The following is a 55,808-nucleotide window of genomic DNA, read 5'->3' on the forward strand; positions in this document are numbered from 1 at the left end:
CACTCAACACGCGCCGATCATCAACGCGCGGCTTGCCATGGGACTTCGGAAAGTACGGCTCCAGACGCGCCATCTGCGCATCGCTCAGCCAAAAGAGATCAGACATATCACCGCTCGGTTTTCGTGCGGTGAATCATGACCTTCGACTCAAATCAATGGGTCCTGAGCCTAGCTGAGACTGGTTCGAATTAGTCTGCCAGCACCATCGGAACCGATACGCGGCAGGAAACGGGCCGCTGGGTGAACAACCGCGCTGAGAACTCGCATCTGCCGTTCCGCAGGCGGTAGCGTGCCATGCTCCGGTTCCGGCGCATGCGAAGTCTCCAGAAGTTCGCCTCCGTCTCAAATCATTTCAACCAGGAACGCAGCCTCTCAAGCCGACCTATCTTCAAGGCCAACCGCGCCGCCGCTCTGACCGAGTGGCGCGGCCTCTGCGCAGAATAAGAGGCAGCGAACCTGCCTTGGCTGAAACTGGTTCGAATTAGTCTGCCAGTACCCGTGAGCCTGAACTGAAACCCAGAAGGTTTGCCGTCGACCGGCGCCTCACTCACTCCCTTCAGGGCACCGGACTGCGCGCCATGGCCGCCCCGAACGTCGGGGCGGTCTCAGTGACGATAGCGCATAGGGCCAAGATCGTACTAGTCGCTCTCTTTTCCTAGGGACTAGGTGCGAGAGCCGCTGGTTCGCGAACTCCATTTGAAGTTCAAAAAGTTGGCACATTTTGATATCATTGGCAAATGAAGCATTATTTATGGCGTTTCAGATCAGCCATTTTGATGGCACTTGTCGGCGGGTTCATCGCTGGCCTCGCCGTGGCACAAGATGACGCCTCCGGATCTGAGGAACCTGGTCCACTACTCTATTACAGTCAGGCCGAATGTCTCAGGACGAAGGCTGACATCTATCGAAATGAAGCCGGGGACGGACCCGCATTGATCTTCATCGGATTTTGCGAGGAAGGTATCGTTAGGCCGTCACCCGGGCAGATCAACCCAGACACCACGCGGAATTCGCTGCAAGACAGCGTCATCCGCTTCACCGAAAAACAGATGAGGGAGGTGCCGGGGCTAGGAAACCTGCCTGAGAACATGAAAGCCGTAGTCATCGTATTGTCATGGGAACAAATCACCTGCATCCGTGACCATTTCGACAATGTGGTAGACGTAAAGGAAAACACCAGGTTCACCCGCTCGGGGGGGACGGGTGATACAGTGGATATGGTGGCGGAGCTCAAATTGAATGAGTGCGAACGGTAATCAGCCGGAAACGACTGGCAACGGACCGAATTCCCGACGCTTCATCAAGCGCCTCGCAAAAATTGAGACGGCCCAATTCATTGCGCTGATGATTGCCGGTGCCTACGCCGTCTTTGAACTCACGCTCACTCGGATCGACCGGCATGTCGATACCGCGATGTCGCTGGTGCAAGAGTTCAGCCAAGGCCAGCTTGGCGAAAACCGGCGTCTTCTCAATGATCGATGGTACTCACACTGGGACGATGTGCGGCTGTTGCAGGAAGCCGGATACGGCGCCACCAGCGCTCCAATACAGGCGTTTGTCACGAACACGATCGTAGGCGAGCTTGGTGCAAGCGGTCGCAAAGAGATCCGACTCGCCATCGCTGAAATCACCGACGGACTTGATCGCCTAGCGATCTGCGCGAAGCCGCCATTCAACCATGCCGCATTCAACATGTTTGCGCAATGCGACCCGAAGACAACCAACCAGTCGATCTGTGACTATGCCACGAGTTTCTTTGAACTCTACGGGCCCTTGATTGAAGAAACGCGCAACACGCTTGGCAACGGTAGCCTCGGCGTTGCGCTCGAAGAATACGTGACGGAGGGAACATGCTACCGTTGGCTTCAAGGCTGATCCCGCCTTTCTTTGGCTTTGTTCTGGCCACGTCGCCAGTTGGGGCGGCTGATATCTATTGGGCGGAGCCGATCGAGGCCGATTTCAAACACGTCTACCCGGGTGAAACCATTGGCGATCCGACGGCTGCCGGCGAAAACAAGTCCTTTGCAGCTATGCCGCATTTGCGCGTCGAGGGTCCGATAGAACCCGGGGATGTGGACAAGCTTAGATCAATGCTGCGCGAGGAGAAGCCCAATTGGACCGTCGACATGTTCAAGGACGTGGTCGTGTCGTTCAACAGCGATGGGGGCGACTTTTACGAAGGCCTTGCGATGGCAGACATGATTGCAGGTCTCGCAGTGAGCACGTTCGTCGGCCCAGGTGACCGCTGTTTGTCCTCTTGCGCAATAGCGTTTCTGGGGGGCAGCACAATCGTCCTGCGTGGGATGCCAAGTTGGCCCAGTCGCTTCGTTCACGTGGATGGCGTGCTTGGGTTCCACGCACCGTTTTCCGAGATTCCTATGGCGATCCAGATCCCGGACGGAACGCCGTTGAGAGATGAGCTGGTGCAGCAGATGGCACAGAGCTTCTACGGTCAGGCGCAAGCAGCCATCAATGAGATCGCCGGTCGGATAACGGAGTGGCAGATCTCCCCGGATTTCGTATTCGGGATGCTCACGAAAAACAGCTACCTGGGTGACGAGCGCCCCGTGGCGGAGCGATTTGTCCTGGTCGACAGCTATATCGGCGCGACACAAATCAACGCGACCGTCTTGGCAACCAGCTTGACCTACCCAAGCGAGATTACCGGTGCCGGCGCGAGCGCCGCGTGCCGGTTCTTGGTTCGTGCAAATACAGGTCGTGAGCATTTCTTGATCGGGCTTCCGTCTGCGGGGGACATGTCGGCGTACGCCGACCTTCCCGCTGACGAAGGCTGGAAGCTCAGTTCCGGCAGAAGTGAAGTGGGGCGGTACCCGGAAATCGCGACGCGTAGTACGAACTTTGCGACTTACCGGCGGCTGGTTCCGGGCAATGATCCAGATGCGTTTTTCACCGAGGGGCTGTTGTCTGGTCTCGGATCGATCCAGTGCAGCGCATTCCGCGGAGACGACGGGCGTTGGTATACACGTACATTCAATGAGAACATCCATTTCCCCGATGGTGACGGGACCTATGTCCGTGGCCGGGGCGCCGACCTCATCGATGTGCGCGTTCTAGACTTCGAACAAGCGTACCCGGTCCACCGCTATCTTCTCCTGGGAGACGTTGGTACCTGGTCGAGACCGCCGATGTTGGACGGCACTGTTCCGGATTGGCTGCCAGAGTGGACACACGAAATAGCAGGCGCCAGTTTTGACTGTGGCGGCGATCTCGATCCTGCAGCAGCCGTGATCTGCGAATTCCCGGCTCTTGCTGATGCTGATGGCCGCCTGGGCGCACTCTATGGCGCTGCGCGTGAGAAGCTCGGCAGCGTTGTATTGGATGAGCAGCGAGCGTGGATCCGAAAGCGTGACAGGGTTTGCCGGCAAGATCGTGTCAATCTGAGGGATGACTTCATCCGCTGGAACGTCGCCAATTGTCTGATGGACATGACCGGGATTCGGAACCGGGAGTTGGCCCGACAGCTACAATCATCGAGATAGGCGAGACGGCCAAGCCGACCAATCGTGGCCTGGGCCTTGTCAGGGAAACTTGGCTTTAGGCGGGGCAGGGCGCTGGCTAGCGTTCGAGCATGTCCAAGCCAAGTCCCTTCCGGTACTTCAGAACGTTGCCAGAGATCATCCGTTTGGCGGTGATGTTGTACGTTCGATTTCCGCTCTCGCTGCGCAATGTGGAAGACTTGCTCCACGAGCGCGGGATCGACGTGAGCCACGAGACCGTCCGGTACTGGTGGCATAGGTTCGGGCCAATGTTCGCGGCCGAGATCCGGAAGCGCCGGATTGAGGGCATGCGCTCCACTCGCTGGCGGTGGCACCTCGACGAGATGTTCGTGAAGATCAACGGTGAGCGGCATTATCTGTGGCGCGCTGTGAATCACGAAGGAGAGGTCCTGGAGAGCTTTGTTACCAAGACCCGGGACCGGAAGGCCGCCCTGAAATTTCTAAAGAAAGCAATGCGGAAGCATGGCCGGCCGAAGTCGATCGTGACCGATAAGCTCCGGTCCTATGGTGCCGCCTTGAAAGAGCTCGGAGCCGATACGCGGCAGGAAACGGGCCGCTGGGTGAACAACCGCGCCGAGAACTCGCATCTACCATTCCGACGACGCGAAAGGGCCATGCTCCGGTTCCGGCGCATGCGAAGTCTCCGGAAGTTCGCCTCCGTCCACGCCTCAGTCTCAAACCACTTCAACCAGGAACGCAGCCTCTCGAGCCGACCCGTTTTCAAGGCCAACCGCGCCGCCGCTCTGACCGAGCGGCGGGGTCTCTGCGCGGAATAAGGGAAGGCGAACCTGCCCTAGCCGAGACTGGTTCGAATTAGTCTGCCAGCACCCCAACGGCGGCATGGGCAGCCTCTACCGCTCCAAGCACGAGCTCGTGGCCATCTTCAAGATGCCGGGTGCCGCGCACATCAACAACGTGGAGCTGGGCAAGCACGGCCGCAATCGCACCAACGTGTGGGATTACGCCGGCGTGAACAGCTTCGGCCGGGGCCGTGAGGCCGACCTTGCCGACCACCCGACGGTGAAACCGACGGCGCTGGTGGCGGACGCGATCCTCGACGTGACCCACCGCGGCGATGTGGTGCTAGACCCGTTTGGCGGCTCTGGTGCGACGCTGCTGGCGGCCGAGAAGACCGGCCGCGCCGCCTGCCTCATCGAGCTTGATCCCGCTTACGTCGATGTCGCCATCCGCCGCTGGGAGAAGGCGACGGGCAAGGAGGCGCTACTCGAGGCCACGGGCGAGACCTGGGCCAAGCGCAAGGCGGCGCTGGCTGAGCATGAGGCGATGGAGGCGGATCATGGCTAAGGACGATGGCGATTACGAAGTGGGCTACGGCAAGCCGCCGAAGGCCACCCGGTTCAAGAAGGGCCAGTCCGGCAACCCCAAGGGCCGGCCAAAGGGGGCGAAATCGTTCACCTCCATGGCGGAAGAAGCGTTCACGCGCAAGATCAAGGTTACGACCGATGGTCAGCGGCGCGAAGTGACCATCATTGAGGCCATTTTGCTCCAGTTGGCAAACAATGCCGCCAAGGGGGATCTGCGCAGCATGGACCGTGCTTTCAAGCTCATGACGATGATCGAAGACGCGAAATCGGCCCAGCAGCCCGAGGCCGCCAATGATACGCGCGACCCGGACGCGGACCGGGCGGTCCTTGAGACCTTCGCAGAGATGTTCGGTACCGATGCCGATCAGCTCTTCGCCTCGTTCCAGGAGGCACAGGAAGATGAGTGAGCAATCTGTGGACCTTCAAAGCAAGATGCTGGATGTTCTGGCGCGTGAGAACATGTACCTGTTTTTGGCGGCCATGTTCCCGGTGATCTGTCCGGGCGAGACTCTCGTCCGAGCCCCGTATCTGGAGGCCATGTGCCATAGCCTTCAGAACGTGGCGACGGGCAAGACCAAGCGTCTGATGATCTCAATTGCACCCCGCCACCTGAAATCCATCTGTGGGTCTGTACTTCTGCCGGCGTATGAGCTCGGGCGAGACCCGACCAAGAAAGTGGTGGTGGTCAGCTACAACAACGACCTGGCACGCGAACATGGTGACCTGTTCCGCCGCGTTGTGACCAGTAACGCCTTCAAGCGCATCTTCCCTGACTTCAAGATCGACACGAAGCACGACCGCCTCGAGCACATCAAGACCACGAAAGGGGGCGGGCGCAAATCTGTATCAGTCGGCGGAGGCGTGACGGGCTTCGGGGCCAACCTGATCGTCATTGATGACCTCGGCAAGCCAGCCGACATGCGTCATGACACCTATCGCCAGTCGCTGCGGGACTATTTCGACCAGACGCTGTTCTCGCGCCTGAACGACAAGCAGGAAGACCGCATCGTCTCGATCCAGCAGCGCCTCCACCCGGACGACTTTTCGGCTTACCTGATCGAGAAGGGCACGTTTGATCACTTGTGTCTGCCCGCGATCGCCGAGGTGCCGGAGACCATCCCGCTCTACAATGGCCGGACCTGGGAGCGCAAACGCGGGGATCTTCTGAACCCGGGGCGCGAAAGCCGGGAGGTGCTGGACCAGATCCGCGCCGACATTGGCCAGTATGCATTCCAGGCGCAGTACCAGCAAAACCCCGTCGCCGGGGAAAATGACTTCCTGACCATGGACGACCTTCATCTCGTGGATACCCTCCCGGACAAGGACATGTTCACTCGCCGGGTCCAAAGCTGGGATACAGCTCTAAAAAATGGGCCGCGGTGCGACTATTCGGTGGGGCTGACCTTCGGGTACCACCGGGAGGAAGAGCGGTGGTATCTTCTCGACGTTGTGCGAGAGCGTCTCGACTACACGAACCTCAAGGCCACGGTGCTGCGCAAGCGCAAGGAATGGCGGGCTGACAAAGTCCTTATTGAGGCATCGGCCATGGGAATTGTGAACCGGCATGCAAGATTGACCCCTGTATTGGGGTAATCGGCGTCCAAAAGTGACCCCCCTGATATTTCTGTTCAGAAGCTTCCTCAANGGCCTTGTCAGAGAAACTTGGCTTGAGGCGGGGCAGGGCGCTGGCTAGCGTTCGAGCATGCCCAAGCCAAGTCCCTTCCGCTACTTCAAAACGTCGCCTGAGATCATCCGTTTGGCGGTGATGCTGTACGTTCGGTTCCCGCTCTCGCTGCGAAATGTAGAGGACCTGCTCCATGAGCGCGGGATCGACGTGAGCCATGAGACCGTCCGATATTGGTGGCATCGGTTCGGGCCAATGTTCGCGGCCGAGATCCGCAAGCGCCGGATTGACGGAATGCGGTCCAGTCGCTGGCGCTGGCACCTCGACGAGATGTTTGTGAAGATCAACGGGGAACGGCACTATCTTTGGAGGGCGGTCGACCATGAAGGAGAGGTCCTGGAGAGCTTTGTTACCAAGACCCGCGACAGGAAGGCGGCCTTGAAGTTTCTAAAGAAAGCAATGCGCAAGCATGGCGGCCCGGAGACGATCGTGACCGACAAGCTCCGGTCCTACGGTGCCGCCTTGAAAGAGCTCGGAGCCGATACGCGGCAGGAAACGGGCCGCTGGGTGAACAACCGCGCTGAGAACTCGCATCTACCATTCCGACGACGCGAAAGGGCCATGCTTCGGTTCCGGCGCATGCGAAGTCTCCAGAAATTCGCCTCCGTCCACGCCTCAGTCTCAAATCATTTCAACCAGGAACGCAGCCTCTCGAGCCGACCCGTTTTCAAGGCTAACCGCGCCGCCGCTCTGACCGAGTGGCGCGGTCTCTGCGCGGAATAAGGGACAGCGAACCTGCCCTAGCTGAGACTGGTTCGAATTAGTCTGCCAGCACCCTCGCAGGAGCTTCTGGATGAGCTGGCGCCGGGACAGGGGGAGGCGACCCGCCTTCTGACGCAGCTGTCCGCACTGGGCCTGATCGTGGGGGAAGGATCGGCCGACAGCGAGCGGCTTTTCGACCAGACCTCGAAGATGCAGCGGAGCAGGCGGCTCGCCCAGCTGCGCACGCCGCTGGCGATCCGGTTTCCACTTTTCGATCCTGATCGGCTGCTTTTGAAGCTCTCTCCGCTCGGTCGCTTGATCTTTTCACGCATCGGCCTGTTTCTCTGGCTGGCCGTGGTCGGCACCGGCCTTGGCACGGCCGTCCTGCATGGCGAAGAGCTGTCGGCCAACATGATGGACCGGTTCCTGTCCGCCGAGAACGTCCTCGCCATGACGGCGATCTTCGCCGTCCTCAAGCTGTTCCACGAATTCGGCCACGGGCTCGCCGTGCGCCGTTGGGGCGGAGAAGTGCACGAGATGGGCATCATGCTGCTCGTGCTGGTGCCGGTCCCTTATGTCGACGCGACCGCCGCCAACGAATTCCACACGCGGCTTCGGCGCGTCATCGTCTCGGCGGCCGGCATGTATGTCGAACTGTTCCTCGCGGCCCTGGCGATCCTTCTCTGGGCCCGGGTCGAGCCCGGCATGGTGCGCGCGGGGCTCTACAACGCGGCGCTGATCGGGTCGGTGAGCACGCTGCTGTTCAACCTCAACCCGCTTCTGCGGTTCGACGGGTATTACATCCTCTCCGATCTGCTGGGGATTCCCAACCTGGGCACCCGCAGCACCGCGTATTTCAAGTATCTCACGCAGCGCTACATCCTGTTCCTGGACGACGCGACGACACCCGAGACGCAGCCGGCCGAGAAACGGTGGCTCTTCTTCTACGCGGTGGCGGCCTTTCTCTACCGGATCACGATCGTGCTGGCGATCGCGCTGGTGGTGTCCAAGATGCTGTTCTTCATCGGCATTGCTCTCGCGGTCTGGGCCGTGGGGCAGTTCCTGGTCCTTCCCGCGATACAGATGATCCGCTTCCTCCTGTTCTCGCCTCGGCTGCGGGGCGGGCGCTTCCGCGTCATACTGCGGGCGCTGACGGCCACCGGCGCGCTCGCCTTTCTCCTCTTCGTCATTCCCGCACCACGCTCGACGGTGACGTGGGGGGTCGTCTGGGTCCCCGAAGGCGGCGAGGTCGTGGCGGGGACGGACGGGTTCGTGTCCGACATCGCGGTGCGCAACGGTCAACAGGTTGCGGCCGGTGATGTCATCGCGCACCTGGACAACGAACGCACGCGGGGGGAGCTGGCGCGACTCGAGGCCCGGCGGGAGGCGCTGGAGACCCAGGTGCGCGCGGATTTCGTCGAGGACCGGGTTGCGCGTCGCGTGACCGAGCTCGAGCTCGACCAGATCATCCGGCGGATCGACGACACCCGGCACCGTATCGAGGCGCTCACGCTCGCCGCACGGCTCTCGGGCCAGTTCTCGGTCGCGGTGTCCGGGGACCTGGAAGATCGCTACGTCCAGCGCGGCGAGCGCCTGGGCTTCGTCATTCCGTCCGACCGCGCGACCGTCCGGGTCGCCGTGCGCCAGCAGGACGTCGACCTCGTGCGTGCGTCGCTGAACGACATCCGGCTGATGTCGATGGACGACAGCGGCGTCGAGGGATCGGGCCGGCTGGTGCGCGAAGTCCCGGCCGCCTCGACGCAGCTTCCGTCGATGGCATTGTCCACGATGGGGGGCGGCGACGTGGAGGTGGCGCAGGGCGAAGACGGGCAGCCCGCCGCGCTCGTCGATCACTTCCATCTGGAAATCCGTCCCGAGCGGGTCGAGCACCGGCGCCGCGTGGGCGAAAAGATCCGCGTCAAGTTCCAGCACGAACCACAGCCGATCGGGCAACAGGCCTATCGGCGGCTGCGCCAACTGTTCCTGAGTGAATTCAGTGTCTGACGCGGCGCTCGATATCCGCGCAAGCCGCGCAGGCTCGCGAAAGGCGCGACGCGCGGCGGCCGGCCATTACGACGCCGACCGGCTCGATGCCCTGTTGGGGCAGACGAGCGCACCGGCCACACGCGCCCTTGCTTTGCGCCTGTCGGAGGGGCAGCGCGCGCTCGAGAGCGGCCCTCACGACCTGGCCGTGATCGCGCACGCCCTCGCCAATGTCGCCGGCCGCGGTGGGCGGGTGCAGGTTCTGTCGTTTGACGACACCAGCCTGCGCGTCCATGACAGACTCGCCCCGGTACTGACCCGGATGAACGTCACCTGCGCCGCGATCCGGCCGGACATGCCGGTGCGGGCGCGGGCCCAGGCCTACGACGCCCGGGTCGTGTTTCTCGGCGCGCAGGATGCCGGGCTCGACCTTCTGCGGTCCCGCGTGTCCGCCGTGCGGCTCGGCGACCTGCGCGATGGCTTCACCCGTCTCGCACCCCGCGCCGCGGCCGCGCGACTTCCCCGGCCCAGGGACATCGACTTCGCGCTGGTTCTCGACGCCGACCAGACGCTGATCGAACGCTCGCTCGCGGGGATCGTGCTCACCGGCGAAGCACAAACAGGCCCGGCGCCGGTGTTGAGCGCGACCGAGACGCTCGGGATCGCCTCGCAGTTCGGCGCACGGGATTTCCGCTTCGTCGAGGGCGCGGCCGAATTGACGCCGGCGGGGCGTGAACGGCTCGAGCTTCTGACCTCGACGATGGGCCCGGCCTGGGCCAACCCCGCGCGCGCCGAACTCGCCGTGCGCGCGGGCCTCGCCTGCCTTCACCTTTGGCATCAGGGCGAAGATTACGTGATCGAAGAGGGCGCGGTCCGGGCCAGCGATGCGCTCGCGTCCAGGGCGCTCAACCTGCCGGGGCTCGACCCCGCCGCACTGCTGGCGGCGCGCCACAGGCTCGGAGACGACCGGGAAAAATCGTCTTCGCTGGACCGCATCCCGCTGCGTGCCTTGCTTGCGCTCTACCCAAACCTGTCCACGCTGGTCCGCGATCTGCCGCGCCACGAGCCGGAGTTGAAATCGGCCTATGGGCTGCGTGCCCTGGGCCCGACGCGCAAGGTCCGCACGGAGCCATGCCTTCACGCCGCGCTGTTGCCGCACGCCTGCGGGCCCGCGCGGGCAGGGGATGTCTACCTCGTCGGCGGAACGAGCCGCGACGCGGAGCGGGTGCGGGCCGAGGCCGGAAATCCGCGCATCACCTGGCCCGCACCGGCCGAGAAGCCGGCGGGCGACCGGCCGATTGCCGTCGTGTCGCTCGGCGGCAATGCCTGGCCACAGTGGGCGCTGGACGAGGACGTTCTGCGGATCACCCTTCTTGCGCCCGACGAAGACCGGGCGCCGCCGTCCCGTTTGGCGCGTTTTCTGTCCGGTCACAGGATGTTGCGCCCGTTGAACGCGATCCTCTTTCGATACCTCGATCGGCGTCGCACGGCGGACGCGACCCGATTGCGCCAGCGCCTTTACGACTTCGACCGCTCCTGCCGAAACGCCGTCACCATCCTCGGGAACTACCATGATTGACCTTCGCATCCCCTGTCTCGCCCTGTGCCTCGCCTCCCCGGTCCATGCCGAAACCTACGATTGCCTCATGGCCCCCTGGCGCACCGTGGAGGTCGGAACGCCGGCCGCGGGGATCATCGACACGGTGGAGATCGACCGGGGCGACCGGGTCGAAGCCGGACAGGTGCTGGCGCTCCTCGACTCCGAGATCGAGGAAGCGACCGCCGCCATGGCCCGGCGGCGCGCGGACTCCACGACATCGGTCGACCTTGCGCTCGCCCAGTTCGACTTCGAGGCCGGGAACGTCGATCGCGCGCGGAAATTGAACGAGCGCGGTGTCCTGCCGGACCAGGAAATGGCCCAGGCCGAGGCCGCCTTCGAAATCGCACGGCTGCGGGTGACGGAAGCGCGCGAGGAGCGGAAAGCGGCGGAGATGGAGTTGGGCCGCACGGAAGCCATCCTCAAGCGGCTCGTGGTCCGCAGTCCGTTGAACGGCGTCGTCATGGAGGTCGTCGGGGCAGCGGGCGAATACGTGTCGCAGTCGGACTCGGTGGCGACCGTCGCGATGATCGACCCGATCCAGGTCGACGCCTTCCTGCCGCTCGACCTGATCGGCCGCATTGAGGAGGGGGACGAGGTGACCGTGCGCCCGCAAGCTCCCATCGGCGGAGAGCTCACGGGTACGCTCGATGTCATCGACGAGGTCGCCGACGCACGCAGTGGCACGATCCGGGTGCGCATCCGGCTCGAGAACGGCGCGTACAGGACGCTCGCGGGCCTCAATTGCAGCGTCGAATTCGATCTTCGGCCTTGACGGGGGGCCGTTTTCCAGACCTCCGCGTCATCGCCCCGGGGTTGACTCGTTGGCCAGAACCGAAAGGATGGTTAACGAAAGGTGGTGATCTATATGGCAGCACCAGCCCAAGTGACATGGGCCGAAGTCGGTGCAAACGGTTCGGAAGTGGTCATGATCGGTGGTGAGCGCCGCACGTTGTTCGGGCGCTCCAAGTGGCAACTTTCCGTCGCTGACGCAATCACGATGATCGAACAGGATGAATGGCGCTTCTTCGTCGAAGAAGACGGAGACACGGATTGGCTCGAAATTCGTGAAACGCCGGAGGGCGACAAGGTCCTCCCCCTGTCCGGTCCTATCAGCAAGGTCTTGTAGGCTCCGCGAAAAGGCGGATCGCCGTCTCGCACCGACGAGGCGGCACGGCAGATCTGCGTCAGGATGCGCATGGATGCGAGGAGGGGATCGACCCTCGGATCTCTCGCCCGCTTGCGGCGGGCCGTCAGGCATGCCGGACTGTTGGCTGCCAGTCGCCCCGAGGACTTCTATGGTGCTGCGCCGCCGCGCCGCGAATTTACTTAGAAATTCTAAGCAATACTCCGCCATTCGAGCTCGATGATTTTTCTAATTTACTGAAAAAGATGGAAAAAATTATCAAGCATTTTCTTCCTCTTGCAAAGCAATCAGGCATCCTTAACTTTAATCCTCAAAGAGCAAGCTATGGCTAGCTCTTTCGGCAGGGCGGCAATGACCGCCGAGAACCCGCAGATTCCGGGTCGCCGAGGAGCCCTCCCACGTCGTCATGGCCAACAGAGGAGCACGAAATGAACAATTACGATCCCGAGAAAGGCTACGTCGCCCTGCTGGGCTGGAGCCTGAACGCCATCGACGCAGCGGACCGGTTCGACCGGCGCTACATCGTCGTGGCCCCGTCCTGGGCCGAAGAGTACTGCGCCCAGAACGACATTCCCTTCATCAGCTGGGATTTCGACCGGCTGAACGAACGCTCCCACGAGCTCGCGCATCGGCTGCAGGAGGAAGGGGTCGACGTGGCCATTCCGCTCTACGAGGAGACGGTGGAATGGGCCGGCGCCATCAACTCGGTCCTGATGGGCAACCCGCGGCTTCTGGGGCAATCCATGCTGTTCCGGGACAAGTCGCTCATGAAACGTCGCGCGCAGCTTGGCGGCATCCGCGTGGGCGTTTTCGAAGAGGCGCACGACCGGGGCGACGTGACCCGGTTCCTCGTCCGGGTGAACCAGACGTTGCTCAAGCTCGACGGCGACCCGCACGATCCGATCCACTTCAAGGCGTTCGACAAGTCAGGCACCGCGGGCCACCGGGTTATCCGCACGCCCGAGGACGTGGACAACATTCCCGACGAGGAATTCCCGGCGCTGCTGGAAAGCCACCTCGACGGGTGGGAGTTCGCGGTCGAGGCCTGGATCAAGGACCGCAAGATCCAGTTCCTGAACATTTCCGAATACGTGACGCTGGGCTACTCGGTCTTCGTGCCGGCGACACCGGAACTGGAAGCGCACCGCGAGCGGATCACCGAGGAAATCGAGAAGCTCATCGAGACCTTCGACATCGATTTCGGCTTCATCCATCCGGAGTATTTCCTGACCAACGACGGCAAGCTCTACTTCGGCGAGGTCGCCTACCGTCCGCCGGGCTTCAAGGCGCTCGAACTGATCGAACGCGCTTACGGGTTCAGCGGCTACCAGGGGCTCATCGTCGTGTTCGACCCGAAGACGACGCAGGAAGAGCTCGACGCCTTCTTCCCGACGCCGATCGAGGACGCCAAGGGTCACGCCGGCTGCTTCGGCGTCTACCCGCGCCGCCGCGTGGTCAGCCGGCTCGAGGTGCCGGAGGAAACGAACAACCACCCGTATTTCGAATTCCACGAGCTGTCCGAGCCGATGGAACAGAAGGTCACCAAGCGCACCGCCTTCGGGACGCACTGGGGTCTGGCCTTCTTCTTCGGCGACGATCCGCACCGGCTGCGTGATCTTCTCAAGGAGCAGGAAGAGCTGGACTTCTACGTCTGATCTTTCGGCCCGGGGGCGGGGCGTGTAAGCAGTGTCGCGAACTCGATCGGTCTGGAGGCTGATCCATGACCAACGGTGAACAACACGCGGCGAGACTTGCGGACACTCTGCAGGTTGTCGCCGCGCGGCTGGCGGAAGCGCGCCCCTTCGCGAAGGCGCGCCATCAATCGGCCGCGCTGGACGTGATCGGGCGGCTCGCCGCCCAGCCCGACGGGCTTGAATACCTGTTCGATCAGGCCACGCGGCTGGACAAGGCCGGGCTGTTCGCGGGCTCCGACTGGGACATGCCCGAAACGCTTCTGCCGCAGTTGACGGGCCAGACGCTCGCAAGCGCGGATCGCGCGCTGGTGGCGCTGGAGGCGGCCAGTCTCCTGCGGCTTCTCGCCGTGGCCACGGGTCAGGCGACGCACCGCAACCTGCACGCGGATGCCGCCCGGCATTTCCTGGCGCAGGTGCTGGCCCACAACCTGCGCTATTTCTTCGCGACCGTGAGCGAAGCGGACCGGGAGCAGGACCCGACCGGCCTGCGTCCCCGCATCTTTTCCTTCATCGTCGAGCGGATCGGGTTCGGCGACGTGCTGGGCACGCTCGTCGAAGAGATCTGGCGCATCCTCGAACAGCGGCCGGTTCAGGTCGGTCCGGTCAAGGAAATGATCATGCAGATCTCGCTCGCCATGAGCGCGCGCGAGATCGAGACGGGGCAGGAGCGGCTGGGCGCCGACCGGTTGGTGAGCGCGCTCTTCGGTCCCACGGCGTCCTGCATGGACGACCCGGGCCTCGACGTGTTCCTCGACCGCATCGCGCATCTCGACGACAGCGGACTGCAGCGCGAGGCGCTGGGGTTTTCGCGCGCCATGCACGACACCGGGCTCGTCTCGGCCTACCACGCCGAGTTCCTGCGCTGGATCGCGAAGCGGACGGAGTCGGATTTCATGCCCGACACGCTGGGTCTTGGCCCGACGGGGATCGACTCCCTGCGCAGGTGGCGCGGGCTCGTGGGCGAGCTGATCGAGGTGGGCGTCACGGCCCACACGCCGCAGGCGGTCTATGGTCTCGCGCTCCTGCTCGAGCGCGGCATCCTTCATTCGCCGCCCATCGCGCCCGCACTGCAACGCCAGCTGCGCACCCGGCCGACCGCGGAGGTGGCCGAACGTCTGCGCCTGGCCTTCGGCGACATGGTGGAGCCGGAGCGCCTGCTGCTGGCCGGCACGCTCAACGTGCTGGGCCAACCTCTCGGGCTGGGGCAGGGGGCGAACCCGACCTGCCAGTCCGCTCGCGCGATCGCGATGTGGTCGTTCAATGACCCCGACTACGTCCTGCACCTGATCCGGCAGGTGGCCGAGGTCGATAGCATCATGATGCATTTCGAAGGCCAGCCGATCCATTCCGCCGACCTACCCGCCGGGCTCGCCCTCGGCGCGCCGATCGACGCGGACCCGGTGTCGGTCGCGTTGGTGCCGCACCTGGACCGGATCTACGCCGAGATGGGCCGGCGCTGCATCGGGCGCGAAGGCGATCCGCACCGGTGGGTGAACCCGGAGTTCCACGGCTGGTGGGTGGCGCGCGACTGCGTGGTGGCGGTGGACGTCGCAAGCGGGATGTTGAGCGACTACGACGCCTTCATCACGCGGTTCCACCAGGGCTACCACCCCGAGTACAACGGCGGGCGGCCGGTCATTCACCCCCAGCCCGCCGGGATCGCGGTCACGGATTCCTCGGCGCGCTTCGTGGGCTGGCATGCGATCGCCATCCTGCGGGTGGATGTGGACCAGCACGGCGTTCACCGGGTCTATTTCTTCAACCCGAACAACGACAGCGGCCAGGACTGGGGCGGCGACGTGATCGTCTCGACCAGCGGCCACGGCGAACGCCACGGCGAGGGGTCGCTGCCCCTGGACCAGTTCGTCTCCCGTCTCTACCTCTTCCACGACGACCCGCTGACGGCGGAGCTCCATGTCGAGGTGCCGGAGGCCGTTCTCCGCCGGATCGAGGACATGGCGCTGGCCAGCTGGGCGAGCGGACGCAAGGTGGAAGGTGCGCGTTCGATGGTCGGACTGGCGGACCCCGAAGCCTGATACGCTGACACCCGTTGCGCCCCGTCAATGAGGGCTCCTCCCGTATCGCTCAAGATCAACTGGATCATTGAACGAACGGCACTTGCAAGGGGAGGACGCCGCAATGAAAGCCAGACGCCGGGTGGCCGCACTTACATTGAGCTTTATCGGAGCCGCCTTGAGCGGGCTCACCGGGCCGGCGGTCGCCGACGTGGTGGGCGAACGGGAATACATGGTCGCCTGCGCGGGCTGCCACGGGGAAAGCGGGCTGGGCGACGGCCCGTTCGCGGACCTGCTCAACATCGAGACGCCGAGCCTGGTCGGCCTGTCCCAGGCGAACGGCGGTGCGTTTCCCTTCGAGGCGGTCCTTATGACCATCGACGGTCGCGACAACCTCAGACCGCATGGCAGCCCCATGCCGATCTGGGGTGAACGCTTCCAGGCCTCGGCGACCAGCCAGCGTGGCGAGACCGCCGACATGGTCGCGCGCGGGCGCATCCTCTCTCTCATAAGCTACCTGCGTTCCATCCAGCAATAGGTGGCCCGAGGGCGGCACCGTCGCCGGATGGATCGCTGGCGGCTACATGAGGCCCGGCAGCCAGAGAACGAGCACCGGGAAGAAGATGATCAAGGCCACCCGGATGATGTCGCTCAGAAGGAACGGGATGACGCCCAGGAACGCGTCCTGCACCCGGGTCTCCGGGTCCGACGCGGCGATGATGAACACGTTCAGCCCGATGGGCGGCGTGATCAGCCCCATCTCCACGACGATCAGGGCGAGGATGCCGAACCAGATGGCCGCGGCCTCGGGGGTCATGCCGAGGTCCAGCGACAGGACGAGCGGCAGGAACACCGGGACCGTCAGCAGGATCATCGAGATGCTGTCCATCACGCAGCCGAGCGCGAGGTAGATCGCCAGCATCCCGAACAGCAGCAGGATCGGCGACAGCTGGTACTCGCCCAGCGTGCGGGCGAGCGTCTGGGGCAGGCCGTTCATCGCGAGGAAGCTGTTGTAGACTTCGGCCGCGACCAGGATCAGCATGATGAGCCCGGTCGTCTTGGCCGTTTCCAGGAAGGAGTCCATCAGGTTCTGGACGTTCGCCTGACCCTTGGCGGCCATGATGATGAGCGTTGCGACCACGCCGACGGAGGCGCCCTCGGTCGGCGTGAAGAACCCGCCGTAGATGCCGCCGACGACGATCACGAACAGCAGGATCACGATCCAGATCGACCACAGGCTCTTCAAGCGTTCGCCCCAGCCGGCCCGCATTCCCGCCGGCGCGTGCTCGGGAAACATCCGCGAATAGAGCGCGATGACGATGATGTAGAACAGGACCGCCATCGTGCCGGGCACGAAGGCCGCCATGAAGAGCTTGCCGATGCTCTGCTCGGCGATGACCGCGTAGATCACCAGGATGATCGAGGGCGGAATGAGGATGCCCAGCGTCCCGCCGGCCGCGAGCGCGCCGCCAGACAGCGTCGGGGCATAGCGCGACGCGCGCATCTCCGGCAGCGCGATGCGCGACATGGTGGCGCCGGTGGCGAGCGACGAGCCGCAGATCGCCCCGAAGGCGCCGCAGGCGACGATCGTCGCCATCGCGATGCCGCCGCGGATGTGGCCGACCCAGTAGCGCGCGAATTCGAACAGCGACGCGCTGAGCCCGGCCTTGGTCGCGAAATGGCCCATCAGGATGAAAAGGGGAATGACGCTGAGCGTGTAGTTCGACGTCTTGCCGACGATCGACGATTTCACGAACTGCGACAGCGCGAAGAAGGAATTGTATTCGACGTAGCCGATGCCGCCCACGACGGCCATCGCGACGGCGATCGGAAAACGCAGGACGATGAGGCCGAACATGGCCCCGAACATGAACAGGCCGAAGGCAAGATCGCTCATCCGAAAAGCCTCCAGGCCGACAGGACCGCGGCGGCGGCGGATGCGATCACGAGAAGCAGCATCCAGACGGCGGCCGGTCCGTAGAAGACCCATTCGGGCATGTTGAGGACGAAGGAGCGGCTCAGGCTGTCGAGCGACTCCAGGAAGCCCGCGTAGACCCGCCACAGCGCGAAGCAGGCGATGGCAAGGAACGTCAGGTCCGCCAGGAACTCGAGCCCGTGGCGCACCGGTGCGGGGGCCCCGTTGGTGAAGAACTCGGCCACGACGTTGCCGCGCGTGATGTGCGTGTAGGGAAAGAAGGACAGCACCGCGATCCCGGTGAAGAGCTCCACCAGCTCGAAGATGCCGAAGATCGGCGTGTTGGCGACCGCGCGCGAGATGACGCTGACGGTCGTCATGCAGGCCATCGCCAGAAGCACGATGCCCCCCAGGACAGCGCAGACCCGCGCGAGGCGCAGGATGAAACGGTAGGCCCCGGACAACGGGGCCGGCATCGCGCCGGCCCCTGAATCAGTCGAATTGAATTGCATGGATGTGTGTCAGGCGGATTGGGCTTCGATCAGGGACAGCGCTTCCTCGTAAAGCGCCTGACCATCCATACCACGTTCGTTGACGGTTTCGATCCAGTTGTCGATCACCGGCTGGCAGGCCTCGCGGAAGCGTTCGCGTTCGCTGTCCGAGACCTCGATGATCTCGTTGCCCGCGTCGATCGCCATCTGGCGGCCCTGGGCTTCGTCGCCGTCCCACAGTTCGCCGAGCTCGCGCACGAACTCTTCGCTCGACGCGTCGTTGATCGCCTGCTGCATGTCGGCCGGCAGGCTCTCCCAGCGCGACTTGTTCATCACCATGCCGAAGACGACGGCGTAGAAATCGAGCACGGTGTGGTAGTCGGTGACCTCGTGCAGGCGGATCGGGCGCGTGATGGTCCAGGGCAGGGCGGCCCCGTCCACGACCCCGCGCGAGATCGCCTCGGTCACCGCCGGCACCGGCATGCCGACCGGCGTGGCGCCCATCGTGCCGATCGCCTCGGTGATCGGGCGCGAAGGCCCGCGCAGCTGAAGCCCAGCCATGTCGTCCAGCGTCCGGATCGCCGTGCCTTTCGTGTGGAGCTGCCCCGGCGCGTGGGTGTGGAACAGGATCGGGTGGGTGTCCCCGTATTCCTCACCCATGTTTCGCTTGGCGAATTCATGCACTGCCGGCGCCGTCTTCGTGGCGCTCTTGGCGACGAAGGGCAGTTCGAACACCTCGGTCAGCGTGAAGCGGTTGGCCGTGTATCCCGGGATCGTCCAGATCATGTCGACGATGCCGTCCTTGGCCTGTCCGTAGAGGTCGCCGGGCTTGCCGCCCAGCTGCATCGCGGGGAAAACCTCGATCTGCAGCTCGCCGTCGGTCGCCTCCGCCAGCCGCTCGGCCCAGGGCACGAGGAACTCGGTGTGCGCGATGGAAAGCGGCGAATTGAAGTGGTGAAGGCGAAGATTGACACCTTGCGCGCGCAGGGTTGCAGGTGCGGCCAGCAGGCCCGCGCCGGCGGCAGCGGTGCCTAGAAAAGCGCGGCGTGAATACGATTTTCCGGTTGTCATTGTGGTCTCCTCCCTTTGAATGCGAGCCTGTGCTTGCATTTTTCACTGGGCCCATTCGCATAAGCATAGGTGCCATGCCCGCCATCCGCGTGTCACGAAAATAATTCGGATATCGATTTTTGTTCGAATAACGAACGTTTTGCGTTAGCTTGGACGGAACGGCGCCCCCAGGACCGAAAGGAGAAGGGCAATCATGGACGACACCCCCGAGAAGCCGGCCCGTGCCCCCGAGGGCATGGGCGGTCTTGCCAAGGGCCTTGCCATCATCGAGGCCTTTTCGACCGCGCGCCGGGAAATGACGGTCGCGAAGGCGGCGCAGGCGGCGGGCATTTCCCGGGCCTCCGCGCGCCGCTGCATGCTGACGCTGGCCGACCTGGGCTATGTCAGGCAGGTCGGGTCGGCCTACCTCCCGACGCCCCGCATGCTCAGGCTGGGCGACGCGTTCTTCGAGTCGAGCTCTTTGCCCCAGCTTGCCCAATCCCACCTGGACGACGCCCGCGACGAGTTGAACGAGGCGATTTCGCTTGCCGTGCTCGAAGAGGGGCAGGCCGTGTTCGTCGCCCGCGCCGAGGTCACGCGCCCCGTCAGCTCCTACGTGCGTCTCGGGGCCAAGCTGCCCGCGTTCGCCTCGGCGACCGGGCGCGTTCTTCTGGCGGATCTGAGCGATGACGAGGTCGACGCCTACCTGAAATCCGCCGACCTGGCGCCGCTGTCGACCAAGACCGTGACAGACGTGGGGCGTCTTCACGACCTGATCGCCGAGGTTCGCGCGCAGGGCTATGCGCTGATCAATGAAGAGCTCGAGCTCGGGATGCTGGCGATGGCCGTGCCGGTCCGCAACAGGCAGGGCGAGGCGGTCGCGGCGCTGAGCATTTCGGCCTCGATCGCGCGCGTCGGCGTCGAGCAGGCCAGGCGCGAGTTCCTGCCCGTGCTGAAAGCCCGCGCCGAAGCGCTGTCGCGCATGCTTTGATCCGCCGTCGCTCACGGGAACATCAACGGCCGGCCGGGGCGGTCGGGTTGACAGGTGTGGAACGTCGCTCCTACCATGACCGTATAGCGATCAATGTTCGTTATGCGAACACGGGAGGAGCGAATGCGGGACGTGGCAGAGCGCGCGGGGCCACTTGACGACTGGGAGGGTGGCGTCAATCGCGTGCCCTACTGGGTCTTTTCGGACGAGGACGTCTTTCGGGCCGAACAGGAAAAGCTCTTCCGGGGAAGCTCCTGGAACTATCTCTGTCTCGAGGTCGAGATCCCCAATCCCGGCGATTACGTCGCGACCCATGTCGGCACCACGCCGGTCATCGTGGTGCGCGATTTCGACGGGCAGATCTATTCCTTCGAGAACCGCTGCGCGCATCGCGGCTCGCTCCTCGCCCTCGACGACCGGGGCAATGCGCGCGACTTCACCTGCGTCTACCACGCCTGGCGGCATTCGCTTCAGGGCGACCTGGTGGGCGTGGCCTTCGAAGAGGGGATGAACGGCACCGGAGGCATGGCCGAAGGGTTCTGCAAGAACAACCACGGGCCGCGCAAACTGCGCGTGGCCGAACTCTACGGGCTCGTCTTCGGCAGTTTCGACGAGGACATCGACGACATCGAGGAATACCTGGGCGACGAGATCACGGGTCGGGTCAAGCGCGTGCTCGACGGGCGCGACTGCGTCGTTCTGGGCCGGTTCACGCAGATCCTGCCCAACAACTGGAAGCTCTACGTGGAGAACACCAAGGACAGCTACCACGCCTCGATCCTGCACCTGTTCTTCACGACCTTCGAGCTGAACAAGCTGTCGATGAAGGGCGGCATCCTGGTCAGCCCGGACGGCGGCAGCCACGTGAGCTACTCGGCCATCGACCGGGAGGCGGAACAATCCAAGGCCTACCAGGAAGAGCAGCTGCGCTCGCAGAGCGATTACCAGCTTGCCGACATGTCGCTGCTCGAGAACTTCAAGGAATTCGACGACGACATCACGCTCCAGATTCTCTCGGCCTTCCCGAACTTCGTGCTCCAGCAGATCCAGAACTGCATCGCGGTGCGGCAGATCCTGCCCAAGGGCCCGGACAAGACCGAGCTCAAGTGGACCTACATCGGCTTCGCCGGCGACACCGAGGCGCAGCAGCGCATTCGCCTGAAGCTGGCCAACCTCGTCGGTCCGGCCGGCTACGTTTCGATGGAGGACGGCTGCATCGGCGGTTTCGTCCAGCGTGGCATCGCGGGCGCCGATGACAAGGAAGCCGTGCTCGAGATGGGTGGCACCGAGTTCGGCAACAGCGGCAACCGGATCACCGAGGGGTCGATCCGCGGCTTCTGGAACGCCTACCGCGAGAGGATGCAGTCATGAAGGACATCGACGTGACATCCGACCAGCTGGTCGCGATCGGCCAGCTGCAGAACCGCTACGCCCGCTGCATCGATGCCGACCGGCTCGAGGATTGGCCGGATTTCTTCACGGACGACGGGTTCTACAGCGTCACCAGCGCCGAGAACCACCGCGCGGGTCTTCCCGCCGGGCTCATCTGGCTGGATGGCATCGGCATGATCCGCGACCGGGTGACCGCCCTGCGCGATGCCAACATCTACGAGCGTCATGCCTACCGTCACATCCTTGGCCAGCCCTATGTCGACGGCCGCGACGAACATGGCGACACGCGGGTCGAGACCTCGTTCTTCGTGGTGCGCATCACCCGTGACGGGCAGACCGACGTGTTCGCCAGCGGCTGCTACCATGACAGCCTGCGCGAGGTGGACGGGGCGCTGAAATTCGCCCGTCGCGTGGTGGTCTGCGACAGCAGCCATATCGACACGCTCCTCGGCCTGCCGCTCTGAACGCCATGACCCAGTCGAAAGTTCTTGTGACCTTCGGGGATCCGAACGGGATCGGGCCGGAGATCGCCATCGCGGCGGCCGCCCAATTGACGGGCGAGGGGCGGGTGGCCCCCGTTCTCGTGGGCGACGCGCACGTGGCGGAAAAGGCCGCCGCGTGGGTCGGCGCCGACCTTTCGGCGCTCGACCTGATCGACGTGGGCGCGCTCGCCCCCGCCGACCATGCGCCCGGCCAACCGACGCCGGCTTCCGGACACGCGACGGTGCGCTACCTCGAGGCGGCACTTGACGCCGTGGCCACCACCGGTGCGGTCGGGATCGTCGGCTGCCCGCATTCCGAAACCGCGATCAACGCTTCGGGTCGCCCGTTCTCGGGCTATCCCAACCTGTTGGCCGAACTTCGGGGCGGCGGGCCGGACAGCGTGGTGCTGATGCTCGTCGGTGGGGGCCTGCGCGTTGCGCACGTGACCCTGCACGAGCCGATCCGCAAGGCGCTCGACCGCATCACGCCCGATCTGGTCGGGCAGACGATCCGGATCACCGAGCAGGGGCTGAAGCGGCTGGGCATGGACGCCCCGCGGATCGGTGTCATGGGCTTCAATCCCCATGCCGGCGAGGGCGGCCTGTTCGGCGACGAGGACGACCGGCTCGTCACGCCTGCGGTCGAGGCTGCGCGTACCGACGGGATCGACGTGATCGGACCGGAAGGGGCCGACCTGCTCCTGGGGCGCAAGGACGTGGACGCCTTTGTCGCGCTCTACCACGACCAGGGCCACATTCCCGTCAAGCTGCTGGCGGGGCGCGAGATCTCGGCGCTGTCGCTGGGGTCGGACGTGCTGTTTTCATCGACGGGCCACGGCGCGGCCTTCGATATCGCCGGGCAGGGCAAGGCGTCGCATGCCGCCGTCCTGCGCGCGGCCCGGATCGTGGGAGGTGCGGATGGCGTATAACGTCGAGATCGCGGACACCGATTTCACCTTCGACGTGGAGGCGGGCGAAACCGTGCTGGACGCGGCCGAGCGGCAGGGGTTGGCGCTGCCCTATTCCTGCCGGAAGGGCGTGTGCAACACCTGCATGGGCCGCATCGTCGAGGGACATGCCGGCCTGCGGGGCAAGGGCGACGTGAGCGGTCCGGCGGACAACGTGATGTTCTGCCAGGCGCGCCCCCAGTCGGACCTCACCATCGCCCCTGCCTCGGTCGAGAAGGTCGACCCGGTCCGTCGCAAGACGGTGAGCGCCCGCATACGCCGCAAGCGGCAGATCGCCCCGGACGTGGTGCAGCTGTCCCTGCGCTTTCCCATCGGCACGCGGGTGCCGTTCGAGGCGGGGCAATACCTGCGGGTCACCTTCGGCGACGGGCAGACCCGCAACTACTCGATGGCCAATCCGCCGCGCAAGAACGATGGCTGTGAGCTGCACGTGCGGGTGATCCCCGGCGGTCGGTTCTCGGACCATGCGCTGCGCGATACCGGCCCGGGCGATCACCTCGAGGTCGAGCTGCCCTTCGGCACGTTCGGCGTGGACCGCGACAGCGACCGGCCCGCGATCCTCCTGGCCGGGGGCACCGGCTATGCGCCGATCCGCTCCGTGATCGCGGCGCAGATCGACACCCACACGACACGGCCCCTGCACCTGTTCTGGGGCGCGCGCAGCGGCGCGGGACTCTACGAGCTCGCCTGGCTCGAAGACCTCGCAGCGACGGCGCCCTGGTTCACCTTCACCCCCGTCGTCTCGGACGACGATGCCGCGTGGACCGGGAAAAGAGGCCTCGTCCACCAGGCGGTGCTCGACCATTACGGCGACCTGTCGGGGCACGAGGTCTACGCCTGCGGGGCGCCGGGCATGATCGACGCGGCACGCGACGCCTTCGTGGGGACGGCCGGTCTGCCGACGGACAGATTTCACGCGGATGCATTCCTTCCCACCGAAGGGCCGTCCGCCACCCCGAATGCCGAAAGCGAAGAGTTGGAGCCAAGAACATGAACAAGGATTTCAAGATCGTCATCGTCGGAGGCGGCATCGGCGGGCTCTACGCGGCCAACGCGATGCTCGCGAAGGGTTTCGACGTGGAGGTCCATGAACAGGCCCCCGCGCTCGGGGAAATCGGCGCGGGCGTCTTCATGACGCCCAACAGCGTGCGCCAGATGCAGCGGATCGGGCTGGGCGACGAGGTGGACCGGCGCGGCAGCCTCGTGGGCGACAAGTCACACTACTACCGCCACGACGGCACGCCGATCGCGGGCGTGCAAACGACGGATTCCTCCGGCTGGAACGCGACCTACGGGATGCACCGGGCCGACCTGGTCGACATGCTGGCGCGCAACCTGCCCGAGGGAGTCGTGCACACCGGGCACGTGGCCGAAAGCTTCGAGCAGGACGACCGAAAGGCGCGGGTGAGCTTCAAGAACGGCGACATGGCCGAGGGCGACCTCGTCATCGCGGCCGATGGTATCCACTCGGCGCTTCAATCCTACGTGGTCCCGCCCTCGACCCCGGTCTTCTCGGGTTCGGTCGCCTATCGCGGCACGATCCCGCACGACCGCCTGCCGGACTGGCCCACGGACGCGTGGGAAATGTGGCTGGGCGAGAAGAAGCATTTTCTCGTCTTCCCGCTGCGCGCGGGCGAGATCATCAATTTCGTGGGCTTCGTTCCGGCCGACGACGAGATGCGTGAATCCTGGTCGGCCCCCGGCGACCCTGACCAGCTGCGCGCCGAGTTCGCGGGGTGGGACGACCGGATCACGGGCCTTCTGTCGAAGGTCGATCACACGTTCCGCTGGGGGCTTTACGACCGCGAACCTCTGTCCAAGTGGTATTCGGGCCGGCTTGCGCTCCTTGGCGACGCGGCGCACCCGATGCTGCCGCACTTGGGGCAGGGGGCGAACCAGTCGATCGAGGACGGCATCGCGCTGGCCACGCTTCTGGAGGAGTGCGACGATCTTGAAACCGCGCTCAAGCGGTACCAGGATCTGCGCCTCGACCGGGTGGCGGACGTGCAGTTCAACGCGCGCAAGAACGGCATGCGCTACGATTCCCACTACGAGGATCTGAGTGTGCGCGACGCCGAAATCTCGGCGCATTACGAGTTCCGCAAGTCGCTCTATGATTACGACGTGCTTCAGCACGTCGGGTGACGGCGGTGTGGCGCCCGGGCATGTCCCCGCCCGGGCGCCTCTCTCTGCTCACGTCACGCGTGAGCGCGTCTGGTACTTGGGGTCGCCCCACAGGCCATCGTTGATGACCGTGCCGACGTGTTCGGCCGCGGCCCGGATGTCGTCCTCGTCCAGGTAGAGCGGCGTGAAGCCGAAACGCATGATGTCGGGCGCGCGGAAGTCGCCGATGACGCCCCGGTCGATCAGCGCCTGGATGGCGGCATAGCCCTGGTCGAACCGGAACGAGACCTGGCTGCCGCGCTGCGCCCCATCGCGGGGCGAGGCGAGCGTCAGGGCCGGGCACCGGGCCTCGACTTCGGCGATGAACAGGTCGGACAGCCGGATCGAGGCCGCACGAAGCTCGACCATGTCGATGTCGTCCCAGGCGTCGAGCGCGGCGTCGAGCACCGAGAGCTGCAGGATCGGCGGCGTGCCGACACGAAGCCGCTCTGTCGACATGGCCGGGCGGTAGGCCGGGTCCATCGCGAAGGGCTCTTCGTGCCCCATCCAGCCGGCAAGCGCGGGCTCGATCGACTCGACGATGTCCGGGCGGGCATAGATGAAGGCGGGCGCGCCGGGGCCCCCGTTGAGATACTTGTAGGTGCAGCCGACCGCGAACTCGGCGCCGGTCGCGCTCATGTCCACCGGGACCGCGCCCGCGCTGTGGGCGAGGTCCCAGATCATGACCGCCCCGGCCTCGTGCGCGGCGCGTGTGATCGCCTCCATGTCGTGCATCCGGCCCGTGCGGTAGTCCACGTGCGTCAGCATCACGACCGCCACCTCGTCCGTGATGGCGTCCGCCACCAATTCGGGCTCGGGCGTGCGCAGCTCGTAGTCCTTGTCGATGGTTCCGATGAGACCCTGCGCCATGTAGAGGTCGGTCGGGAAGTTCCCCTGGTCCGACAGGATCACGCGGCGCTCCGGGTTCATCTTCAACGCGGCGGCAAGCGCCTGGTAGACCTTGATCGACAGGGTGTCGCCGGTGGCCACGCTCCCCGCCGGCGCGCCGATGATCCGCCCGATCCGGTCCCCGACCCTGGTGGGCAGCGAGATCCAGTCGGCGGAGTTCCAGGCGCGGATCAGGTCCTGGCCCCATTCGCGGGTCATCACCTCGCGCGCCCTTGCCACGGCATTGCGGGGCAGGGGGCCGAGCGAGTTCCCGTCGAGGTAGAGGACCCCTTCGGGCAGGTCGAACAGATGCTTGCGCAGGACGGTCATAGCTCACCTCTCAGGTGCCAGAGTTCCGGGAAGAGTTCGACGTCGAGCATCTTGCGCAGGTAGGTCACGCCGGACGTACCGCCGGTGCCGCGCTTGAAGCCGATCACCCGTTCCACCGTGGTGACGTGGTTGAAGCGCCAGCGCCGGAAGTAGTCTTCCAGGTCGACAAGCTTCTCGGCCAGTTCGTAGAGCGTCCAATGCGCGTGGATGTCGCGGTAGACGGCGGCCCAACGGTCCTGGATGGCCTCCACCGCCTCGTGCGGGCGCTCGAGCTGCGGCGCGGGCAGGTTCCGGTCGTCGCCGTCGAGCGTCTCGAACAGGAAGCGCACGGCCTCGTCGTACAGGCTGGGCCGTTCCAGTTCGCGGACGAGCTGGGCGTGGATGTGCTCCACGTGCGCATGCGGTTTCAGAAGGTTCGGATTGCGGTTGCCGAGCACGTATTCGATCAGGCGGTACTGGTACGACTGGAACCCCGAGGACGGCCCCAGCACCTCGCGAAAGGTCGTGTAGTCCGACGGGGTCATCGTGCGCAGGATGTCCCACTGGTTGTTGAGTTGTTCGAAGATGCGCGACACCCGGGCGAGCATCTTGAACATCGGCGGCAGGTCGCGCGCGATCAGGGCGTCGCGGGCCGCCTGCATCTCGTGGAGGATGAGCTTCATCCAAAGCTCGCTCGTGTGATGCTGGATGATGAACAGGAGCTCGTCGTGCGCGCCGGACAGCGGGTTCTGCTGGTCGAGCAACTCGTCGAGGTGAAGGTAGTCGCCATAGGACATCGCGCCGGCCATAGCCATCTTCGCGCCGTCCTTGCCGGGATCGTATGCGTCGCTGCTCATGTGTCTGTTCTTGGTCTGAAACGTTGAGAGTTGTCCGCGCGGCGATACGAACCGCACGCCGCGCGCGACCTTCTTAGACCTCGCCGCCCGCGATGGCGATGGCCTGCCCGGTCATGCCTTCGGAGCCCGGCCCGCAAAGCCACAGAGCGGCGGCCGTCACCTCTTCGGGCCGGATCAGGCGCCGCTGCGGGCTCATTGCTTCAAGCTGCGCGCGGGCGTCTTCGGGCGTCATCCCGGTCTTCTCCGCGATGTTCGCCGTGGAGCGGTCGGTCATCTCGGTGTCAAGGAACCCGGGGCAGAGCGCGTTCACGGTAATGCCGGTCCGCGCCATTTCCAGCGCGGCCGACTTCACCATCCCGATCACGCCGTGCTTGGCCGCCGAATAGGCCGAGACATAGCCGTAGCCCTTCAGCCCCGCCGTTGAGGCGACGGCGATCAGCCGGCCCCAATCGGCGCCCTTCAATCGCAGGGCGCCCTCGCGCAGCGTGAGGAACGCGCCGGTGAGATTGACGTCGATCATCTGGCGCCAGGTGTCGAGATCGGTCCGCGTGAACGGCACGCTCGCCGAGGCGCCGGCGTTGGCGATGACGATGTCGCAGGGTCCCACGGTATCGAACATCGCCTTGACCGACGCTTCGTCGGTGACGTCCGCCTCGACCGCGTGAATGCGCTCGTGTTCGGCGGCCATCGCCTCCAGCGGGGCCCTGCGGCGGCCCGCGATCCAGACGGTCGCGCCCGCCTCGGCAAGGCTGCGCGCGAGGTCCGCCCCGAGGCCGGACCCCCCGCCTGTGACGAGGGCCGTGCGTCCGCTCAGGTCCGTCATACGCGGATCCCCAGCCCCTCGCCGCGTTCCGCAAGGCGCTGCATCTGATCACGGCCCGGCAGGTAGGGCAGGGGCCAGGCGGAGTCCGCGTCGCCCAATGCGGCGGCGGCGTGCAACGTCCAGTAGGGATCGGCAAGGTGCGGTCGGGCGAGACAGACGAGGTCCGCGCGGCCGGCCATCAGGATCGAGTTGACGTGGTCGGGTTCGTAGATGTTGCCGACGGCCATCGTGGGGATGCCACGCTCGTTTCGGATGCGGTCCGAGAAGGGCGTCTGGAACATCCGGCCGTAGACCGGCTTGGCCTCGACGCTGGTCTGCCCGGCCGAGACGTCGACGATGTCGACGCCCGCGTCGCGGAACATCTGGGCGATCTCGACGGCCTCTTCGCCCTCGACGCCGCGGTCCCCGACCCAGTCGGTGGCCGAGATGCGCACCGACATCGGCTTTTCTTCCGGCCAGACCTCGCGCATCGCGCGGAACACCTCCAACGGGTAGCGCATGCGGTTCTCGAGCGAACCGCCGTATTCGTCCGTGCGCACGTTGGAGATGGGCGAGATGAAGGACGACAGGAGGTAGCCGTGGGCCGCGTGCAGCTCGATCATGTCGAACCCGGCGCGCTGGGCCATGCGGGTCGCCTCGACGAACTGGTCACGGACGCGGTCCATGTCGTCGCGGTCCATCTCCTTCGGGACCGGGTTGCGCTCCGACCACGGAATGGCGGAGGCCGACATTACCGGCCAGTTCTCGGCCTCGAGCGGCGCATCCATCTCTTCCCAGCCGAGCTGGGTCGACCCCTTGCGGCCGGAATGACCGATCTGCATGCACAGCTTCGCGTCCGTCTCGGAATGGACGAAATCGCAAAGGCGCGTCCACTCGGCCTCGTGCTCGGGGGCGTAGAGGCCCGGGCAGCCCGGGGTGATGCGCCCCTCCGGCGACACGCAGGTCATCTCGACGTAGACAAGCCCCGCGCCGCCTTTTGCGCGCTCGGAATAATGGACGAAGTGCCAGTCGTTCGGGCAGCCGTCCTTGGCCTTGTATTGCGCCATCGGCGAGACGACGACCCGGTTCTTGAGCCGCATGTCGCGCAGCTGGAAGGGGGCGAACATCGGTGCGCGGTGCACGCCGTTGGCACCGGCCTGCGCCTGGAACCACTCCTCCGCCGAGCGCAGCCATTCGGCATCGCGCAGGCGCAGGTTCTCGTGGCTGATGCGCTGCGACCGGGTCAGAAGCGAGTAGTTGAACTGCACCGGGTCGAGGTGGAGGTAGCGTTCGACCTCCTCGAACCATTCGGTCGAGTTGCGGGCCGCCGATTGCAGCCGCAGAACGTCGAGGCGGCGCTCGTCCTGGTACTTCTCGAACGCCTGTTCGAGTGTCGGCTCCTTCGTCACGAGGTCCGCCAGGGCGATGGCCGACTCGAGCGCCAGCTTGCTGCCCGACCCGATCGAGAAATGCGCCGTGGCCGAGGAGTCGCCCAGCAGGACCACGTTCTCGTGGTGCCATTTCTCGCACAGCACGCGGTTGAAGTTCAGCCAGGCGGAGCCGCGCAGGTGCTTGGCGTTCGACATCAGCGCGTGGCCGTCGAGGTGATCGGCGAAAACCTTTTCGCAGACCGCGATCATTTCCTCCTGGTCCATCTTGTCGAACCCGAAGTTCAGCCACGTGTCCTCGGCGCATTCGACGATGAACGTCGCCGTGTCGGCGTCGAACTGGTAGGCATGCGCCCAGATCCAGCCGTGCTCGGTGTTCTTGAAGATGAAGGTGAAGGCGTCGTCGAACTTCGCGTGGGTGCCGAGCCAGACGAACTTGCAGGCGCGGGTGTCGATCTCGGGCTTGAAGGCGTGTTCGTAGCGCTTGCGCGTCTTGGAGTTGATCCCGTCGGCGGCGACCACCAGGTCGTATTCCTGCTTGAGCGCGTCGATGTCGTCGACTTCCGTTTCGAACTTCAGCTCGACGCCCAGCTCGCGCGCGCGATCCTGAAGGAGCAGCAGCATCTGCTTGCGGCCCAGACCGCAGAAGCCGTGACCGGTGGACGTGATCTCCACGTCCTCCTTGATGACCTTGATGTCGTCCCAGTAGGCGAAGTGTTCGCGGATCGCTTCGGCGCTCTTGGGGTCGTTGGCCTGGAGGTTGTCGAGCGTCTCGTCCGAGAGAACGACACCCCAGCCGAACGTGTCGTCCGGCTTGTTGCGTTCGATGACGGTCACTTCCGCCTCCGGAACGCGCAGCTTCAGGCTGATGGCAAAGTAGAGGCCGGCCGGGCCGCCGCCGAGACAGACTGTCTTCATCTCTTCCTCCTCGAAGTACGATTTCGCCTGAGTGTCACATCGCCAGCAAAACATTTCAAGCATAAAGCTTTAGGCTTGAAATTTTTCTTCATGTGCTGGAATGTGCTCCCTGAGACCGCTAGAGCGACGCCCGTACGAGGGTGCGCCGCCCATGAAGACATGATGGAGGACGACAGGCCGTGAGCACGATGACAATTCACCCCGAGGGCTGGAAACCGGCCAAAGGTTACGCAAACGGAATCGTGGCCGAAGGCCGCGTGCTGTTCGTCGGCGGACAGATCGGCTGGACCGCCGACCAGGTCTTCGAAAGCCACGATTTCATCGGGCAGATGAGCCAGGCGCTCCGCAATATCGCGGACGTGGTGCGTGCCGCGGGCGGCGACGTCACGGATATCACGCGCCTGACCTGGTACGTGACCGACAAGAAGGAATACGTGGCCCGACAGAAGGAAATCGGCGCGGCCTACAGGGAGGTGATGGGCTATCATTTCCCCGCGATGACGATGGTCGTGGTGACCGCGCTGGTCGAAGACGAGGCGCAGGTCGAGATCGAAGCGACCGCAGTGCTTTCCGACGCATAAGCCTTCGCGCCATGAAGAGGCAGCGTTGCCATGCAACGACCACGCCGCCGCTCTTCCCGGGCGGCGGCGTTCTTCTTTGCGGTGTGGGGGGTAGGTGGTCGAGCAGCCCGCGCCGAACGTGGCGCGGGCTGCGCGTTTGTCAGGCCGCCCGGTACTCGGGCGTGGTGGCAAGGAACTTGCCGTAGGCCGAGGCGTCGGGGTGGCTGAACTGTTCGGCTACCGGGTTGGAGCGCTTCCACTGGCGCGCGCCCATGTCCTGCATCAGCTCGTCGAAATGCCGGAAGTGGAAGGGCGCCGAGCAGAGCCCGCCATAGACCTTCGCGGCCGGCCGTTCCCGGCGCCGCCACGCGAGGTTGGCCTCGATGTCCCGCTCCATCTCTTCCCGGCTCGGCTGGCGCTTGAGCTGGCCGTCCATGTAGCGCACCAGCCAATTGGCGATGAGCTCGGCCGACAGCACGGTGCAGAAGCTGGAGTTGAAGCCCACGAACCCCATGTCGGGCAGGTCCGGGTTCACCGAGAGGCGGTAGACCCGGTATTGTCCGTCCGGTTCGATCAGCTTCTCGCGCCAGTGCTCGGGCAGGTAGGGCACGCCGAGTTTCCAGCCCACCGCGAGGATCGAGAGATCGCAGGGGATCACGTCCCCCGTCGTCAGGCGCAGCTTGTGACCCTCCTCGTAACGCTCGAAGGTGCCGATCACGGGCTTGATCTTTCCTTCGTTCATCAGCTCGAATAGCCCCGGCGTGACGATGGGCAGAGAGCAGGACGCCTCTTTCTCGATCGGCGTGTCGGGGACCATGTTGTGCTTCTTCAGCCCCAGCTGAAGTTTCAACATCGTCTCCAGCCCGCGGAAGTTGGCCCACACCAAGGGCTTGGTCACCGCCGCGCCGACGCGGGCGAGCGGGCCGCGGCCCCAGCCGTTGAACTGCATCTCCTGCGCGCGCATGTAGAGCAGCCGTTTGAAGTTGATCCCCCCGATGAAATAGGGGATCCGCCAGACGTTCTCGCGGTAGACGAGGTGAACGGACTTGGCCCCGTTCTTCGCCGCATTCACCGCGATGTCCGTGCCCGATTTCGAGGCCCCCAGCACCGCCACGTGCTTTCCCTTGACGATGGCCGGATCGGTGTATTCCGAGGAATGCATCACCTGTCCGCCTTCGGCCGTGAAGGCCTCCTGCCCGGGGTGGGTGATGATGTTCTTCTCGGAGAACTGGCCGGTGCAGATCGCGACGAAATCCACGTCCTCGTCCCATTCCTTGCCATCGGCGCGCAGCGTCAGGGTCCAGCCTGGGGCGCCGTCGGCGCGACGTTCCATGTTCAGCACCTCGGTGTTGAGCCGGAAGTGCCGCGCAAGATCATGCTTCTTCGCATAATCGTGGAGATAGGCATGCACCTGCGGTCCCTTGGGCCACTCGGGGTAGTCCTCGGGCATCGGCATGTCGGTGAAGCGGTATAGATCCTTGGGCGATTGTGTCTGCACGTCGGGATAGGAGCGTGAAAGCTCCCACACCCCGCCGAAGTCGTGGCTGCGTTCGAAGCCGCGGACTTCGTGTCCCTTTTCGGAAAAAGCCTTGGCAGCGGCGAGGCCGCTCACGCCCCCGCCGATGACCGCCACTGTCTTGCGGTTGACCATATCAGCCTCCGATCACGCTTCGTCGGGGGGCGGAAGGAAGTCGACCTCGTGTTCGGCCGAGATGCGCACCAGTTCCTCGGGATCGGTGACGCCGTCGAGCTTGCCGAAGAGCTCGAACAGCTTGCGCGACGGCGCGACGCCGAAGATGCACACCGCGTCCTTGCCGGAGCGGTTGTAGATGCCGTGCGCCTTGCCCATCGGCATCTTCACGGTGTCGCCGGGTCCGGCCTTCTGCTTGTCCTCGCCGAACTCGACCTCGAGCTCGCCTTCCAGCATGACGATCCATTCGTCCTGCGTGGGGTGGATGTGCGGCGGCACGAACGTCTCGGCGGGGATGAGGGCGTGCCAGATGAAGGCGTTTTCGCTCAGCATCTTGGGGGTGTAGGTGTGACCGACGACGTTCCACTGCGCATCGCGCACGCTGCCGTCGTCCGGCATGACTCCATAGTCCATGAAAGACCTCCTGTTGTGCAGCGGACTCTCCCGGTCCGCCTGCACTCACTGTGCACGAGTCCGTCCAAAAGGATTATCCGTTTTACGAATCCCAATGCTTGAAGCTTGAAATGAATCCGTTGCCGCTCCACGATGCAGGCATGGATCGGACGATGACGCACGGGTACGACACGCTGTTGCAGGGCCATCCGCTGTTGCGGACGCAGGACCTGTCGGAAGCGCGCGACGTCGTCGGCCGGGCCTTCTGCGATCATCGGCTCGAGCTGGGGCGGGGCGAGCGGCTGGACGTGGTGCACGATCATGTCAGCGGGCGACACGTCTCCCTGAACGCGCTGGGCTATGGCGGGGAGGTCGAGATCGACCCGGGCCTGCTCGGCGAATTCTACCTGCTCCAGATTCCGCTGGCGGGGAAGGCCTGCATCCGCCACCGGGGCGAAGAGGTCGTGGCCTGCCGCGACCGCGCGACACTGCTCAATCCGGATCGCGAGACGCGGATGACCTGGGGCGCGGGCTGCCGGAAGCTCCTACTTCAAGTGGACCGCGCGCATTTGGAGCAGGTGGCCGAAGAGATGATCGGCACCCCGCTCCCCGGCCCCGTTCGTTTCGACCCGGCCGTGGATCTCACCCGGCCCGCGGGTGCCCGGCTGTTGCGACAGGTCACGGGTGCTGCCGCGGCCGCCACGCGGGGCGAGCTTTGGGCCGGTCGGCCGGGGCTGTCGGAAATCTGGACCGAGCGTGAACTGGCGGAGGCGCTGCTGACGCTGCAGCCAAGCAACGTGTCGCACATGCTGTGGCGCCAGGACCTTCTGCCGACCGCGCCGCAACTGCGGCGGGCGGTGGAATACATCCACGACAACCTGGTCGAGCCGATCCGGGTGGACGACATCGCCACCCATGCGGGCCTGAACCTGCGTTCGCTGCAACTGGGGTTCCGCCGCGCCTTCGGCCTGTCACCCAAGCAATACCTGCGCGACGTGCGCCTGGACATGGCGCGCTACCGGCTCAGCCGGCGGCAGGACCGCGAAAGCGTCAGCGACGTGGCGTGGTCCTGCGGCTTTTCGCACCTCGGGCGGTTTTCACGGGACTACCGTGCGCGCTTCGGGGAATGCCCCAGCACCGCGCACGGCCCGTCCTGAGCCTCAAGCCTTCAGCCGGAAACGCTGGATCTTGCCCGTCTCGGTCTTGGGGAGCGCCTCGGTGAAGACGATGGAGCGCGGATACTTGTAGGGCGCGATGGCCGCTTTCACATGATCCTGCAGCGCCTTCACCAGGCCCTCGTCGTCTTCGTCGAAGCCTTCGGCCAGCACCACGTGCGCCTCGACAATGGAGCCGCGGTCCTCGTCCGGCTTGCCCACCACCGCGCATTCGGCGACGGCGGCATGCGACAGCAGCGCCGCCTCCACCTCGGGGCCTGCGATGTTGTAGCCCGACGAGATGATCATGTCGTCGTTGCGTGCAGCGAAGTGGAGGTAGCCGTCCTCGTCCATGCTGAACGCGTCACCGGTGACGTTCCAACCCTTCCAGACGTATTTCTTCTGTCTCTCGTCGGCGAGGTAGCGGCAGCCGGTCGGGCCGCGCACGGCCAGCTTGCCGATGGTGCCGCGCGGCACCTCGTTGCCGTCGTCGTCCACCACCTTCGCCTCGTAGCCGCCGACGGGCTTGCCCGTGCAGGCCGGGCGGTGGTCGTCGAAGCGGTTGGAGATGAAGATGTGCAGCATCTCGGTCGCGCCGATGCCGTCGAGCATGGCCTTGCCGGTCTTCTCCATCCATTCCTCGTAGACGGGGGCGGGCAGGGTCTCCCCGGCCGAGACCGCCGCGCGGAGCGAGGACAGGTCGGCGCCCTCGTCCATCGCCTTGAGCATCACGCGGTAGGCGGTGGGCGCAGTGAAGGACACGGTGGCGCGGTATTTCTCGATGATCTCGATCATGTTGGGCGGGGAGGCGTTCTCCAGCAGCGTCGCAGCCGCCCCGAAGCGCAGCGGGAACACCGCGAGGCCGCCGAGGCCGAAGGTGAAGGCCAACGGCGGGGAGCCCACGAAGACGTCCTCGGGCACGACGCCCAGGACCTCTTTCGCGTAGCCGTCCGCGATGATCAGAAGGTCGCGGTGGAAATGCATCGTCGCCTTGGGCGAACCGGTGGTGCCCGACGTGAAGCCCAGAAGCGCCACGTCGTCGCGCCCGGTCTTGACCGCGTCGAACTGCACGGGCTTTTCGAGCGCGAGCCGGTCGAGCTCGGCGTCGTGGTTCGAGGTGCCGTCGAACCCGACGACGGATTTCAGGAAACGGCTCTGCTTGGCGCAGGTCGCCATCTCGTCCATCAGGCGGGTGTCGCAAAGGGCGAACTGGATCTCGGCCTTGTCCACGATCTGCGTCAGCTCACCGGCGCGCAGGAGCGGCATGGTGTTGACCACCACCGCCCCGGCCTTCATCGCGGCCAGCCAGCAGGCGACCAGCGCAGGGTTGTTGGCCGAGCGGATCAGGATGCGGTTGCCGGGCTTCACGCCCATGTCGTGCACCATCGCGTTGGCCAGCCGGTTGGTCCAGTCGGCCAGTTCCTTGTAGGTTCGCCGCCGCCCGTTGCCGATCAGCGCCGTGCGGTCGCCGTGGCCGCGTTCGACCATCGCGTCGGTCAACTCGACGCCCACGTTGATGTGGTCGGGGTAGTCGAACCCGTCGAGCAGGAAATCCGGCCACTGGTCGAGGGGCGGAAGGTTGTCGCGCGTGAATGTGTCGACGTGGGCCGAGGGGCCCAGGACGTCGTCGAAGGAGGTAGTGCCCGTCATCTTTCGATCTCCCTGTTGCCGGTCTTGCCGGAGAGCGTGCGGGTTGGCCCGCATCGCCCGGATGCCGCGCCCCGTTTCCGGATCGGGGCCGCGTTGGTGTCTGTTCAGCCCGCGCGGGTCGCCGCGTCGAGCGTCTGGCGCGCGATGATCACCTTCTGCACGTCCGAGGCGCCCTCGTAGATGCGCAGCGCGCGGATTTCGCGGTAGAGACGTTCGACCGTCTCGCCGGATTTCACCCCGTCGCCGCCATGCAGCTGCACCGCCGCGTCGATGACCTTCTGGGCCTCGTCAGTGGCGAAGAGCTTGGCCATCGCGGCCTCGCGGCTGACGCGGGGCGCGCCGGAATCCTTGGCCCAGGCGGCGCGGTAGACCAGCAGGGCGGCCGCATCGACCCGGAGCGCCATGTCCGAGATGTGGCCCTGCACGAGTTGCAGCTCGGACAGAGGCTTGCCCTGCACCTCGCGCGAGGTGACCCGGTTCAGCGCCTCGTCCAGCGCGCGCCGGGCGAAGCCGAGGCCGGCCGCCGCGACCGACGTGCGGAAGACGTCCAGCACGGACATCGCGATCTTGAAGCCTTGCCCGGGCTGCCCGATCAGCGCCGATTTCGGCAGCCGCGCGCCGGTGAAGCGCAGGGTGGCCAGCGGGTGCGGCGCGATGGTTTCAAGCCGTTCGGCGATTTCGAGCCCCGGCGTGTCGGCGGGGACCACGAAAGCCGACAGCCCCTTGGCGCCCGGACCTTCGCCGGTGCGCGCGAAGAGCGTGTAGACATCCGCGATGCCGCCGTTCGAGATCCAGGTCTTCTCGCCGTCGAGCACCCAGGCGTCGCCGTCATCGGTGGCGGTCATGGTCGAGTTGGCCACGTCCGAACCGGATTGCGGCTCGGTCAGTGCGAAGGCCGAGATCGCCTTGCCGCTGCGGGTCAGCGGGAGCCATTCGTCCTGCTGCGCCGTGCTGCCGAAGAGCGACAGCGCCCCGGTGCCGAGGCCCTGCATGGCGAAGGCGAAATCCGCCAGCCCGTCATGACGCGCCAGCGTTTCGCGCGACAGGCACAGGGTGCGCACGTCGAGCGGCTTCGGATCGGCGGGATCGACGGCGGTGGGTTTCAGCCAGCCGTCCGCCCCCAGCCGGCCTACCAGGTCGCGGCAGGTGGCGTCTGTGTCGTGGTGGTCGATCGGGCCCAGTTTTCCGGCCCAGTCGTCCAGCGCCCGGGCATGGGACCGGTGGCTGTCTTCGAGAAACGGCCAGTCCAGGTAGGTCTGATCGGGCATCAATCCCCCTCGAACACGGGTTTTTCCTTCGCGACGAAGGCGTTGTAGGCGCGGGTGAAATCCTCGGTCTGCATGCAGATGGCCTGCGCCTGCGCCTCGGATTCGATGGCCTGTTCCAGCGACATCGACCATTCCTGGTTCAGCATGGTCTTGGTCATCATGTGGCCGAAGTTCGGGCCCGCGGCGATCTTGCGCGCCATCTCCTGCGCCTCGGCTTCCAGCGCGTCGGCGTCCACCACGCGGTTCCAGAAGCCCCATGCGGAACCTTCGTCGGCGTTCATCGAGCGGCCCATGTAGAGCAGCTCCGCCGCGCGGCCCTGGCCGATGATGCGCGGCAGCATTGCACAGGCGCCCATGTCGCAGCCGGCAAGGCCGACGCGGGTGAAGAGGAACGCGGTCTTGGTCGCGGGCGTGGCCAGGCGCATGTCCGAGGCCATCGCGATGATCGCGCCGGCGCCGGCGCAGACGCCGTCGACCGCGGCGATGATCGGCTTGCCGCAGTTGATCATTGCCTTCACGAGATCGCCGGTCATCCGGGTGAAGGCCAGAAGCTCCTTCATCGACATCTTGGTAAGCGGCCCGATGATCTCGTGCACGTCACCACCCGAGCAGAAGTTGCCGCCGTTGGAGCCGAAGACCACCGCCTTCACGGAGTCGTCGTAATGCAGCTCCCGGAACCAGTCGCGCAGCTCGGCATAGCTGTCGAAGGTCAGGGGGTTCTTGCGCTCCGGGCGGTCGAGGCGCAGCGTCGCGATGCCCTCGTCGATCTCGCAGCGGAAGTGTTTGGTGTCGGTCCTCAAGCCTCGTCCTCCTTCTGGCTTATGGCGTCGAACCGGTCCGAGAGCGTGTCGGCCTCTTCGGGCGAAAAGTCCTCGAGCAGTTCATCGATCCAGTTCTCATGGGCTGCGGCCTGTCGGGCGAATTCCTCCTGCCCCTTGCGGGTCAGGCGCACCATCGACGCGCGGCGGTCGCCCGGAAATGGCTCGCGGACGACGAAGCCGTCCTCGGCCAGGCGGTCGACGATGCCGGTGACATTGCCGTTGGACACGCGCAGCACGCCCGAAAGCGTGCTCATCTTCAGGCCGCGATCATAGCGGGCGAGCGCCGCCATGACGTCGAAGCGGGGCAGGGTGCTGTCGAACTCGCGGCGCAGCCGCTCACGCAGCGCAGCCTCGACTCGCCGCGTGCTCTTGAGCATCCTGAGCCACAGGCGCAGCCGGGCCTTGGAGGCTTCGGTGTCCGAAGCAAGGTATGCCGGATCGGCCTCGTTTGCTGAACGCGCCACGGTGCTTCGCCTCCCTCTCATTGGCCGGTCGACGGAAAGGCTAGGCGTCGCAAAAATTTATTTCAAGCAAAAAAGGTTTGAGCTTGAAATGTTGAATCTTACACGCCACGATGCCTTTCATAATGATGCGCCCGCCATCCGAGCAGGGACGCACGCGAACAGGGAAAAGGAGGCGCCAATGCTCGTCCACGAGGTCGCGGATTGGGATGACGCCTATGAGAATGGCGGCAACATTCCGGGGGGCGATGCCTACCCGGGGCCATGGGTCGCGCCGGCCGAGGCGTATCGCACCCGGATGCAGGCGTCGGATCGCGCCCGGCTGGACATCCCCTATGGTGAGGGCGAGCGAAACCGCTACGACCTCTTCCTGCCGGAAGGCACGCCCAGGGGCCTCTTCGTCTTCGTTCACGGCGGTTACTGGATGGCGCTGGACAAGACCTACTGGTCGCATCTCGCCGCCGGCGCCGTCGCGCGGGGGTGGGCCGTGGCCATGCCCTCCTACGATCTCTGCCCGGACGTCACGATCGCACAGATCACTGCGCAGATCGGTGCCGCGATCGACCACGCGGCGGGCGAGGTCGACGGGCCCATCGTGCTGTCGGGCCACTCGGCGGGCGGGCACCTTGTCTCGGCTATGATGTGCGAAGACAGCCCCCTTTCGGCGGCGACGCGCGAACGGTTGAAGCATGTCGTCTCGATCTCGGGCCTGCACGACCTGCGCCCGATGCTGCGGACCACGCGCAATGACACGCTGCGGCTCGACATGGACAGCGCCGAGGCCAACAGCCCCGCGCTCAAGCGGCCGCTGCCCGGCGTGCGGCTCACCGCGTGGGTCGGCGGCGGCGAGCGGCATGAATTCCTCCGCCAGGCGGCGCTTCTGGCCAACATCTGGCACGGTCTCGGCGCGCCCACCGTGGAGGTGGCCGAACCCGACCGGCACCATTTCAACGTGATCGACGGTCTTGCCGATCCGGACAGCCCCCTGATGCAGGCGGCGCTCGATCCGGTCGAGGCAGGCCGGGACAGGAAAGGACTTGCGTCCTGAACGGTCGGCCCGCTGAATGGGTGGGCAGGCCAAAACAAGCGGTACGACGCCCGACAGACGGCGCGGCCCCAAACCAGAACCAACACGGGAGACAATTATGACTTTCAAGAAAAAGCTACTTGCAACGACACTGCTGGCCGGCATCGCCGCGCCCGCGATGGCGCAGGACGTGCCGCCGGCGGCCGAGGACAACGTCCTGAAGATCGGCCTCATCTACACGCTTTCCGGCCCCGCTGCGGCGCTTGGCGAGCAGGCGCGCAACGGCTTCATGCTGGCGGCCGACAAGATGGGCAAGATCGGCGGAATGGAGACCGAGATCATCGTCGTCGATGACGAGCAGCGCCCCGACCTTGCCGCGGACAACGCCCGCGAGCTGGTCCAGCGTGAAGAAGTCGACTTCGTCGTCGGCCCGATCTTCTCAAACATCCTCGTCGCGATCCACCAGCCGGTGACCGAGACGGGCACGATCCTGATCTCGACCAACGCGGGCACGTCGAACTTCGCGGGGCCGGACTGCAACGAGAACTTCTTCGTCACGTCCTACCAGAACGACCAGAACCACGAGGTGATGGGTGCCTACGCCGAGCAGCAGGGATACCAGAACGTCTTCCTGATGGCGCCGAACTACCAGGCCGGGCGCGACAGCCTTGCCGGGTTCAAGCATTCCTACACCGGCAACGTGGCCGGCGAGGTCTTCACCGAGCTTGGGCAGCTCGACTTCTCGTCCGAACTGGCGCAGATCGCGGCCTTCCAGCCCGACGCGCTCTTCACCTTCATGCCGGGCGGCATGGGCGTGAACCTCGTGAAGCAGTACGGCCAGGCCGGGCTCACCTCGATCCCGTTCCTGTCGGCCTTCACGGTGGACGAGACCACGCTGCCGGCGACGCAGGACGCGGCGCTGGGTCTTCTTGGCGGTGCCAACTGGGCCCCGGACCTGGACAACGCGGCGAACGAGGAATTCGTCACGTCCTACATCGAGAAGTACGACCACGTGCCCGGCACCTACGCGATGCAGGCCTATGACGCGGCCCAGCTGATCAACTCGGCCGTCGAGAAGGTCGGCGGTGACCTGACCGACCGTGACGCCCTGCGCGCGGCCCTCAAGGAAGCGGACTTCGACAGCCCCCGTGGCGACTTCGAGTTCGGCGTCAACAACTACCCGGTGCAGGACTTCTACCTCGTCGAGGCGGTGAAGCGTGACGACGGTCTCTATGCGACCTCGGCCAAGGAGAAGATCTTCGACGACTACGTCGATAACTACGCCGACCAGTGCGAGATGCAGTGACGGCCGGTTAAGGCAAGGGGGCCACGTCCATGACAAACCTGCTCGTGCTTCAACTCCTCAACGGGGTTCAACTCGGCATCATTCTTTTCCTGATCGCGGCCGGGCTGACGCTCGTGTTCGGGATCATGGACGTGGTCAACCTGGCCCACGGCGTCCTCTACATGGCGGGCGCCTACCTGATGGCGACCTTCGCCGCGGCGACCGGGAGCTTCTGGTGGGCTCTCCTGCTGGTGCTCCCCGGGGCCGTCGTGGTGGGGTTGTTGTTGGAGGTCGTCGTGATCCGAAGGCTCTACGACCGCTCGCACCTCGACCAGGTGCTGGCGACCTTCGGGCTCGTGATGATGGCCAATGAAACGGTGAAGATCATCTGGGGCACCTCGCCCCTGTCGGTGCCGATGCCCGACATCTTCTCGGGGTCGGTCCCGCTGATGGGGCCGCTCCAGTACCCGGTCTACCGCATCGCGATCATCGTGGCGGGGCTGGCGGTGGCCGGTGGTCTCTACCTCCTGGTCAACCATACGCGCATCGGCATGCTGCTGCGCGCCGGTGCCACGAACCGCGCGATGGTTTCGGCGCTGGGCGTCGACATCGGCAAGCTCTTCGCGATCGTCTTCACCCTGGGGGCGGTGCTGGCCTGTTTCGCGGGCGCCATCGTGGCGCCGATCCTGTCGGTCGACACCGGCATGGGGGAAAGCGTGCTCATCCTGACCTTCGTCGTCGTCGTCATCGGGGGTATCGGGTCGATCAAGGGCGCGTTCCTGGGCGCGGTTCTCGTGGCCGTGGTGGACACGCTCGGCGGCGTCTTCGGGCCCATCCTGCTGCGCTCGGTCCTCGATGCCTCGGCGGCAGGGCAGGCGGGGCGCACGCTCGCGCCGATGCTGGTCTACATCCTGATGGCCGCGATCCTCTTCGCCAAACCCACGGGCCTGTTCGGAGGGCGCGGCTGATGAGCGACGTGACGACCGCACCCCGCGCCGCCCCGCGCGCCCCGGCGATGGCCATGCGGGTCAAGGTGGCGCTGATCCTTTTCGCGCTCTTCGCGGTGCTGCCCCCGGTGGCCGTGGCGCTTGGCGACCCGTTCATGGTCCTGATCGCCACCCGCATCCTCGCCTACGCGATCGCGGCCATGGCGCTGGACCTGATCCTCGGCTTCGGGGCGATGGTCTCCTTCGGCCACGCGGCCTACCTGGGCTTCGGCACCTACGCCGTCGCGATCCTGTCGAGCTACGGCGTCAACGATCTGCTGCTCCAGATGCTGGGCGCGGTGGTGGTCTCGGCCGCCTTCGCGCTGGTGACCGGGGCGATCTCGCTGCGCACGCGCGGGGTCTATTTCATCATGATCACGCTCGCCTTCGGGCAGATGGCGTTCTTCTTCTTCATCTCGCTCTCGGCCTACGGGGGCGACGATGGCTACGGGCTGTCCAGCCGCTCGACGATCTTCGGCTCCGACGTGCTGGAGAACGACATGACGCTCTACTACGTCACGCTGGGCTTCCTGATCGCGCTCTTCGCGGCCTGTCACCGGATCGTGGGTTCGCGTTTCGGCCGGGTGCTGACCGGCATCCGCGAGAACCGCGAACGGATGGAGGCGGTGGGCTTTCCGCCCTTCCGCTACCAGCTGACGGCCTTCGTGATCTCGGCCTGCATCACCTCGCTCGCGGGTGTGCTGCTGGCCAACCAGGCCGAGTTCGTGTCGCCCGCCTTCATGTCGTGGCACCGCTCCGGCGAACTGATCGTCATGGTCGTTTTCGGTGGTATCGGCACGCTGACCGGCGCCATCGGCGGCGCGGTGGTGGCGTTGTTGCTCGAAGAATGGCTCGGGGCCCTGACCCATCACTGGCCGCTGCTCTTCGGCCTGATCCTCGTGCTCATGGTGCTCTTCTCGCCGCGCGGGATCACCGGGCTGCTTGAGCGCACCGGGCTGTGGAGGGCGCGCAAATGAGCCGTCTGGACGTACAGAGCCTGACCAAGAGCTTCGGCGCGCTGAAGGTGACCGATGACGTGTCGCTCACGGTCGAGCCGGGCGAAATCCACGCGATCATCGGGCCCAACGGCGCGGGCAAGACGACACTGGTGGCGCAGCTTTCGGGACAGCTCAAGCCCGACAGCGGGCGTATCCGGCTGGACGGAGCCGACATCACCGGCCTGTCCATGCCGGAACGGGTGAAGCGTGGCCTTGCGCGCAGCTTCCAGATCACCTCGATCCTTCCGGGCTTCACGGTCCTGGAGAACGTGGCGCTCGCCGTGCAGGCGCGCTCGGGCTCCAGTTTCCGCTTCTTCCGGCCCGTGGCCGGTGACGCCGCCCTGAACGACGCGGCGATGGAGGCGCTGACCGAGGCGGGCCTGGGCGACCGCGCCGGGGTCGTGGCGAGTGCGCTCAGCCACGGGGAACACCGGCGGCTCGAGCTGGCCATCGCGCTTGCGACCAATCCCCAGGTGCTGCTCCTCGACGAGCCGCTGGCCGGCGTCGGCGGCGAGGATGCCGAGGCTTTCGTGGCCCGGCTGCGCCGCTTCAAGGGGCGCTTCGCGATGCTGCTGATCGAACACGACATGGACGCGGTCTTCGCCCTGGCGGACCGGGTTTCGGTCCTGGTCTACGGGCGGATCATCGCCACCGGCACGCCCGACGAGGTCCGCTCCGACGCCGACGTGCGGGCGGCCTATCTTGGCGAAGAGGGCGAGGAGATGGCCGATGCTTGAAGTCACCGGGCTCGAAGCCGCCTACGGCGAAAGCCGCATCCTTTTCGGGATCGACCTGCACGTCGATGCGGGCGAGGTGGTCACGCTCATGGGCCGCAACGGCATGGGCAAGACGACCACCGTGAAGTCGATCTTCGGCATGCTCAAGCCGCGCGCGGGGACCGTTCGGGTCGACGGGGAGGACCTGACCGGGGCCGATCCGCACCGCGTCGCGCTGGCCGGGCTCGGGCTGGTGCCCGAGGGGCGCCAGATCTTTCCCACGCTCTCGGTCGAAGAGAACCTGCGCGCCACGGCGCGGCCCGGGCGGTGGACGCTGAAGCGCATCTACGAACTCTTCCCGCGGCTGGCCGAACGCAAGCGCAACATGGGCACCCAGCTGTCCGGCGGCGAGCAGCAGATGCTGGCGATCGGCCGGGCGCTGATGACCAATCCGCGGCTCGTCGTGCTGGACGAGGCGACCGAGGGGCTCGCGCCGCTCATCCGCGCCGATATCTGGTCCTGCCTCGAGACGCTGAAGGACGAAGGCGAGGCGATCCTGGTCATCGACAAGAATGTCGACGCGCTCACCCGGTTCGCCGACCGCCACGTCGTGATCGAGAAGGGCCGCGTCGTCTGGAGCGGCACCACTCAAGACATCCTAGCAACCCCCGACGTGAAGGACCGTTTCCTGCACGTGTGACTCTTCGAAAGGACAGCCCGCATGACAATGTTGCCCGGCATTACCCGTTCAACCACCGGTATCGACGACGTCTCCTGGAACGTGCTGGGGCAGACCTACGTGCCCAAGCAGGTCTCGGAGAGCTCGATGGCCTGGCACGCGACGCTGCCGAAGGGCACCTTCGTGCCCCCGCACATCCACCCCACGCAGGACGAGTTCATCTATGTCCTCGAAGGACGCTTCGACCTGCTCCTCAACGGGGTCGAGGCCTATGCCGAGCCGGGCGACGTGATCCGGCTGCCCCGGGGCATTCCGCACGGCATCTACAACAAGGGCGACAGCACGATCAAATGCCTGTTCTGGGTGGCTCCGGCGCGCCGGCTCTACGACCTGTTCTGGGCGCTCCACAACCTGGGCCCCGACGCGAACCCCGCCGACGTGGTCGCGGTTTCGGCCGAGCACGAGGTCGATTTCCTGCCGCCCTCGGAGACATGATCCGATGAAGGTTCTGATCGCAGGCGCAGGGATCGGCGGGCTGACGACGGCGCTCATGCTGCATGCGCGCGGCATTCCCGTGCAACTCTACGAGTCCGCGCGCGAGGTGCGCGAGGTGGGCGTGGGCATCAACGTGCTGCCCCACGCGATCCGCGAATTGTCCGAGCTGGGCCTGCTTCCGGCGCTGGATGCGGTCGGGGTGCGGACGCGCAAGCTGTCCTACCTGACCAAGCAGGGGCAGGAGGTCTGGTCGGAGCTGCGCGGCACGCATGCGGGCCACGATGTCCCGCAATTCTCGATCCACCGGGGCCGTCTTCAGAAGGTGATCCACGACGCGGTGATCGAGCGCCTCGGCCCCGACGCGATCCGCACCGGCCGGAGGCTTTCGGGCTTCGTGCAGAACGAGACGGGGGTGACAGCCCACTTCACCGACGCGGTGGAGGGCGGCGCCGGCCAGACCGACCGGGGCGACGTGCTGATCTGCGCCGATGGCATCCATTCCGTCGGACGCCGCGCCTTCTACCCGAACGAGGGCCCGCCCTCGTGGCAGGGCGTCGCGATGTGGCGCGGCGCGACCGACTGGCCGATCTGGGAAGACGGCGAGAGCATGGCCATCGGCGGCGGGTTGGGGGGCAAGTTCGTGCTCTACCCGATCGCGCCGCCCGAGGGCGACCGCCAGTTGATGAACTGGGTGGTCAACGTGCGGATCAAGGATCCCGAAATCTCCACCCCGCCGCCCGACAACTGGTCGCGGCGGGTGCCCCTGGCCACGGTGCTGCCCCATGCGCTGCGCTTCCACGTGCCGGGGATGGACATCGGCGGGCTCGTGCGTGCGACCGATACGATCTTCGAATACCCGATGGCCGACCGCGATCCGCTCCCGCGCTGGACCTTCGGACGGGTGACGCTGCTGGGGGACGCCGCGCATCCGATGTACCCGGTGGGCTCCAACGGGGCGAGCCAGGCGATCCTCGACGCGCGCTGCCTGTCGGACCTCCTCGCGCGCTCCGAACACCCGCGCGCGGCACTCTGGGGCTACGAGAAGGAACGCCTGCCCAAGACGGCCGAAGTCGTGCGCACCAACCGCGTCGGCGGCCCGGAGCGCGTGATCGACGAGGTCGAGAAACTTGCGCCGGCAGGCTTCAAGAAGATCGACGACGTGCTCGACTACGAGGAACGCAAGGCGATCGTCGGCGGCTATGCCTCGATGGCGGGGTTCTCGAAGGTCCGCAAGGCTTCGTGAAGAAAAGCGCAGGTTCGGAAGAGACCGGCGGCGGACGCCGGTCTTGCGCCGGGCAACGCGACTGAAACGGCTCACCACGCTTGGTTCCTCGCACGCCCACGGGACCGCGCCCCGAATGCAGGGCGCGGTCTGTGGCGCGTACCTTTGCATGTCACCATGCCCACAGAAAGCACGGGAAAGCGCTGCTCCAGGCGCTTCGGAAGCCTTCTGCCGATCAACAGAAAACGAACATGTCATTGCCGTGCTACGCCCCGCGGCGCGTCGCCCGTGGTGGTCCCACGTTCCCACCTCCGCGAGGGTGATTGAAATCGCGTCCGAATTTCGATAACCCATGAGTTAGTAAAATTTCGGAATCGTTCGAGACATGGCCAAATTACACCTCGCGCTGGCGGCGGCGCTTCGCGATCATGACGTGCGCACCTTGTTCGGCGTCGTGGGGGATGCGAACGCCTATTTCGTGTCCGCGTTCGCCGACATGGACGACACGCGCTATGTCAGCGCGGGGAACGAGAACGGCGCCGTGTTGATGGCCATCGGTTATGCGATGACCACGGGCGATGTGGGGTTCTGCACGGTCACGCATGGACCCGCGCTCACGAATTGCGTCACGGCGCTGACCGAAGGCGCGCGCTCGCACACCCCGATCGTCCTGATGGCCGGGGACACGCCCGTGGCGGATCGCGAAAACCTCCAGAACACGGACCAGAAGGCGGTCGCCGTGGCAGCCGGGGCCGGGTTCGAGCAGTTGCGCCGTCCCGGGACCGCGCTGGAAGACCTGGCCCGCGCCGTGCGCCGGGCCAAGGCCGAGCGCCGTCCCGTCGTCTTCAACATGCCGGCGGACTTCCAGTGGGAGGACGCCGAGGCGACCCACGAGAGCTGGGACGTGCCGGCGCTGGGACCGACGCGGATCGAGGGTGACGCGCTCGACAATGCGGTGGGGATCATCGCGGTGGCGCGCCGCCCCGTCGTGCTGGCTGGGCGCGGGGCGATCGACGACGCGTCGCGTGCGGCGCTGCTCCGGCTTGCCCGCCGGATCGAAGCGCCGCTGGCCACCACGATCCGCGCCAAGAACCTGTTTCGTGGAGAGGATCACGTGCTTGGGGTGTGTGGCACCGTGTCCACGCCGCAGGCCGCGGAAATCCTGATGGGGGCCGATTGCATCATCGCCTTCGGTGCATCGCTCAATTTCCACACGACCGCCGAAGGGGGCTTCGTCGAGGGCAAGCGCGTGATCCAGGTCGCCGACCGGGCCGAGGATCTCGGGGTCGGCGCGGTCGCGGATGTCGCGATCCTCGGGCAGGCGGCCGAGGCGGCGGACACCTTCGTGCATTGGCTCGACGAGGTCGAGATCCCGGCGTCGGGCTTCACGCGCGACCTGCCGGCCCAAGGGCTCGACGTGCCGCCGATACCCAAGCCGGGCCGCCCGCGCGATGGGACCATCGACTTTCTTGCCGCTCTGAAGCGGCTGAACGACATCCTGCCCGAAGACCGCGTGCTCGTGACCGATGCGGGGCGCTGGATGGTCCGCAGCTACGGGCTTCTGACCGCGCCGGCCCCGCGCGACTTCGTGACCTCGGCGAGCTTCGGGTCGATCGGTCTCGGCCTTGCGACGGCGATCGGAGCGGGGGTGGCGCATCCCGGGCGGCCGACCGTGCTGTTCAACGGCGACGGTGGGTTCATGCTGGGCAACCTGGCCGAATTCCACTCGGCCGTGCGCGCCGGGCTCGACCTGATCGTCGTGCTGATGAACGACGGCAGCTACGGGGCCGAGCACGTCCAGTTCCGCGACAAGCAACTCGACCCGGCGATCACGCTGTTCGACTGGCCCGCCTTCGTGCCCCTCGCGCGGGCGCTCGGCGGTGACGGGGTGGAGGTCCGGTCCGAAGATGCGCTCGCCGCGCTTCCCGACGCACTGGCGGGCCGCGACCGCAGCCGGCCTTTCCTGATCGACGTGCACCTGGATCCGGATCATGTCGCAATGTGGTAGACCGTCCCATAATCCGGGACGAAATTGACGAAAACGTCTCAGGAAATGGGACGCTCTGAGGGTCAAGAGCACCATGTTTTGCGCCATAATATCGGAAAATCAGGAATTTCAGGCGTTTTCGGTGGGGCGCGGCAACTGGTCTCTTGTCCCACTAAGTAGGAGGTGCTAGCGTTTTTTCATCGCGGCCGCGTGCCGCGAACCAGAGATGGCCGGCAACGGCTCAGGGAGGAACACATGACATTCACCACCAAATGGACGGGCCTGTCCGCGGCGGCACTTCTGGCCGCGTCCGGCATGACCTTCGCCACGGCAGCCCAAGCGCAGGAATGGCTCGACAACCTCGAGCCGATGACGCTCAAGCTCGCCGACTTCTCCGGCAACCAGGACGCCAACTTCGGCAAGGCGATGGTCGCCTGGGAGGAGTCGATCACCGAATTCACAGACGGCAAGATCACCTTCGAGAACTACTGGTCGTCCTCGCTCCTTGGCGCGCTCGACACGCTTTCGGGCGTGGGCGACGGGGTGGCCGACATCGGCCTCATCATCCCGTCCTACATGCCCCAGGAGCTTCCCGTGGGTTCGTGGCTCTTCGGGATGGGCGCGGCGCTGTCGGGCTCGACCGTGCATGACGTGGCCGCGGGCGGTGCGACGGCGCTCGAGACCGTGCTGACGTTCGAACCGCTGACCGAGGAATACGCGCGCCACAACGTGAAGGTGCTGCAGGCGACTGCGACGCCGGCCTACAACCTGCTGTGCAACACGCCGATCTCGTCGCCAGAAGAGGCCGAGGGCAAACGGGCCCGCGCGATCGGCGCGGTCTGGTCCGAAACCGTCGAGGCGCTGGGCATGACCCCGGTCTCCATCGCGTGGGGCGAGGCATATGAAGGGCTTCAGCGCGGGGTGTTCGACTGCATGGTCATCAACCCGAACCAGTACGTGGACGGGCTTGTCCTGAAGGACGTGGCGCCGGAATACGTGCCCGTCACGATGGCGCAGCTTCAAGCCTCGACCTGGGTGATGAACCTCGACGTGTGGAACAGCTTCCCGGCCGAACTGCAGGACTTCATCACGCAGGCCAACGTGAAAGCGGCCTACGACATCTGGGAAGGCTACCTGGACATCGAGGCCAAGGCGGGCGAGCTGATCGCCGAAGGCGAGGAAATCCACACCAACGACATCTCCTCGCTCGAGCCGATCGCGCGCGAACAGCGGGCGGCCTACATCGCGGCCCTGCCGGAAAGCGCGCCTGACAGCGTCGAGAACCCGCAGGGCTTCATCGACGACTACCAGGCCCGGATCGGCTATTGGACCGACGCTTTGGTCGAAGACGGCTACGAGGTGACCGAGCGCACGCCGGAGGCCATCCTCGATGCCTTCGCCGGGCTCTCGGAGGTGGACCTGTCGGGCTTCTACGAGAAGTTCAATTCCGAGGTCACCCCCGGGCTCATGAACTGAGACGAACCTGTCCGCCCCGCAACAGGGGCGGACACTCCAGGCTTGCCCGGTGACGGGCGCACGGGCGACACTTCATTCCATGTCTGATGCCACCACTCACGACGACACGGCGCCGCGACCCGATCCGGTTCTCCTGAGGATCGTCGACGCCGTCGCGCTCGCCCTTGCCCTGGTCGCCGGTGCGGCGCTGATCCTTCTCGCGCTGAACGTGCTGGTCGATGTGATCGGGCGGGCGGCGTTCAACAAGCCGTTCACCGGAACGCTCGAATATACCGAGAACTGGTGGATGCCGACGCTCACCCTGCTGGCCTTCGCCTACACGGAGCGCAAGCAGGAACACATCAAGGTGACGATCCTGCTCGACACGCTGCCCTTGCGCATGCGTCGCGCCGTCGAGGGCGTGTTCGGCGCGATCGCCACGGTGCTGCTCCTCGCGCTCGCCTGGCATGGGTTGAGCGAAGCGCTGGAAGCGGCCGAGTACGGGCAGACCACCGCCTCGAGCCCGCCGGTGGCGATCTGGCCCTTCAAGGTCGCGGCCCCGGTGGGCGTGCTTGCGCTGGCGCTCCAGATGGCCGCGACGAGCTATCGCTACCTCGCGGGCCATCTGCCGCATGCCGCGGACGACGACGAGGCGCACGAGGGCGAAGCGATATGACCAGCCAGACCGAAACCCTCACCGGACCGGGCCGCACCGCGTCGCGCATCGGCATGACGATCTTCGTCCTTGGCCTGATCGTGGCCGGCGGGGCGCTCTGGGGCATGCTGGCCGCCGACCTGTCCAAGGAAATCACCGGGCTGCTCATCATCGTGCTGTCCATCGTCCTTCTGCTCATGGGCATTCCCGTGGGCGTCGCCATGCTGGGCGCCGCGGTGGTCGGGCTCTACGCGCTGACCGGCGGACGGGTCGTCCGCTCGACGATGGAGAGCGTGGCCTTCGACGCGACCGCCTCCTGGTCTCTGTCGGTGATCCCGATGTTCATCCTGATGGGCATGATCCTGTGGAAGTCCGGGCTCACCACCTCGGCCTTCTCCGCCGCGCGCATGTGGCTGGGCTGGATGCCCGGCGGGCTCGCGGTGGCCACGAACTTCGCAGGGGCCGCGCTGGCGGCCAGTTCGGGCAGCACCATCGGCATCACCTATGCGCTGGGCCGGGTGTCGATCCCGGAGATGCTGAAGTCGGGCTACCATCCGCAGCTCGCCGTCGGCAGCGTGGCCGCCGCGGGGACACTGGGACAGATCATCCCGCCCTCGCTGCTGCTCGTCGTCTACGCCGGGGCCGCGTCGCTCCCGGTCGGGCAGCAGCTGCTCGCGGGCGTGGTGCCGGGGGTGATCCTCGCCGTCGCCTTCGGGGCCATGATCGTGCTTCACGCCTCGTTGCGCCCCGGCCTCGCGCCGCGCGCCGACATGTCCGACGTGACCTGGTCGATGCGGATCCGCGCCCTGATCGAGGGCACCCCGATCGCCATCGTGATCCTGATCGTCATCGGCGGCCTCTTCGCCGGTATCTTCACGGCGACCGAGGCGGGGGTCTGCGGCATGATCGCCGCGCTGATCCTGGGGGTGATCCACCAGCTTCGCCAGGGCACGCGCGTGCGGGCCATCGGCGTGATGCTGCGCGAGGCGTTGGTCGGCACGCTGACCGGCACCGCCTCGGTCTTCCTGCTGATCGTGGGGGTCGCCGTCCTGACCCGCGCTATGGCGCTGAGCCAGGTGCCCAACTTCATCGCGACCGGCATCGCCGAGATGGGACTGGGCCGGGTGGAACTGCTGTTCATCCTGATCGGCGCCTACCTGATCCTCGGCATGTTCATGGACACGCTGGCGATGATGCTCCTCACCATCCCCGTGCTTCTTGGGCCGCTCGCATCGGTCGGGGTGGATCCGCTCTGGTTCGGCGTGTTCCTTGTGGTCATGGCCGAGGTCGGGCTCCTGACGCCACCGCTGGGCATCCTCACCTTCATCGTCCACCGCATCGCGTCCGATCCGGAGGCGAACCTCGGACGCCCGATCTCGCTGGGCACCGTGTTCCTGGGCGTGCTGCCCTTCGCGCTGACCGCGATCGCCGTGGTGATCCTCCTGATCCTCGTGCCCGACATCGTGACCTGGCTGCCCGGGGCCAGCACGGGCCGGTGAGGGGTTGCGCCGCATCCGGGATCCGGGGCAGGGGAAGGTCATGACGCGCGCCGAACTGGGATCCAAGAAAGACCGCCGCGAGGCGTCCGACCGCAGGATGCTGCGGGCGGCGACGGCGCTGATCAGCAAGGGCGGCATCGCGGGCGCCAAGCTGGCCCAGATCGGGATCGACGCGGGCTACAGCCCCAATCTGCCCGTGCAGCGTTTCGGCACCAAGCTCGCGCTGCTCATTGCCGTGCTGGACGGGATCGAGGACCGGTTCCTGCGCCATGTCGAGAACCGGGTCGGCGAGAAGCGCGGGGTCGCGGCCTTGGCCGAGCGCATCCGACTTCAACTCGAAGCGGTGCGCGACATGCCCGAAAGCGCCATCGCGCTCTACCACCTGATCATCGAAAGCACCGGCTCCATGCCGGATCTGAAACCGCGGGTGGCGGGGCTTCAGAAGGCCTACCACGACAATCTGCATACCTATCTCGAACAGGCGCAGGCGGCAGGCGAGCTCGCGCCGGACGCGGACATCAACCGGGCGGCGCGGCTGATCTCCGGCGCCATCAGCGGCATGTCGATCCAGGCCATCGTGGACGAGCGGACGAAGGAACTGGGCGACGACGCCGAGGCGCTGGCCGCCCAGCTGCTCGCGCCGATCCTGGCCCGTTAGATCAACGGGCCGCGATGCGGGTCCGGGTGGCCTCGATTTCTTCGCGGATGATGCTTTTCCACGTCGCGATGCGCGCGTCGTCCACTTCCTCGGTGTGGACCGCGATGGAAATGGCGAGATCGGGTTCCTCCGCAAAGGCGCGCACGCCCATGCCCAGCCCGTAGATCGAGCGGTAGGCGCGGCCGCGACTTTCGGAAAAGCCCGTCGCGCGGGTCTCGGCCACCGCCTCGCGCACCGTGTCGGCGTCGAGGCTTTCGAACACGTCGAGCTCGGGGGCGATCGTCGCGATCACCCGCTCGGCCGTGTCGTCCGGCAGGCCCGCCAAGAGCGCCGTCGCCCCGGCGCCGACGCCCAGGTAACGCCGCTGGCCGACCTCGACCGGGATCACGCGGATGACCGCGCGCCCCTCGGCCTTGTGGACGCAGACCGCCTCGAAGCCCGAGCGGCGCATGAGGTAGGTGGTCACGTTCGACCGCTCGGCGACCCTGTCCACGCAGGCGGTCCAGGGGGCGAGTTCGAGCACCCGGTCGCTCACGGCGAGGCCCAGCTCGTAGCTCAGCATGCCCACCTCGTACTTGCGCGAGGCCGGGTTGTAGGCGGCGAGCCCGGTGTCGGTCAGGCTTTTCAGGATGCGGTGCGTGGTGGAGCGGGGCAGCCCCACGGCCTCGGAGATGTTGCGCAGGTTCATCGGCGCATCGCCCGAGACATGGGCGATCTGCTTCAGGATCGCGGCCGCGCGCCGGATCGCCTGCGTCCCGTCCTGGTTCTCGTCTTTCATGGGCTCTCCCCGCCAGTGTTGCGGCACATTAGCCGCTCTCGCCGGCCCCCGCCACCAGCGCGGCGGCCCTTTTGCGCAGGTCCGGCTTCTGCACTTTGCCCACCGCGTTCATGGGCAGGGCATCGACCCGCTCAAGCCGCTCGGGGAACTTCTGTTTGGCGAGCCCGGCGCGCGCCAGGTGAGCGGTCATCGCTTCGAAGTCGAAACCGTCCCCGGCCACCACGAAGGCGACCACCATCTCGCCGCGCGTCGGGTCGGGCGCGCCGACGATGGCGACCTGCGCGACCTCCGGGTGGGTCAGGAGCGCGTTCTCGATCTCGAGCGGGCTGATGTTCTCGCCCTTGCGGATGATGATGTCCTTCTTGCGCCCGGTGATGACCAGGAAGCGGTCGTCGACGATCCGGCCCAGGTCGCCCATGCGGAAGAAACCGTCCTCGGTAAAGGCGCCGTCGTCATGGGCCGGGTCGAGGTAACCGGGGAACATCTGGGGGCCACGCAGCAGAACCTCGCCGTCCTCGAGCCGCGCCTCGATGGCCAGCTCGCCGTCCGTGTCCGTATGGGTCTCGGCAGCGGCCCGGTCGCGGATGCCGGGGCAGGCCAATGGCACCTCTGTCGACCCATAGGCGCGCGACACGACCGTATCGGGCCACGCCGTCAGCGCCTCCTGCACAAGCTCGGGCGGCACGGAGGCCCCGCCGCAGACAAACCGGCGCAGCGATGGCAGGGTGGTCCCGGCGACGCGCGCGGCGTCGAGCAGGCCGGACAGGAACGGCGTCGCGCCGGCCATGAAGCTCGCACCTTCGGCGTCGATGCGTGACGCTGCGCGCGCCGGGTCCCAGCCATCCTCCAGCACGGTCCGGCAGCCCGTGATCCACGGAAATTCGAACGCGTAGATCGACCCGCCGATGTGACCGATCGGGGAGGGGACGAAGAGCACGTCTTCGCCGTCCATGGCCCAGAACCCGGCCGTGCGGCGTACCACGGCGTCCATGCTGTCGTGCGTATGGATCACGCCCTTCGGCGCCCCGGTGCTGCCCGAGGTGAAGATGATCAGCTTCGCGTCGCGGCTGTCGGGCAGGCGCGGCGCCGCTGGCGCCCCGTCCAGCAGGACGTCGAACGACAGCTCGCCGTCCCCGCGCACCGTCACGACATGTGCCGGGGGCTTTTCCAGCGAGGCGATGAGCCCCGGGTAGTCCACCTTGCCCGCCGGCGGGATGAAGATCGCTTCGACCCCGCAGGTCGGCAGGATCGCGGACAGCTCGGCCGCGCGGTAGATGGGGAGCAGCGGCACGACGCGGTAGCCGGTCAGCGCGGCGGCGAGGTTGATGACCGTCGCTTCCCACCAGTTCGGGAGCTGAAAGGCGATTGCCGCCCCGGGTGTCAGGCCGAGCCGGTCGAGCCCGCCGGCGAGCCGCAGCGCCATGTCGAGCATGCCCTGGCGCGTCAGCCGCATGTCGCCCTGCCGGATCACCTCGCGTTCCGGGTCCGCGGCGGCCAGTTGCAGCGCGATCTCGCCGAGCGTCGGTTGGCGCGGCGCCCGGTGACGCCCGGCGGCATCCAGGGCCGCCATGCGGGCGGCCAGCCTTTCGACCGCCGCGCTCATGGCTTCTTCGTCTTGGCCAGGAATGCCTCGACCCGCGCGCGATGCTCGTCGCTGCGCACGCTGAGCGTTTCATAGGCGATGCCGGGTTCCATCATCTCGTGGGCCAGGCGCTTGAGCTCCATGTTCATGACGACCTTGGTCCAGCGGATCGCCTGGGTCGCGCCGCCGAGCAGCGTCTCGCAGAATTCGTCCACGGCGGCGTCGAGCGCGTCGTCGGCCACCACGTGATTGACCAGCCCGATCTCGCCCGCGCGCGCGGCCGTCAGGATCTCGCCGGTGAACAGGAATTCCTTGGCCCGGTGGAGACCGACGAGCGCGGGCCAGATGATCGCCCCGCCGTCCCCCGCGACGAGCCCGATCGACACGTGCGGATCGCCGATCTTCGCGCTCTCGGCCGCGAAGGTGACGTCGCAGAACAGGGCGATCGTGGCGCCGAGGCCGACGGCGGGTCCGTTGATGCGCGCGATGACGGGCTTCTCGATCTCCAACAGCGTGAAGATCAGAGCCTTGGCCTCTTCGGCCTCGGTGTCGAAAAGCTCCGGTTTCTCGAGGACCCGCGCCATCCCGGCGATGTCGCCGCCTGCCGAGAACGCCCGGCCCGCGCCGGTGATCACCACCACGTCCGACCCGGCGTCGTCGCGCGCGAAGGCCAGTGCGTCGATGATCTCGCGGTGCATCGGACCGCCGAACGCGTTGAGCGCCTCTGGCCGGTTCATCATGATCGTCAGCCGCCGCCCGTCACGCGTGAGGCGTAGGGTTTCGAAGTCCGGCGTGTCGCTCATCGTTTGTCCCATCTTGCATCGGCGTAGTCGAGAAGCGCCTGCGGCGCGCCCCCCATCTCGGCCCGCAGCGCGCGGGCGCGGTAGGTCCAGCGGTGCAGCGGGTGCTCGAGCGTGAGCCCCATGGCGCCCATGAACTGGTGCAGATCATAACCGATCCGCGTGGCATGGGATTGCAGATGCCCCAGTGCCAGCGCCGCATCTGCCGGGTCACGGCTGTCGGCGGCGCGCAGGGTCAGAAGCTGCGCCCCCTCGATCCAGACCGCGTCTTCGGCAAGCCGGTGTTGGATGCCCTGGAAGCTCCCCAGCGGTCGCCCGAACTGCGCGCGCTCACGCACGTGCTCCAGCACGGAGGCCAGACCGCCGGCCAGCGCCCCGCCAAGCTCGGCGGCCAGGGCCACCTGCCAGAGCGTGCGGACCGCGTTCGGGTCGACATCGAGCGGCTGCCAGTCGGGTGCGTCGTCGAGCATGCCCATCGGGTAGGCATAGAGGCTTTCCACAGGCGCGCCCCGGCCTTCGATCTGCGCCCAGCGGATGCCCGCGTCGGTGATCGACAGGAGGGAGCGGGCCTGCGGCAGGAACCGGATCGCGCCGGGCGCATCGTCCACGCGGACCGCGAGCGGGCGGGGAAGCTCCTGGCCCAGGAAGGGGCGCAGGAGCGCCGTTGCAGCGCATTCGATCACGACCGGCGCCTTCGCGACCTCGTGCAC

Annotated in this window: 53 protein-coding genes and 2 pseudogenes (1 of these 55 running past the window's edge); 37 read left to right on the forward strand and 18 right to left on the reverse strand. The window is 66.1% G+C overall.

Going from position 1 to position 55,808, the window contains the following annotated elements:
* A pseudogene (locus GQE99_RS00095) lies at positions 1-106 on the reverse strand (IS5/IS1182 family transposase); the annotation flags it as partial.
* Positions 107-213: 107 nt separating this feature from the next.
* Here GQE99_RS00095 and GQE99_RS21365 point away from each other — a divergent pair.
* The 16 genes and pseudogenes from GQE99_RS21365 to GQE99_RS00175 form a co-directional block, all read left to right on the forward strand.
* A pseudogene (locus tag GQE99_RS21365) lies at positions 214-444 on the forward strand (DDE-type integrase/transposase/recombinase); the annotation flags it as partial.
* A gap of 293 nt (positions 445-737) precedes the next feature.
* Positions 738-1,256 carry a hypothetical protein gene (locus GQE99_RS00105; RefSeq protein WP_161349557.1) on the forward strand — a complete coding sequence of 173 codons (519 nt, stop codon included), beginning with the start codon at positions 738-740 and terminating at the stop codon, positions 1,254-1,256.
* Positions 1,240-1,875 (forward strand): hypothetical protein, encoded by a 636-nt coding sequence (locus tag GQE99_RS00110; RefSeq protein WP_161349558.1) that lies wholly within the window; start codon positions 1,240-1,242, stop codon positions 1,873-1,875. The genes GQE99_RS00105 and GQE99_RS00110 overlap by 17 nt, the downstream gene beginning before the upstream one ends.
* Positions 1,851-3,500 carry a lysozyme inhibitor LprI family protein gene (locus tag GQE99_RS00115; protein WP_161349559.1) on the forward strand — a complete coding sequence of 550 codons (1,650 nt, stop codon included), beginning with the start codon at positions 1,851-1,853 and terminating at the stop codon, positions 3,498-3,500. The genes GQE99_RS00110 and GQE99_RS00115 overlap by 25 nt, the downstream gene beginning before the upstream one ends.
* 89 nt (positions 3,501-3,589) lie before the next feature.
* The gene (locus GQE99_RS00120) at positions 3,590-4,294 is read left to right on the forward strand and encodes an IS6 family transposase (protein WP_161349560.1); all 705 of its coding nucleotides are present in this window, start codon (positions 3,590-3,592) and stop codon (positions 4,292-4,294) included.
* 64 nt (positions 4,295-4,358) lie between these two features.
* On the forward strand, positions 4,359-4,823 hold the full coding sequence (locus GQE99_RS00125; protein WP_161349561.1) for a DNA-methyltransferase: 465 nt from the start codon (positions 4,359-4,361) through the stop codon (positions 4,821-4,823).
* On the forward strand, positions 4,816-5,250 hold the full coding sequence (locus GQE99_RS00130) for a DUF5681 domain-containing protein (RefSeq protein WP_161349562.1): 435 nt from the start codon (positions 4,816-4,818) through the stop codon (positions 5,248-5,250). The genes GQE99_RS00125 and GQE99_RS00130 overlap by 8 nt, the downstream gene beginning before the upstream one ends.
* Entirely contained in the window at positions 5,243-6,436 is a 1,194-nt protein-coding gene (locus tag GQE99_RS00135; RefSeq protein WP_161349563.1) for a hypothetical protein, read from the forward strand. Before GQE99_RS00130 ends, GQE99_RS00135 begins: the two co-directional genes overlap by 8 nt.
* A gap of 109 nt (positions 6,437-6,545) precedes the next feature.
* The gene (locus GQE99_RS00140) at positions 6,546-7,250 is read left to right on the forward strand and encodes an IS6 family transposase (protein WP_161349564.1); all 705 of its coding nucleotides are present in this window, start codon (positions 6,546-6,548) and stop codon (positions 7,248-7,250) included.
* Positions 7,251-7,388: 138 nt separating this feature from the next.
* On the forward strand, positions 7,389-9,233 hold the full coding sequence (locus tag GQE99_RS21810) for a biotin/lipoyl-binding protein (protein WP_161349565.1): 1,845 nt from the start codon (positions 7,389-7,391) through the stop codon (positions 9,231-9,233).
* Entirely contained in the window at positions 9,226-10,791 is a 1,566-nt protein-coding gene (locus GQE99_RS00150; RefSeq protein WP_161349566.1) for a hypothetical protein, read from the forward strand. The genes GQE99_RS21810 and GQE99_RS00150 overlap by 8 nt, the downstream gene beginning before the upstream one ends.
* The gene (locus GQE99_RS00155) at positions 10,784-11,584 is read left to right on the forward strand and encodes an efflux RND transporter periplasmic adaptor subunit (protein ID WP_161349567.1); all 801 of its coding nucleotides are present in this window, start codon (positions 10,784-10,786) and stop codon (positions 11,582-11,584) included. Before GQE99_RS00150 ends, GQE99_RS00155 begins: the two co-directional genes overlap by 8 nt.
* An 81-nt stretch (positions 11,585-11,665) precedes the next feature.
* Positions 11,666-11,938: a hypothetical protein gene (locus GQE99_RS00160; RefSeq protein WP_328794008.1), complete on the forward strand. Its 273-nt coding sequence runs from the start codon at positions 11,666-11,668 to the stop codon at positions 11,936-11,938.
* Positions 11,939-12,384: 446 nt separating this feature from the next.
* A complete protein-coding gene (locus GQE99_RS00165) occupies positions 12,385-13,611 on the forward strand; it encodes an ATP-grasp domain-containing protein (protein ID WP_161349568.1) in 1,227 nt (408 codons plus the stop codon).
* Between the two features lie 65 nt (positions 13,612-13,676).
* Positions 13,677-15,686: a hypothetical protein gene (locus GQE99_RS00170; RefSeq protein WP_161349569.1), complete on the forward strand. Its 2,010-nt coding sequence runs from the start codon at positions 13,677-13,679 to the stop codon at positions 15,684-15,686.
* A 103-nt stretch (positions 15,687-15,789) separates the two neighbouring features.
* Entirely contained in the window at positions 15,790-16,203 is a 414-nt protein-coding gene (locus tag GQE99_RS00175) for a c-type cytochrome (protein WP_235917046.1), read from the forward strand.
* 42 nt (positions 16,204-16,245) lie between these two features.
* Here GQE99_RS00175 and GQE99_RS00180 read toward each other — a convergent pair whose 3' ends face one another.
* From GQE99_RS00180 to GQE99_RS00190, 3 genes are read right to left on the reverse strand one after another with little or no spacing between them, the layout of a single operon-like run.
* Positions 16,246-17,562: a TRAP transporter large permease gene (locus tag GQE99_RS00180; RefSeq protein WP_161349570.1), complete on the reverse strand. Its 1,317-nt coding sequence runs from the start codon at positions 17,560-17,562 to the stop codon at positions 16,246-16,248.
* Positions 17,559-18,056 carry a TRAP transporter small permease gene (locus tag GQE99_RS00185; RefSeq protein ID WP_161349571.1) on the reverse strand — a complete coding sequence of 166 codons (498 nt, stop codon included), beginning with the start codon at positions 18,054-18,056 and terminating at the stop codon, positions 17,559-17,561. The genes GQE99_RS00180 and GQE99_RS00185 overlap by 4 nt, the downstream gene beginning before the upstream one ends.
* A 45-nt stretch (positions 18,057-18,101) precedes the next feature.
* Positions 18,102-19,142, reverse strand: a complete 1,041-nt coding sequence (locus GQE99_RS00190; RefSeq protein ID WP_161349572.1) for a TRAP transporter substrate-binding protein — start codon at positions 19,140-19,142, stop codon at positions 18,102-18,104.
* 193 nt (positions 19,143-19,335) lie between these two features.
* Between GQE99_RS00190 and GQE99_RS00195 the strand changes: the two genes are divergently transcribed.
* The 6 genes from GQE99_RS00195 (at position 19,336) to GQE99_RS00220 (ending at position 25,099) form a co-directional block, all read left to right on the forward strand.
* Complete coding sequence (locus GQE99_RS00195; protein WP_202530519.1) at positions 19,336-20,112, forward strand: IclR family transcriptional regulator domain-containing protein; 777 nt, start codon at positions 19,336-19,338, stop codon at positions 20,110-20,112.
* A 123-nt stretch (positions 20,113-20,235) separates the two neighbouring features.
* Positions 20,236-21,483: an aromatic ring-hydroxylating dioxygenase subunit alpha gene (locus tag GQE99_RS00200; protein ID WP_161349573.1), complete on the forward strand. Its 1,248-nt coding sequence runs from the start codon at positions 20,236-20,238 to the stop codon at positions 21,481-21,483.
* Positions 21,480-21,968, forward strand: a complete 489-nt coding sequence (locus tag GQE99_RS00205; RefSeq protein ID WP_161349574.1) for an aromatic-ring-hydroxylating dioxygenase subunit beta — start codon at positions 21,480-21,482, stop codon at positions 21,966-21,968. Before GQE99_RS00200 ends, GQE99_RS00205 begins: the two co-directional genes overlap by 4 nt.
* Positions 21,969-21,973: 5 nt before the next feature.
* Positions 21,974-22,915, forward strand: coding sequence for a PdxA family dehydrogenase (locus tag GQE99_RS00210; RefSeq protein ID WP_161349575.1), 942 nt, complete (start codon positions 21,974-21,976; stop codon positions 22,913-22,915).
* Positions 22,905-23,948: a 2Fe-2S iron-sulfur cluster-binding protein gene (locus GQE99_RS00215; RefSeq protein ID WP_161349576.1), complete on the forward strand. Its 1,044-nt coding sequence runs from the start codon at positions 22,905-22,907 to the stop codon at positions 23,946-23,948. The genes GQE99_RS00210 and GQE99_RS00215 overlap by 11 nt, the downstream gene beginning before the upstream one ends.
* On the forward strand, positions 23,945-25,099 hold the full coding sequence (locus GQE99_RS00220; protein WP_161349577.1) for an FAD-dependent monooxygenase: 1,155 nt from the start codon (positions 23,945-23,947) through the stop codon (positions 25,097-25,099). The genes GQE99_RS00215 and GQE99_RS00220 overlap by 4 nt, the downstream gene beginning before the upstream one ends.
* 48 nt (positions 25,100-25,147) lie before the next feature.
* Here GQE99_RS00220 and kynU read toward each other — a convergent pair whose 3' ends face one another.
* From kynU to GQE99_RS00240, 4 genes are all read right to left on the reverse strand, one after another.
* A complete protein-coding gene (gene kynU / locus GQE99_RS00225; protein WP_161349578.1) occupies positions 25,148-26,335 on the reverse strand; it encodes a kynureninase in 1,188 nt (395 codons plus the stop codon).
* On the reverse strand, positions 26,332-27,171 hold the full coding sequence (locus GQE99_RS00230) for a tryptophan 2,3-dioxygenase (RefSeq protein ID WP_161349579.1): 840 nt from the start codon (positions 27,169-27,171) through the stop codon (positions 26,332-26,334). Before GQE99_RS00230 ends, kynU begins: the two co-directional genes overlap by 4 nt.
* A 73-nt stretch (positions 27,172-27,244) precedes the next feature.
* A complete protein-coding gene (locus GQE99_RS00235) occupies positions 27,245-27,994 on the reverse strand; it encodes an SDR family NAD(P)-dependent oxidoreductase (protein WP_161349580.1) in 750 nt (249 codons plus the stop codon).
* Positions 27,991-30,279 (reverse strand): bifunctional salicylyl-CoA 5-hydroxylase/oxidoreductase, encoded by a 2,289-nt coding sequence (locus GQE99_RS00240; RefSeq protein ID WP_161349581.1) that lies wholly within the window; start codon positions 30,277-30,279, stop codon positions 27,991-27,993. The genes GQE99_RS00235 and GQE99_RS00240 overlap by 4 nt, the downstream gene beginning before the upstream one ends.
* A 188-nt stretch (positions 30,280-30,467) precedes the next feature.
* Here GQE99_RS00240 and GQE99_RS00245 point away from each other — a divergent pair, with 188 nt between their 5' ends.
* Positions 30,468-30,860: a RidA family protein gene (locus GQE99_RS00245; protein WP_202530530.1), complete on the forward strand. Its 393-nt coding sequence runs from the start codon at positions 30,468-30,470 to the stop codon at positions 30,858-30,860.
* A gap of 139 nt (positions 30,861-30,999) precedes the next feature.
* Here the strand turns inward: GQE99_RS00245 and GQE99_RS00250 are convergent, their stop codons facing one another.
* Complete coding sequence (locus tag GQE99_RS00250; protein ID WP_161349583.1) at positions 31,000-32,490, reverse strand: flavin-containing monooxygenase; 1,491 nt, start codon at positions 32,488-32,490, stop codon at positions 31,000-31,002.
* A 12-nt stretch (positions 32,491-32,502) separates the two neighbouring features.
* Positions 32,503-32,943 carry a cupin domain-containing protein gene (locus GQE99_RS00255; protein ID WP_161349584.1) on the reverse strand — a complete coding sequence of 147 codons (441 nt, stop codon included), beginning with the start codon at positions 32,941-32,943 and terminating at the stop codon, positions 32,503-32,505.
* A gap of 140 nt (positions 32,944-33,083) precedes the next feature.
* Between GQE99_RS00255 and GQE99_RS00260 the strand changes: the two genes are divergently transcribed.
* Positions 33,084-34,079, forward strand: coding sequence for an AraC family transcriptional regulator (locus GQE99_RS00260; RefSeq protein ID WP_161349585.1), 996 nt, complete (start codon positions 33,084-33,086; stop codon positions 34,077-34,079).
* 3 nt (positions 34,080-34,082) lie between these two features.
* Here the strand turns inward: GQE99_RS00260 and GQE99_RS00265 are convergent, their stop codons facing one another.
* The 4 genes from GQE99_RS00265 to GQE99_RS00280 all read right to left on the reverse strand — a co-directional run bounded on the left by GQE99_RS00265 (position 34,083) and on the right by GQE99_RS00280 (position 38,192).
* The gene (locus tag GQE99_RS00265; RefSeq protein WP_161349586.1) at positions 34,083-35,726 is read right to left on the reverse strand and encodes an AMP-binding protein; all 1,644 of its coding nucleotides are present in this window, start codon (positions 35,724-35,726) and stop codon (positions 34,083-34,085) included.
* Between the two features lie 104 nt (positions 35,727-35,830).
* Entirely contained in the window at positions 35,831-36,994 is a 1,164-nt protein-coding gene (locus GQE99_RS00270; RefSeq protein ID WP_161349587.1) for an acyl-CoA dehydrogenase family protein, read from the reverse strand.
* On the reverse strand, positions 36,994-37,794 hold the full coding sequence (locus tag GQE99_RS00275; RefSeq protein ID WP_161349588.1) for an enoyl-CoA hydratase family protein: 801 nt from the start codon (positions 37,792-37,794) through the stop codon (positions 36,994-36,996). Before GQE99_RS00275 ends, GQE99_RS00270 begins: the two co-directional genes overlap by 1 nt.
* Positions 37,791-38,192 (reverse strand): MarR family winged helix-turn-helix transcriptional regulator, encoded by a 402-nt coding sequence (locus GQE99_RS00280; protein WP_235917066.1) that lies wholly within the window; start codon positions 38,190-38,192, stop codon positions 37,791-37,793. The genes GQE99_RS00275 and GQE99_RS00280 overlap by 4 nt, the downstream gene beginning before the upstream one ends.
* A gap of 265 nt (positions 38,193-38,457) precedes the next feature.
* Here GQE99_RS00280 and GQE99_RS00285 point away from each other — a divergent pair, with 265 nt between their 5' ends.
* The 13 genes from GQE99_RS00285 to GQE99_RS00345 all read left to right on the forward strand — a co-directional run bounded on the left by GQE99_RS00285 (position 38,458) and on the right by GQE99_RS00345 (position 51,938).
* On the forward strand, positions 38,458-39,324 hold the full coding sequence (locus GQE99_RS00285) for an alpha/beta hydrolase (RefSeq protein WP_161349590.1): 867 nt from the start codon (positions 38,458-38,460) through the stop codon (positions 39,322-39,324).
* Between the two features lie 97 nt (positions 39,325-39,421).
* The gene (locus GQE99_RS00290) at positions 39,422-40,609 is read left to right on the forward strand and encodes an ABC transporter substrate-binding protein (RefSeq protein ID WP_235917047.1); all 1,188 of its coding nucleotides are present in this window, start codon (positions 39,422-39,424) and stop codon (positions 40,607-40,609) included.
* A gap of 29 nt (positions 40,610-40,638) precedes the next feature.
* Entirely contained in the window at positions 40,639-41,556 is a 918-nt protein-coding gene (locus GQE99_RS00295; protein WP_161349592.1) for a branched-chain amino acid ABC transporter permease, read from the forward strand.
* Positions 41,556-42,551, forward strand: coding sequence for a branched-chain amino acid ABC transporter permease (locus GQE99_RS00300; protein WP_161349593.1), 996 nt, complete (start codon positions 41,556-41,558; stop codon positions 42,549-42,551). The genes GQE99_RS00295 and GQE99_RS00300 overlap by 1 nt, the downstream gene beginning before the upstream one ends.
* Positions 42,548-43,309 carry an ABC transporter ATP-binding protein gene (locus GQE99_RS00305; protein ID WP_161349594.1) on the forward strand — a complete coding sequence of 254 codons (762 nt, stop codon included), beginning with the start codon at positions 42,548-42,550 and terminating at the stop codon, positions 43,307-43,309. Before GQE99_RS00300 ends, GQE99_RS00305 begins: the two co-directional genes overlap by 4 nt.
* Positions 43,302-43,988, forward strand: coding sequence for an ABC transporter ATP-binding protein (locus GQE99_RS00310; RefSeq protein ID WP_161349595.1), 687 nt, complete (start codon positions 43,302-43,304; stop codon positions 43,986-43,988). The genes GQE99_RS00305 and GQE99_RS00310 overlap by 8 nt, the downstream gene beginning before the upstream one ends.
* A 27-nt stretch (positions 43,989-44,015) precedes the next feature.
* Positions 44,016-44,462, forward strand: a complete 447-nt coding sequence (locus tag GQE99_RS00315; RefSeq protein ID WP_202530531.1) for a cupin domain-containing protein — start codon at positions 44,016-44,018, stop codon at positions 44,460-44,462.
* A gap of 4 nt (positions 44,463-44,466) precedes the next feature.
* Positions 44,467-45,705 (forward strand): flavin-dependent oxidoreductase, encoded by a 1,239-nt coding sequence (locus GQE99_RS00320; RefSeq protein ID WP_161349597.1) that lies wholly within the window; start codon positions 44,467-44,469, stop codon positions 45,703-45,705.
* Between the two features lie 364 nt (positions 45,706-46,069).
* Positions 46,070-47,692 carry a thiamine pyrophosphate-binding protein gene (locus GQE99_RS00325; RefSeq protein ID WP_161349598.1) on the forward strand — a complete coding sequence of 541 codons (1,623 nt, stop codon included), beginning with the start codon at positions 46,070-46,072 and terminating at the stop codon, positions 47,690-47,692.
* Between the two features lie 234 nt (positions 47,693-47,926).
* Positions 47,927-49,147 carry a C4-dicarboxylate TRAP transporter substrate-binding protein gene (locus GQE99_RS00330; RefSeq protein ID WP_235917048.1) on the forward strand — a complete coding sequence of 407 codons (1,221 nt, stop codon included), beginning with the start codon at positions 47,927-47,929 and terminating at the stop codon, positions 49,145-49,147.
* Between the two features lie 79 nt (positions 49,148-49,226).
* The gene (locus tag GQE99_RS00335; RefSeq protein ID WP_161349599.1) at positions 49,227-49,802 is read left to right on the forward strand and encodes a TRAP transporter small permease; all 576 of its coding nucleotides are present in this window, start codon (positions 49,227-49,229) and stop codon (positions 49,800-49,802) included.
* Complete coding sequence (locus GQE99_RS00340) at positions 49,799-51,280, forward strand: TRAP transporter large permease (RefSeq protein ID WP_161349600.1); 1,482 nt, start codon at positions 49,799-49,801, stop codon at positions 51,278-51,280. The genes GQE99_RS00335 and GQE99_RS00340 overlap by 4 nt, the downstream gene beginning before the upstream one ends.
* A 40-nt stretch (positions 51,281-51,320) precedes the next feature.
* The gene (locus tag GQE99_RS00345; RefSeq protein ID WP_161349601.1) at positions 51,321-51,938 is read left to right on the forward strand and encodes a TetR/AcrR family transcriptional regulator; all 618 of its coding nucleotides are present in this window, start codon (positions 51,321-51,323) and stop codon (positions 51,936-51,938) included.
* Position 51,939: 1 nt separating this feature from the next.
* On the opposite strand, the gene GQE99_RS00350 is transcribed toward GQE99_RS00345, so the two are convergent.
* The 4 genes in view from GQE99_RS00350 to GQE99_RS00365 are tightly spaced (at most 28 nt apart) and all read right to left on the reverse strand, a layout consistent with a single transcriptional unit that may run on beyond the window.
* Positions 51,940-52,716, reverse strand: coding sequence for an IclR family transcriptional regulator (locus GQE99_RS00350; RefSeq protein WP_161349602.1), 777 nt, complete (start codon positions 52,714-52,716; stop codon positions 51,940-51,942).
* A 28-nt stretch (positions 52,717-52,744) separates the two neighbouring features.
* The gene (locus tag GQE99_RS00355; RefSeq protein WP_161349603.1) at positions 52,745-54,319 is read right to left on the reverse strand and encodes an AMP-binding protein; all 1,575 of its coding nucleotides are present in this window, start codon (positions 54,317-54,319) and stop codon (positions 52,745-52,747) included.
* A complete protein-coding gene (locus tag GQE99_RS00360; RefSeq protein ID WP_161349604.1) occupies positions 54,316-55,101 on the reverse strand; it encodes an enoyl-CoA hydratase/isomerase family protein in 786 nt (261 codons plus the stop codon). Before GQE99_RS00360 ends, GQE99_RS00355 begins: the two co-directional genes overlap by 4 nt.
* Positions 55,098-55,808, reverse strand: partial view of an acyl-CoA dehydrogenase family protein gene (locus GQE99_RS00365; RefSeq protein ID WP_161349605.1) — the 3' portion only. 213 nt of this gene lie beyond the right edge of the window; the window shows 711 of its 924 coding nt (coding positions 214-924); its start codon lies off the right edge, out of view; the stop codon is at positions 55,098-55,100. The genes GQE99_RS00360 and GQE99_RS00365 overlap by 4 nt, the downstream gene beginning before the upstream one ends.

It is taken from the genome of Maritimibacter harenae, assembly GCF_009882975.1.
Classification (GTDB): Bacteria; Pseudomonadota; Alphaproteobacteria; order Rhodobacterales; family Rhodobacteraceae; genus Maritimibacter; species Maritimibacter harenae.

What these genes read in the sequence shown, in the direction of transcription:
- GQE99_RS00170 (WP_161349569.1), top strand. Translation starts at nt 13,677, where the DNA reads ATGACCAACGGTGAACAACACGCGGCGAGACTTGCGGACACTCTGCAG.
- GQE99_RS00295 (WP_161349592.1), top strand. Translation starts at nt 40,639, where the DNA reads ATGACAAACCTGCTCGTGCTTCAACTCCTCAACGGGGTTCAACTCGGC.
- GQE99_RS00240 (WP_161349581.1), bottom strand. Translation starts at nt 30,279, where the DNA reads ATGAAGACAGTCTGTCTCGGCGGCGGCCCGGCCGGCCTCTACTTTGCC.
- GQE99_RS00190 (WP_161349572.1), bottom strand. Translation starts at nt 19,142, where the DNA reads ATGACAACCGGAAAATCGTATTCACGCCGCGCTTTTCTAGGCACCGCT.
- GQE99_RS00265 (WP_161349586.1), bottom strand. Translation starts at nt 35,726, where the DNA reads ATGACGGGCACTACCTCCTTCGACGACGTCCTGGGCCCCTCGGCCCAC.
- GQE99_RS00235 (WP_161349580.1), bottom strand. Translation starts at nt 27,994, where the DNA reads ATGACGGACCTGAGCGGACGCACGGCCCTCGTCACAGGCGGGGGGTCC.
- GQE99_RS00195 (WP_202530519.1), top strand. Translation starts at nt 19,336, where the DNA reads ATGGACGACACCCCCGAGAAGCCGGCCCGTGCCCCCGAGGGCATGGGC.
- GQE99_RS00250 (WP_161349583.1), bottom strand. Translation starts at nt 32,490, where the DNA reads ATGGTCAACCGCAAGACAGTGGCGGTCATCGGCGGGGGCGTGAGCGGC.
- GQE99_RS00155 (WP_161349567.1), top strand. Translation starts at nt 10,784, where the DNA reads ATGATTGACCTTCGCATCCCCTGTCTCGCCCTGTGCCTCGCCTCCCCG.
- GQE99_RS00360 (WP_161349604.1), bottom strand. Translation starts at nt 55,101, where the DNA reads ATGAGCGACACGCCGGACTTCGAAACCCTACGCCTCACGCGTGACGGG.
- GQE99_RS00270 (WP_161349587.1), bottom strand. Translation starts at nt 36,994, where the DNA reads ATGCCCGATCAGACCTACCTGGACTGGCCGTTTCTCGAAGACAGCCAC.
- GQE99_RS00165 (WP_161349568.1), top strand. Translation starts at nt 12,385, where the DNA reads ATGAACAATTACGATCCCGAGAAAGGCTACGTCGCCCTGCTGGGCTGG.
- GQE99_RS00245 (WP_202530530.1), top strand. Translation starts at nt 30,468, where the DNA reads ATGACAATTCACCCCGAGGGCTGGAAACCGGCCAAAGGTTACGCAAAC.
- GQE99_RS00220 (WP_161349577.1), top strand. Translation starts at nt 23,945, where the DNA reads ATGAACAAGGATTTCAAGATCGTCATCGTCGGAGGCGGCATCGGCGGG.
- GQE99_RS00125 (WP_161349561.1), top strand. Translation starts at nt 4,359, where the DNA reads ATGGGCAGCCTCTACCGCTCCAAGCACGAGCTCGTGGCCATCTTCAAG.
- GQE99_RS00110 (WP_161349558.1), top strand. Translation starts at nt 1,240, where the DNA reads ATGAGTGCGAACGGTAATCAGCCGGAAACGACTGGCAACGGACCGAAT.
- GQE99_RS00355 (WP_161349603.1), bottom strand. Translation starts at nt 54,319, where the DNA reads ATGAGCGCGGCGGTCGAAAGGCTGGCCGCCCGCATGGCGGCCCTGGAT.
- GQE99_RS00260 (WP_161349585.1), top strand. Translation starts at nt 33,084, where the DNA reads ATGGATCGGACGATGACGCACGGGTACGACACGCTGTTGCAGGGCCAT.
- GQE99_RS00140 (WP_161349564.1), top strand. Translation starts at nt 6,546, where the DNA reads ATGCCCAAGCCAAGTCCCTTCCGCTACTTCAAAACGTCGCCTGAGATC.
- GQE99_RS00330 (WP_235917048.1), top strand. Translation starts at nt 47,927, where the DNA reads ATGACATTCACCACCAAATGGACGGGCCTGTCCGCGGCGGCACTTCTG.
- GQE99_RS00115 (WP_161349559.1), top strand. Translation starts at nt 1,851, where the DNA reads ATGCTACCGTTGGCTTCAAGGCTGATCCCGCCTTTCTTTGGCTTTGTT.
- GQE99_RS00310 (WP_161349595.1), top strand. Translation starts at nt 43,302, where the DNA reads ATGCTTGAAGTCACCGGGCTCGAAGCCGCCTACGGCGAAAGCCGCATC.
- GQE99_RS00280 (WP_235917066.1), bottom strand. Translation starts at nt 38,192, where the DNA reads ATGCTCAAGAGCACGCGGCGAGTCGAGGCTGCGCTGCGTGAGCGGCTG.
- GQE99_RS00230 (WP_161349579.1), bottom strand. Translation starts at nt 27,171, where the DNA reads ATGAGCAGCGACGCATACGATCCCGGCAAGGACGGCGCGAAGATGGCT.
- GQE99_RS00290 (WP_235917047.1), top strand. Translation starts at nt 39,422, where the DNA reads ATGACTTTCAAGAAAAAGCTACTTGCAACGACACTGCTGGCCGGCATC.
- GQE99_RS00105 (WP_161349557.1), top strand. Translation starts at nt 738, where the DNA reads ATGAAGCATTATTTATGGCGTTTCAGATCAGCCATTTTGATGGCACTT.
- GQE99_RS00340 (WP_161349600.1), top strand. Translation starts at nt 49,799, where the DNA reads ATGACCAGCCAGACCGAAACCCTCACCGGACCGGGCCGCACCGCGTCG.
- GQE99_RS00200 (WP_161349573.1), top strand. Translation starts at nt 20,236, where the DNA reads ATGCGGGACGTGGCAGAGCGCGCGGGGCCACTTGACGACTGGGAGGGT.
- GQE99_RS00185 (WP_161349571.1), bottom strand. Translation starts at nt 18,056, where the DNA reads ATGCCGGCCCCGTTGTCCGGGGCCTACCGTTTCATCCTGCGCCTCGCG.
- GQE99_RS00320 (WP_161349597.1), top strand. Translation starts at nt 44,467, where the DNA reads ATGAAGGTTCTGATCGCAGGCGCAGGGATCGGCGGGCTGACGACGGCG.
- GQE99_RS00255 (WP_161349584.1), bottom strand. Translation starts at nt 32,943, where the DNA reads ATGGACTATGGAGTCATGCCGGACGACGGCAGCGTGCGCGATGCGCAG.
- GQE99_RS00130 (WP_161349562.1), top strand. Translation starts at nt 4,816, where the DNA reads ATGGCTAAGGACGATGGCGATTACGAAGTGGGCTACGGCAAGCCGCCG.
- GQE99_RS00285 (WP_161349590.1), top strand. Translation starts at nt 38,458, where the DNA reads ATGCTCGTCCACGAGGTCGCGGATTGGGATGACGCCTATGAGAATGGC.
- GQE99_RS00120 (WP_161349560.1), top strand. Translation starts at nt 3,590, where the DNA reads ATGTCCAAGCCAAGTCCCTTCCGGTACTTCAGAACGTTGCCAGAGATC.
- GQE99_RS00135 (WP_161349563.1), top strand. Translation starts at nt 5,243, where the DNA reads ATGAGTGAGCAATCTGTGGACCTTCAAAGCAAGATGCTGGATGTTCTG.
- GQE99_RS00305 (WP_161349594.1), top strand. Translation starts at nt 42,548, where the DNA reads ATGAGCCGTCTGGACGTACAGAGCCTGACCAAGAGCTTCGGCGCGCTG.
- GQE99_RS00335 (WP_161349599.1), top strand. Translation starts at nt 49,227, where the DNA reads ATGTCTGATGCCACCACTCACGACGACACGGCGCCGCGACCCGATCCG.
- GQE99_RS00345 (WP_161349601.1), top strand. Translation starts at nt 51,321, where the DNA reads ATGACGCGCGCCGAACTGGGATCCAAGAAAGACCGCCGCGAGGCGTCC.
- GQE99_RS00215 (WP_161349576.1), top strand. Translation starts at nt 22,905, where the DNA reads ATGGCGTATAACGTCGAGATCGCGGACACCGATTTCACCTTCGACGTG.
- GQE99_RS00210 (WP_161349575.1), top strand. Translation starts at nt 21,974, where the DNA reads ATGACCCAGTCGAAAGTTCTTGTGACCTTCGGGGATCCGAACGGGATC.
- GQE99_RS00350 (WP_161349602.1), bottom strand. Translation starts at nt 52,716, where the DNA reads ATGAAAGACGAGAACCAGGACGGGACGCAGGCGATCCGGCGCGCGGCC.
- GQE99_RS00180 (WP_161349570.1), bottom strand. Translation starts at nt 17,562, where the DNA reads ATGAGCGATCTTGCCTTCGGCCTGTTCATGTTCGGGGCCATGTTCGGC.
- GQE99_RS00300 (WP_161349593.1), top strand. Translation starts at nt 41,556, where the DNA reads ATGAGCGACGTGACGACCGCACCCCGCGCCGCCCCGCGCGCCCCGGCG.
- GQE99_RS00315 (WP_202530531.1), top strand. Translation starts at nt 44,016, where the DNA reads ATGTTGCCCGGCATTACCCGTTCAACCACCGGTATCGACGACGTCTCC.
- kynU (WP_161349578.1), bottom strand. Translation starts at nt 26,335, where the DNA reads ATGACCGTCCTGCGCAAGCATCTGTTCGACCTGCCCGAAGGGGTCCTC.
- GQE99_RS00325 (WP_161349598.1), top strand. Translation starts at nt 46,070, where the DNA reads ATGGCCAAATTACACCTCGCGCTGGCGGCGGCGCTTCGCGATCATGAC.
- GQE99_RS00205 (WP_161349574.1), top strand. Translation starts at nt 21,480, where the DNA reads ATGAAGGACATCGACGTGACATCCGACCAGCTGGTCGCGATCGGCCAG.
- GQE99_RS00175 (WP_235917046.1), top strand. Translation starts at nt 15,790, where the DNA reads ATGAAAGCCAGACGCCGGGTGGCCGCACTTACATTGAGCTTTATCGGA.